Annotated in this window: 64 protein-coding genes (2 of these 64 cut by a window edge); 48 read left to right on the top strand and 16 right to left on the bottom strand. The window is 26.9% G+C overall.

What is annotated here, in order from left to right; all coding sequences use genetic code 11:
- The 19 genes from ACH5BH_RS03925 to ACH5BH_RS03835 all read left to right on the top strand — a co-directional run.
- Positions 1 to 530, top strand: partial view of a TonB-dependent receptor domain-containing protein gene (locus ACH5BH_RS03925; RefSeq protein ID WP_423297536.1) — the 3' end only. 1492 nt of this gene lie to the left of the window's left edge; the window shows 530 of its 2022 coding nt (coding positions 1493–2022); its start codon lies beyond the left edge, outside the window; the stop codon is at positions 528 to 530.
- A gap of 7 nt (positions 531 to 537) precedes the next feature.
- Entirely contained in the window at positions 538 to 1125 is a 588-nt protein-coding gene (locus ACH5BH_RS03920; RefSeq protein WP_423297535.1) for a hypothetical protein, read from the top strand.
- A 370-nt stretch (positions 1126 to 1495) separates the two neighbouring features.
- A complete protein-coding gene (locus ACH5BH_RS03915) occupies positions 1496 to 1798 on the top strand; it encodes a hypothetical protein (RefSeq protein ID WP_423297534.1) in 303 nt (100 codons plus the stop codon).
- 73 nt (positions 1799 to 1871) lie between these two features.
- Positions 1872 to 2021 carry a hypothetical protein gene (locus tag ACH5BH_RS03910; protein WP_423297533.1) on the top strand — a complete coding sequence of 50 codons (150 nt, stop codon included), beginning with the start codon at positions 1872 to 1874 and terminating at the stop codon, positions 2019 to 2021.
- Positions 2018 to 2200 (top strand): hypothetical protein, encoded by a 183-nt coding sequence (locus tag ACH5BH_RS03905; RefSeq protein WP_423297532.1) that lies wholly within the window; start codon positions 2018 to 2020, stop codon positions 2198 to 2200. Before ACH5BH_RS03910 ends, ACH5BH_RS03905 begins: the two co-directional genes overlap by 4 nt.
- 225 nt (positions 2201 to 2425) lie before the next feature.
- Positions 2426 to 3208: a hypothetical protein gene (locus tag ACH5BH_RS03900; protein ID WP_423297531.1), complete on the top strand. Its 783-nt coding sequence runs from the start codon at positions 2426 to 2428 to the stop codon at positions 3206 to 3208.
- Positions 3209 to 3356: 148 nt separating this feature from the next.
- Positions 3357 to 3749, top strand: a complete 393-nt coding sequence (locus tag ACH5BH_RS03895; protein WP_423297530.1) for a hypothetical protein — start codon at positions 3357 to 3359, stop codon at positions 3747 to 3749.
- Positions 3750 to 3848: 99 nt separating this feature from the next.
- The gene (locus tag ACH5BH_RS03890; protein WP_423297529.1) at positions 3849 to 4130 is read left to right on the top strand and encodes a hypothetical protein; all 282 of its coding nucleotides are present in this window, start codon (positions 3849 to 3851) and stop codon (positions 4128 to 4130) included.
- A 249-nt stretch (positions 4131 to 4379) separates the two neighbouring features.
- Positions 4380 to 4724, top strand: a complete 345-nt coding sequence (locus ACH5BH_RS03885; protein ID WP_423297528.1) for a hypothetical protein — start codon at positions 4380 to 4382, stop codon at positions 4722 to 4724.
- Positions 4721 to 5158 (top strand): hypothetical protein, encoded by a 438-nt coding sequence (locus tag ACH5BH_RS03880; protein ID WP_423297527.1) that lies wholly within the window; start codon positions 4721 to 4723, stop codon positions 5156 to 5158. The genes ACH5BH_RS03885 and ACH5BH_RS03880 overlap by 4 nt, the downstream gene beginning before the upstream one ends.
- Positions 5159 to 5326: 168 nt before the next feature.
- Positions 5327 to 5671 carry a hypothetical protein gene (locus ACH5BH_RS03875; RefSeq protein WP_423297526.1) on the top strand — a complete coding sequence of 115 codons (345 nt, stop codon included), beginning with the start codon at positions 5327 to 5329 and terminating at the stop codon, positions 5669 to 5671.
- An 8-nt stretch (positions 5672 to 5679) separates the two neighbouring features.
- Complete coding sequence (locus ACH5BH_RS03870; protein ID WP_423297525.1) at positions 5680 to 5904, top strand: hypothetical protein; 225 nt, start codon at positions 5680 to 5682, stop codon at positions 5902 to 5904.
- A gap of 41 nt (positions 5905 to 5945) precedes the next feature.
- Positions 5946 to 7175 (top strand): RHS repeat domain-containing protein, encoded by a 1230-nt coding sequence (locus ACH5BH_RS03865; protein WP_423297748.1) that lies wholly within the window; start codon positions 5946 to 5948, stop codon positions 7173 to 7175.
- A gap of 117 nt (positions 7176 to 7292) precedes the next feature.
- Positions 7293 to 7442 (top strand): hypothetical protein, encoded by a 150-nt coding sequence (locus tag ACH5BH_RS03860; RefSeq protein ID WP_423297524.1) that lies wholly within the window; start codon positions 7293 to 7295, stop codon positions 7440 to 7442.
- 22 nt (positions 7443 to 7464) lie between these two features.
- The gene (locus ACH5BH_RS03855) at positions 7465 to 7956 is read left to right on the top strand and encodes a hypothetical protein (RefSeq protein WP_423297523.1); all 492 of its coding nucleotides are present in this window, start codon (positions 7465 to 7467) and stop codon (positions 7954 to 7956) included.
- Positions 7957 to 8439: 483 nt separating this feature from the next.
- Positions 8440 to 8682: a hypothetical protein gene (locus tag ACH5BH_RS03850; protein WP_423297522.1), complete on the top strand. Its 243-nt coding sequence runs from the start codon at positions 8440 to 8442 to the stop codon at positions 8680 to 8682.
- A 124-nt stretch (positions 8683 to 8806) separates the two neighbouring features.
- Entirely contained in the window at positions 8807 to 8941 is a 135-nt protein-coding gene (locus ACH5BH_RS03845) for a hypothetical protein (RefSeq protein ID WP_423297521.1), read from the top strand.
- Positions 8942 to 9198: 257 nt separating this feature from the next.
- Complete coding sequence (locus ACH5BH_RS03840; protein WP_423297520.1) at positions 9199 to 9513, top strand: hypothetical protein; 315 nt, start codon at positions 9199 to 9201, stop codon at positions 9511 to 9513.
- 386 nt (positions 9514 to 9899) lie between these two features.
- Positions 9900 to 10229, top strand: coding sequence for a hypothetical protein (locus tag ACH5BH_RS03835; protein ID WP_423297519.1), 330 nt, complete (start codon positions 9900 to 9902; stop codon positions 10227 to 10229).
- Between the two features lie 59 nt (positions 10230 to 10288).
- On the opposite strand, the gene ACH5BH_RS03830 is transcribed toward ACH5BH_RS03835, so the two are convergent.
- Positions 10289 to 10663, bottom strand: a complete 375-nt coding sequence (locus tag ACH5BH_RS03830; RefSeq protein ID WP_404306539.1) for a hypothetical protein — start codon at positions 10661 to 10663, stop codon at positions 10289 to 10291.
- 107 nt (positions 10664 to 10770) lie between these two features.
- On the opposite strand from ACH5BH_RS03830, the gene ACH5BH_RS03825 reads away from it, so the two are divergent.
- From ACH5BH_RS03825 to gmk, 6 genes are all read left to right on the top strand, one after another.
- Positions 10771 to 11481, top strand: a complete 711-nt coding sequence (locus tag ACH5BH_RS03825; RefSeq protein WP_423297518.1) for an SDR family NAD(P)-dependent oxidoreductase — start codon at positions 10771 to 10773, stop codon at positions 11479 to 11481.
- A gap of 180 nt (positions 11482 to 11661) precedes the next feature.
- Complete coding sequence (gene rpsB, locus ACH5BH_RS03820; protein WP_404306537.1) at positions 11662 to 12456, top strand: 30S ribosomal protein S2; 795 nt, start codon at positions 11662 to 11664, stop codon at positions 12454 to 12456.
- A 2-nt stretch (positions 12457 to 12458) separates the two neighbouring features.
- Positions 12459 to 13502, top strand: a complete 1044-nt coding sequence (gene tsf, locus ACH5BH_RS03815) for a translation elongation factor Ts (protein ID WP_404306535.1) — start codon at positions 12459 to 12461, stop codon at positions 13500 to 13502.
- Positions 13503 to 13541: 39 nt separating this feature from the next.
- The gene (locus ACH5BH_RS03810; RefSeq protein WP_404306533.1) at positions 13542 to 14222 is read left to right on the top strand and encodes an ABC transporter ATP-binding protein; all 681 of its coding nucleotides are present in this window, start codon (positions 13542 to 13544) and stop codon (positions 14220 to 14222) included.
- Positions 14219 to 15040: a hypothetical protein gene (locus tag ACH5BH_RS03805; protein WP_423297517.1), complete on the top strand. Its 822-nt coding sequence runs from the start codon at positions 14219 to 14221 to the stop codon at positions 15038 to 15040. The genes ACH5BH_RS03810 and ACH5BH_RS03805 overlap by 4 nt, the downstream gene beginning before the upstream one ends.
- 3 nt (positions 15041 to 15043) lie before the next feature.
- The gene (gene gmk / locus ACH5BH_RS03800) at positions 15044 to 15661 is read left to right on the top strand and encodes a guanylate kinase (protein WP_423297747.1); all 618 of its coding nucleotides are present in this window, start codon (positions 15044 to 15046) and stop codon (positions 15659 to 15661) included.
- Positions 15662 to 15663: 2 nt separating this feature from the next.
- Here the strand turns inward: gmk and ACH5BH_RS03795 are convergent, their stop codons facing one another.
- Positions 15664 to 17286, bottom strand: a complete 1623-nt coding sequence (locus tag ACH5BH_RS03795; protein WP_404306529.1) for an EAL domain-containing response regulator — start codon at positions 17284 to 17286, stop codon at positions 15664 to 15666.
- 138 nt (positions 17287 to 17424) lie between these two features.
- Here ACH5BH_RS03795 and ACH5BH_RS03790 point away from each other — a divergent pair, with 138 nt between their 5' ends.
- Together ACH5BH_RS03790 and ccoS are read left to right on the top strand one after the other, a co-directional pair.
- Entirely contained in the window at positions 17425 to 19863 is a 2439-nt protein-coding gene (locus ACH5BH_RS03790) for a heavy metal translocating P-type ATPase (protein ID WP_423297516.1), read from the top strand.
- Between the two features lie 9 nt (positions 19864 to 19872).
- Positions 19873 to 20112 carry a cbb3-type cytochrome oxidase assembly protein CcoS gene (ccoS, locus tag ACH5BH_RS03785; RefSeq protein ID WP_404306525.1) on the top strand — a complete coding sequence of 80 codons (240 nt, stop codon included), beginning with the start codon at positions 19873 to 19875 and terminating at the stop codon, positions 20110 to 20112.
- 24 nt (positions 20113 to 20136) lie between these two features.
- Here the strand turns inward: ccoS and ACH5BH_RS03780 are convergent, their stop codons facing one another.
- Complete coding sequence (locus ACH5BH_RS03780) at positions 20137 to 20427, bottom strand: c-type cytochrome (protein ID WP_404306523.1); 291 nt, start codon at positions 20425 to 20427, stop codon at positions 20137 to 20139.
- Positions 20428 to 20623: 196 nt separating this feature from the next.
- On the opposite strand from ACH5BH_RS03780, the gene ACH5BH_RS03775 reads away from it, so the two are divergent.
- The 11 genes from ACH5BH_RS03775 (at position 20624) to ACH5BH_RS03725 (ending at position 29905) form a co-directional block, all read left to right on the top strand.
- Positions 20624 to 21211, top strand: a complete 588-nt coding sequence (locus ACH5BH_RS03775) for an ATP-binding cassette domain-containing protein (protein ID WP_423297515.1) — start codon at positions 20624 to 20626, stop codon at positions 21209 to 21211.
- Between the two features lies 1 nt (position 21212).
- Complete coding sequence (gene hemH / locus ACH5BH_RS03770) at positions 21213 to 22148, top strand: ferrochelatase (protein WP_423297514.1); 936 nt, start codon at positions 21213 to 21215, stop codon at positions 22146 to 22148.
- Positions 22149 to 22156: 8 nt separating this feature from the next.
- Positions 22157 to 22711, top strand: a complete 555-nt coding sequence (gene amrA, locus ACH5BH_RS03765) for an AmmeMemoRadiSam system protein A (protein WP_423297513.1) — start codon at positions 22157 to 22159, stop codon at positions 22709 to 22711.
- Positions 22711 to 24492: an AmmeMemoRadiSam system radical SAM enzyme gene (gene amrS / locus ACH5BH_RS03760; RefSeq protein WP_423297512.1), complete on the top strand. Its 1782-nt coding sequence runs from the start codon at positions 22711 to 22713 to the stop codon at positions 24490 to 24492. Before amrA ends, amrS begins: the two co-directional genes overlap by 1 nt.
- The gene (locus ACH5BH_RS03755; protein WP_423297511.1) at positions 24493 to 25236 is read left to right on the top strand and encodes an ElyC/SanA/YdcF family protein; all 744 of its coding nucleotides are present in this window, start codon (positions 24493 to 24495) and stop codon (positions 25234 to 25236) included.
- A 50-nt stretch (positions 25237 to 25286) separates the two neighbouring features.
- Positions 25287 to 26048: a metal ABC transporter ATP-binding protein gene (locus tag ACH5BH_RS03750; protein ID WP_423297510.1), complete on the top strand. Its 762-nt coding sequence runs from the start codon at positions 25287 to 25289 to the stop codon at positions 26046 to 26048.
- Complete coding sequence (locus ACH5BH_RS03745; RefSeq protein ID WP_423297509.1) at positions 26042 to 26836, top strand: metal ABC transporter permease; 795 nt, start codon at positions 26042 to 26044, stop codon at positions 26834 to 26836. The genes ACH5BH_RS03750 and ACH5BH_RS03745 overlap by 7 nt, the downstream gene beginning before the upstream one ends.
- 53 nt (positions 26837 to 26889) lie before the next feature.
- Positions 26890 to 27714, top strand: a complete 825-nt coding sequence (locus ACH5BH_RS03740) for a CvfB family protein (RefSeq protein WP_423297508.1) — start codon at positions 26890 to 26892, stop codon at positions 27712 to 27714.
- Between the two features lie 90 nt (positions 27715 to 27804).
- Positions 27805 to 28311, top strand: a complete 507-nt coding sequence (gene prx-suh, locus ACH5BH_RS03735; protein ID WP_404306505.1) for a thiol peroxidase Prx-SUH — start codon at positions 27805 to 27807, stop codon at positions 28309 to 28311.
- An 80-nt stretch (positions 28312 to 28391) separates the two neighbouring features.
- Positions 28392 to 29351: a protein-methionine-sulfoxide reductase catalytic subunit MsrP gene (gene msrP, locus ACH5BH_RS03730; RefSeq protein WP_404306503.1), complete on the top strand. Its 960-nt coding sequence runs from the start codon at positions 28392 to 28394 to the stop codon at positions 29349 to 29351.
- Complete coding sequence (locus ACH5BH_RS03725) at positions 29351 to 29905, top strand: protein-methionine-sulfoxide reductase heme-binding subunit MsrQ (RefSeq protein ID WP_423297507.1); 555 nt, start codon at positions 29351 to 29353, stop codon at positions 29903 to 29905. The genes msrP and ACH5BH_RS03725 overlap by 1 nt, the downstream gene beginning before the upstream one ends.
- A 44-nt stretch (positions 29906 to 29949) precedes the next feature.
- Here ACH5BH_RS03725 and ACH5BH_RS03720 read toward each other — a convergent pair whose 3' ends face one another.
- The 5 genes from ACH5BH_RS03720 to ACH5BH_RS03700 all read right to left on the bottom strand — a co-directional run bounded on the left by ACH5BH_RS03720 (position 29950) and on the right by ACH5BH_RS03700 (position 34244).
- Positions 29950 to 30993, bottom strand: a complete 1044-nt coding sequence (locus tag ACH5BH_RS03720; protein ID WP_423297506.1) for a site-specific integrase — start codon at positions 30991 to 30993, stop codon at positions 29950 to 29952.
- Positions 30990 to 31280: a hypothetical protein gene (locus ACH5BH_RS03715; RefSeq protein ID WP_423297505.1), complete on the bottom strand. Its 291-nt coding sequence runs from the start codon at positions 31278 to 31280 to the stop codon at positions 30990 to 30992. The genes ACH5BH_RS03720 and ACH5BH_RS03715 overlap by 4 nt, the downstream gene beginning before the upstream one ends.
- A 2-nt stretch (positions 31281 to 31282) precedes the next feature.
- Positions 31283 to 32635, bottom strand: a complete 1353-nt coding sequence (locus tag ACH5BH_RS03710; RefSeq protein WP_423297504.1) for a hypothetical protein — start codon at positions 32633 to 32635, stop codon at positions 31283 to 31285.
- Between the two features lie 117 nt (positions 32636 to 32752).
- Complete coding sequence (locus tag ACH5BH_RS03705) at positions 32753 to 33010, bottom strand: hypothetical protein (RefSeq protein WP_423297503.1); 258 nt, start codon at positions 33008 to 33010, stop codon at positions 32753 to 32755.
- A 136-nt stretch (positions 33011 to 33146) separates the two neighbouring features.
- The gene (locus tag ACH5BH_RS03700) at positions 33147 to 34244 is read right to left on the bottom strand and encodes a hypothetical protein (RefSeq protein WP_423297502.1); all 1098 of its coding nucleotides are present in this window, start codon (positions 34242 to 34244) and stop codon (positions 33147 to 33149) included.
- A 99-nt stretch (positions 34245 to 34343) separates the two neighbouring features.
- Here ACH5BH_RS03700 and ACH5BH_RS03695 point away from each other — a divergent pair, with 99 nt between their 5' ends.
- From ACH5BH_RS03695 to ACH5BH_RS03670, 6 genes are all read left to right on the top strand, one after another.
- Positions 34344 to 35219, top strand: coding sequence for a DUF7946 domain-containing protein (locus tag ACH5BH_RS03695; RefSeq protein ID WP_423297501.1), 876 nt, complete (start codon positions 34344 to 34346; stop codon positions 35217 to 35219).
- Positions 35220 to 35346: 127 nt separating this feature from the next.
- Entirely contained in the window at positions 35347 to 36027 is a 681-nt protein-coding gene (locus ACH5BH_RS03690) for a restriction endonuclease (RefSeq protein ID WP_423297500.1), read from the top strand.
- 460 nt (positions 36028 to 36487) lie between these two features.
- The gene (locus ACH5BH_RS03685) at positions 36488 to 38557 is read left to right on the top strand and encodes an ATP-dependent helicase (protein WP_404306499.1); all 2070 of its coding nucleotides are present in this window, start codon (positions 36488 to 36490) and stop codon (positions 38555 to 38557) included.
- Between the two features lie 68 nt (positions 38558 to 38625).
- A complete protein-coding gene (locus ACH5BH_RS03680; protein ID WP_423297499.1) occupies positions 38626 to 41259 on the top strand; it encodes a valine--tRNA ligase in 2634 nt (877 codons plus the stop codon).
- 26 nt (positions 41260 to 41285) lie between these two features.
- Positions 41286 to 42050 carry a hypothetical protein gene (locus ACH5BH_RS03675; protein WP_423297498.1) on the top strand — a complete coding sequence of 255 codons (765 nt, stop codon included), beginning with the start codon at positions 41286 to 41288 and terminating at the stop codon, positions 42048 to 42050.
- A gap of 61 nt (positions 42051 to 42111) precedes the next feature.
- Complete coding sequence (locus tag ACH5BH_RS03670; RefSeq protein WP_423297497.1) at positions 42112 to 44220, top strand: sensor histidine kinase; 2109 nt, start codon at positions 42112 to 42114, stop codon at positions 44218 to 44220.
- Here ACH5BH_RS03670 and ACH5BH_RS03665 read toward each other — a convergent pair.
- The 4 genes from ACH5BH_RS03665 to ACH5BH_RS03650 form a co-directional block, all read right to left on the bottom strand.
- Positions 44217 to 47309, bottom strand: coding sequence for an efflux RND transporter permease subunit (locus ACH5BH_RS03665; RefSeq protein ID WP_423297496.1), 3093 nt, complete (start codon positions 47307 to 47309; stop codon positions 44217 to 44219). The genes ACH5BH_RS03670 and ACH5BH_RS03665 overlap by 4 nt on opposite strands.
- Positions 47310 to 47403: 94 nt before the next feature.
- Positions 47404 to 49641: a bifunctional diguanylate cyclase/phosphodiesterase gene (locus tag ACH5BH_RS03660; protein ID WP_423297495.1), complete on the bottom strand. Its 2238-nt coding sequence runs from the start codon at positions 49639 to 49641 to the stop codon at positions 47404 to 47406.
- Between the two features lie 13 nt (positions 49642 to 49654).
- Positions 49655 to 50299, bottom strand: coding sequence for a transglutaminase-like cysteine peptidase (locus ACH5BH_RS03655; protein ID WP_404306489.1), 645 nt, complete (start codon positions 50297 to 50299; stop codon positions 49655 to 49657).
- 47 nt (positions 50300 to 50346) lie between these two features.
- Positions 50347 to 51657, bottom strand: a complete 1311-nt coding sequence (locus ACH5BH_RS03650) for an MFS transporter (protein ID WP_423297494.1) — start codon at positions 51655 to 51657, stop codon at positions 50347 to 50349.
- An 81-nt stretch (positions 51658 to 51738) separates the two neighbouring features.
- Between ACH5BH_RS03650 and rdgB the strand changes: the two genes are divergently transcribed.
- Positions 51739 to 52338, top strand: a complete 600-nt coding sequence (rdgB, locus tag ACH5BH_RS03645) for an RdgB/HAM1 family non-canonical purine NTP pyrophosphatase (RefSeq protein ID WP_423297493.1) — start codon at positions 51739 to 51741, stop codon at positions 52336 to 52338.
- Here rdgB and ACH5BH_RS03640 read toward each other — a convergent pair.
- Genes ACH5BH_RS03640 through ACH5BH_RS03625 form a run of 4 tightly spaced genes read right to left on the bottom strand, consistent with a single transcriptional unit; the run spans position 52335 to position 54030 of the window.
- Positions 52335 to 52667 carry a hypothetical protein gene (locus ACH5BH_RS03640; RefSeq protein WP_423297492.1) on the bottom strand — a complete coding sequence of 111 codons (333 nt, stop codon included), beginning with the start codon at positions 52665 to 52667 and terminating at the stop codon, positions 52335 to 52337. The two genes, rdgB and ACH5BH_RS03640, sit on opposite strands and share 4 nt — an antisense overlap.
- Positions 52664 to 53029, bottom strand: a complete 366-nt coding sequence (locus ACH5BH_RS03635; protein WP_423297491.1) for a hypothetical protein — start codon at positions 53027 to 53029, stop codon at positions 52664 to 52666. Before ACH5BH_RS03635 ends, ACH5BH_RS03640 begins: the two co-directional genes overlap by 4 nt.
- Positions 52995 to 53279, bottom strand: a complete 285-nt coding sequence (locus ACH5BH_RS03630; RefSeq protein ID WP_423297490.1) for a hypothetical protein — start codon at positions 53277 to 53279, stop codon at positions 52995 to 52997. The genes ACH5BH_RS03635 and ACH5BH_RS03630 overlap by 35 nt, the downstream gene beginning before the upstream one ends.
- A complete protein-coding gene (locus ACH5BH_RS03625; RefSeq protein ID WP_423297489.1) occupies positions 53266 to 54030 on the bottom strand; it encodes a pyrroline-5-carboxylate reductase in 765 nt (254 codons plus the stop codon). The genes ACH5BH_RS03630 and ACH5BH_RS03625 overlap by 14 nt, the downstream gene beginning before the upstream one ends.
- Before the next feature lie 92 nt (positions 54031 to 54122).
- Here ACH5BH_RS03625 and ACH5BH_RS03620 point away from each other — a divergent pair, with 92 nt between their 5' ends.
- The 3 genes in view from ACH5BH_RS03620 to ACH5BH_RS03610 are tightly spaced (at most 26 nt apart) and all read left to right on the top strand, a layout consistent with a single transcriptional unit that may run on beyond the window.
- On the top strand, positions 54123 to 54782 hold the full coding sequence (locus ACH5BH_RS03620) for an outer membrane protein assembly factor BamD (protein WP_404306475.1): 660 nt from the start codon (positions 54123 to 54125) through the stop codon (positions 54780 to 54782).
- 26 nt (positions 54783 to 54808) lie between these two features.
- The gene (gene lon / locus ACH5BH_RS03615) at positions 54809 to 57226 is read left to right on the top strand and encodes an endopeptidase La (RefSeq protein WP_423297488.1); all 2418 of its coding nucleotides are present in this window, start codon (positions 54809 to 54811) and stop codon (positions 57224 to 57226) included.
- A gap of 10 nt (positions 57227 to 57236) precedes the next feature.
- Positions 57237 to 57671, top strand: the 5' portion of a protein-coding gene (locus ACH5BH_RS03610; protein WP_423297487.1) for a hypothetical protein. Its footprint extends 138 nt past the window's final position; 435 of the gene's 573 nt are visible here — the first part of the coding sequence; its start codon is at positions 57237 to 57239; the stop codon falls past the right edge of the window.

Genomic DNA, 57671 nt, shown 5'->3' with positions numbered 1-57671 from the left:
ATAATGTAGACAATTATATGCATCCTACAAAAAATACAAGCTTAAGTAGTCAAAGTGATGTAAGAATATGGGGATTTGAATCTGTATTTAAATATGAAAAAGACAAATTAGCTTTAAGTTTAAGTCATACATATACAGCAGGTGAAGAAAAAAGTTTAACTAGTAAAAAAGAGTATGAACCTAAAACAGCTAATATTCATACTTTTAAAATAGATACAGACTATAAAGTTTCAAATAATTTATTTCTAAATTATAATGTAGAGTTAGTTCCTGGCAATAAATATGAATACTATAATTCAAGAGCAGCAACTGTAAGTAAAGTAAAAAGAAAAGGTTATGCAGTTCACAATATATCATCAACTTATACTTTAGAAAAATTAAAAGGTGCAAAATTAAGTTTTGGTATTGATAATATATTTGATAAAAAATATGCAAGACATACTTCATTTGGGACATATTTTGGTGATGACTCTTATACACCTTATGAAGTTGGAAGAAACTTTAAAGTTAAACTATCTTATAAATTTTAGAGTTTAAATGAGTGCATTTAGTAAGAAAGTAAGGTCTCTTCATAGAGACCTTGGATATTTTGTAATAGGTTTAACTTTAATTTATGCAATAACAGGAATAGTTCTTTCAGGAAGAGGACTTGGATGGTTTAAAGTTGAATTTGAAGATTATGCAGTAATACAAAAAAATATTGCTGTTGATAGTTTTAATGATGAGTTTAAAAAAGTGGTTTTTCAAGGTAAAATAAATGAAGTATTTCCTAAATCTTCATATAAAGATGTGAAAAAACACTTAAATTTAAAACTAACAAAACAAGATGATGAGGTAATGTACTTCAAAGCTTGGAAAAGCTTAAAAGTAAAGTATGAACAAAAAAGTGGTAATTTAGAAGTAAGATACAAAGGCTATCCAGTTGCTTTAGAAGTCTTTGTTTATGCCCACAAAGCAAAACACGATAGTGCTTGGTTTTATCTAGCAATTATTTATAGTGTGATTTTATCTTTTTTAGCAATATCATCATTTTGGATGGTCAAAGGTAAAAATGGCTTCAAAAAAAGAGGTGTTTACTTCATGCTAGCAGGTTTTGCTGTAGTAGCACTCTTTTTATATATCTAACAAAATTTTAAAATTAGGCAATAAGTTTTGCGATTTCTTATTGGCTAGTTTTGAAGTTCTTGAAATATTTAACTAATTTAATTATTTTAATAAAATTTAAAACTAAAACTTATTATTATTTCATGGCATGAAATAAGAGAAATAAGGACAGATTACGAATTTTCACTTTAAAAAAAGTAAAATTAACAATTCAACACCTGACCCCTTAATAAAGTTCATAAGGAAAAATGACTGTCATTCAACTCTTTAACTGTAAGTTGTTTTAGAAGTTGGTAAAACAATTTTAAACTTTACCAAAGTCTAAATAACTATCAAATTACTACTCTTATTTGATCTAGTAACTTGATAAATTTATTATACGAGGAAAAATATGAAAAAACTATTATTAATACTAACAAGTACAAGTGTTTTATTTGCATCTAACAATAATTATGAATCTTATACAAATGGTTATAATTATATGAAAAAAGGTGATATTCATGTAATTCAAGGGTTAAGTTATTGTAGTGGTTATTATGACAAATCAATATCTTTGAAACAAGTTAATTTATGTAAAACGGGTGTATTAACTTTTGTAGGAAAGAATAAGCTTCTTACAAAAGAAGAATTTAATTCGTTAGATTCTAATTCACTGAGTAACTCCATAGAAAGTTCTCATTTTGCTAAATTTTAAAAATTTTATGTAAATCAAAAAAAGAAAATGACTAACGGATTAGTTTCGTAAATAAATAGATAGGTGTCAGGTCATGAATTTCCACTTTAATAAAAGTCAAAATCATAATTCAACACCTGACCCCTTCTATACTTTATCTCAATTTTTTGTTCCTGGAAAAGTTGTTTCATTTATATCAGGTGAAAGTTTTGATTATGTAAAAGAAAGTGGAGAAAATAAATGATTTATTTTGGAGTTTTTTTATTAGATATATTATGGTTAAATATTGGAATATTTATCATAAATGATTTTTTTGTTGAAGAACTTGAAAATACTACTTTTTTTCTTTTTTTAGGTATAGCAGTAATGTTAAGTAACTTTAGAATTAAACTAGAAAAAGGAATAAATATTATAAAATATTAATATTATTTATATCCATTTTTTATTGTGTTTTTGTTTATTTTTATTATATAAATAAATTAATTGTATTTGATTCAATATATTATCAGATATTACCTATTTCTATAATTATAATTGGGCATTTATATACTATTTTTAAAATAGAAAAACAAAAGGATACTTTATGAAAGAGGTATTGAAATAGTGGGAACAAACTGCGATAAAAGAAGTAAGAAATAGGGTCAGGTCATGAATTTCCACTTTAAAAAAAGTCAAATTCACAATTTAACACCTGACTCCTATTACCCAGGTATTGTAAATGGTATTGGTGATTATGTACAAGGTTTAGATTACACTACTGCAACAAAAGAAGCAGTTCGTGCAAGTTTACATGGTGTTACAAGATCAGCAATAACTAAAGCTCAAGGTGGAAGATGGAGTTCTGGATTCTGGTCTGGATTTGCTTCTGATTTATTTAGTCCAGGTACTAAGTTAGGTGGAGAAGGTGCAGGAGGATTTACTTTAAGAACATCAATCGCTGCTGTTGTTGGTGGAACAGTATCTCAAAATACTGGTGGGAAATTTGCTAATGGTGCAGTTTCAGGTGCTTTTACTCATATGTTTAATGATGAATGGAGAGTTACAGTAAGTACTTCAGGTGGTGCAGGAGTAGGAGGTACAATTGAAAGAGGTCTGACAATAGCTCATGACCCACAAAAAGCATGGTATAAAGGATGGAGTATAGGATTATTTAAAACAGAAGGAGTCGGTGCTTATACAAATATTGATGCATCTTCTGAAATTAATGTAGGTTGGTCAAGAAATTCTTCTATCTTTGCTTTATCTGGTACTTCAGTTACATCAGGAGGTTCGGCAGGAACTATTGTAGACCTAGGTTATGAATTTGCAATTTCTAATACAGCAAAAGTTCTACACAATTATAGTTTAGGTATTAGTACTCCTTCACCAGTGCCTTTTGAAGTTCATTCCTATAAAACAGAAACAACAATATTAAAATCGTTTAATTGGTGACTTTATGCAATTAGTTTTTGAAAGTACATATCATTTACCAGATAAAATAGAATTTTTATATAATATACATATTATAACTATTATCATTATACTTATACTTAGTATAATATTTAAAAATAAAATATATAGGTATAAGGGATTAATTGTATTGTTTTTAATTTGTTCCTTTTTTTATTACCAAGGTCTTAATTCAACAATAGAGTTGAGTAAAGAAATACACAAGTCATTTTTAGATAAATCATATAAAGTTTTAGTTGGAGAAATAAAAAATTTAAAACCTATGCATCCCTCCGGTCATGGATTAGAAACTTTTGAAGTGAATGGTATCTCTTTTTCTACTTCATATGGAAATACATCAGAGGATAATACATTTTTTTTTAATTTAACTAAAGCATATAGATCACCAATTCAAAGAAATGGACAAAAGGTTAAAATATTTTATCTTCCTACAAAAGTGAACAAACTATGTATACCTTTTATACCAGAATGTCTAAAAGTAAAAGATAAAAGAGGGATAATAAAATTATGGTTAGTTGAATAGTTGGTTTATCAAATATTCAGCAAATAATATAAAATGAATTTAAATAATTATATTTATTATTTTGATAGATATGTTTTTTTGAAAAGGGAATTTATTAAAATGAGTTTAACTTTAACTGATTTTTTTCATAAATATAAATTTAAACTACTGTTAACATTATTTATTCTTATTAGTGTTAGATATGTTTTTTATAATGAAATATTAAAGTTTATAGAGAATTATAAAGTTCTTATTGATTTATCTATGATTGTTTTTGTTCTTTTGTTTTTATATATTGGAACAAAAAGTTTTAATTATAAATTAGAAAAATGGAATGATAAATTTCTTTTTATTGAAATAATCTTTATTAAAGTAGGGATTATATTTAATACATTTATTTAAAAAAAGATATTGTAAAAATACTTGTTCAAAATGTATCAAATGATTGAAAATAGGGTCAGGTCATGAATTTCCAGTTTAAAAAAAGTCAAATTCACAATTCAACACCTGATTTTAATTCCTAAATTAGGTGGAGATGGTGCAGGAGGATTTACTTTAAGAATATCAATCGCTGCTGTTGTTGGTGGAACAGTATCTCAAAATACTGGTGGAAAGTTTGCTAATGGTGCTGTTTCAGGTGCATTTACTCATATGTTTAATGCAGAAATTGGAAATACATTAAGTTTACTAGATGAAAAGAATAGAATAGCCAGATTAAATGATGAAGAATTTATAAATGAAATGAATTTTGAATCAGATGATTCTAGTTCAATAATGATAGCTAAGTTAAAACTACGTAAACAATTTATTTCTTATGGATTAGGTGAATTAAAAGTGTTAACACAAACTGCACCTAGTATAATAAGAGATAATTCAGCAAGAGGTTATTTATCCCAATTTGTAGACTTTTTAAGGTTTTTTGATACATCAACTAATTATACTTATAAATATGATTGTATAAATACGTCAAATTGTTCAGTAAAGGTTTATAAATGAAATGGTTATTAATAGTTTTTTTTATTACAACATATTTAAACTCTGAAGATAAAATTGTTAACCTAAAAGAATGTTCAATTTTAATTGATAGTAACTATACACTAGTCGAACAAAAGTCTAAATTTGAATATAACTTTGTCTCTATGAATGCAAAAGAATTAATATCAGGTAAAACTTTATCGATATATCTTCAAAATAAAATTGATTTTGAAAATTTAATGAAAAATATTTCACTAAATTTAAATATGGATAAAATTTACGAAAAGATATATAAAAGTTTTAAGGTAATAGAATATCAAGATAAGAATATAGAAAAATATAAGATATATTTAGTTCTTCTAAAAGAATCTATACTTTTCTTTGGAGAATTTATAGAAGAAAAAGAAGTTTATTCAATTATTGATAGTTGTGATATCATTAATACTACTAATTAGAAATTACACCCCTAGGAGTGAATCTCCACTTTTAAAAAAGTCAAATTCACAATTTCAAGAGAATTTACTTTAAGAACATCAATCGCTGTTGTTGTTGTTGGTGGAACGGTATCTCAAAATACTGGTGGAAAGTTTGCTAATGGTGCTGTTTCAGGTGCATTTACTCATATGTTTAATGCTGAAATGGGTAAATTTAATAGTTATATGAAAAGATCCTATCCTATTGGGTATAATTCAGATGGTACTTTAAAAGACTTAAGAAATTATTATGATAATAATCCTAATTACACTAAAAAAGATGTAGTTAACATTTTAGATAAAGTAGCAGATACTGGAGCTGCTCTAGTTATAGCAGGAGCTGTAGCTAAAAAACCATTAGTAATTTCGATTGGCGAAGGAATTGATATCACAGCAACAACTTTTAAAATAATTTTAACAGATAGAGTACTTCAACCATATGAAATATATAATGAATATGCTCCCTTACAGTTTACAATAACTCCACTAAAATAAGGAATGTAATGATTAAATATATAAAGTATACAATTGCATATATAAGTCTATGTATTTTATGGCTTTATCTAACAGCTATTTTATTAAATATATTTGAAGTTATTAATTTTAATAGAGGTGGTGTATTCGGAACAGCAATTATTGCTTTTGTTTTTGGCTATATATACCATAAATTTAAACCAATGGAGTTTAAAGAATTAAGCAAATTTATTAAGAAAAAACTTACTAATTAAGAAATAGGGGTCAGATCATAAAAATAGGGGGCAGGTCATGAATTTCCACTTTAAAAAAAGTCAAAATCATAATTCAATACCTGACCCTTACTATAAAATATTCATCATTTATCCCAACAGTACAATACTTTCATAAAGATGCTTTAGGATCAGTAGATACCATAACAAATGAAAGTGGAAAAGTAATACAAAGAGTAAGCTATAAACCTTTTGGTAATAGAATTATAGGTTCATGGCAAAATGAAGTTTCAGAAAATAATGCCTTAACAAAAAGAGGGTTTACAGGACATGAACATATAAAAGAGTTCAATCTAATTCACATGAACGGAAGAGTATATGACCCCACACTTGGAAGATTTTTAAGTGCAGATCCACATATACAAAGTCCTTATGATACTCAAAGTTATAATAGATATACTTATGTAAAAAATAATCCATTAAAGTATACAGATCCAAGTGGTTTTTTCTTTAAGAAGATTAAGAAATATATTAAGCCTATTATTACAATAGCAGTTACTATTGGAGTAGCATTAGCTACAGGTGGAGCAAGTCTAGGTGCGATGCTTGCAAGTGGAGCATTAGCAGGATTTGCAGGAGGAGTCACTGGCTCATTATTAAATGGTGGATCCTTTAACAATGTTTTAAAAGCTGGATTAAAAGGTGCCTTTTGGGGAGCAGTTAGTGCTGGTGTAGCATGGGGAGTAGCAGAAGTTGCAGCAGGTGTGTTTAACGTTGGTTCTGATATTGCACATAAAGCATCTTTATTTGAAGGTGGAAACGTAGGATTAGCCACTACCAAAGCTGCTATGCATGGATTAACAAGGTCTGCTATAACAAAAGCTCAAGGAGGAAGATGGAGTTCTGGTTTTTGGTCAGGATTTGCAAGTAGTGCATTTGCTGCAAATAGTTCTTGGGGTAAAAAATTAGGAACAATGGTAACAGCAGTAGTTTCTGGAACAGTTTCTTCAATTAATGGTGGGAAATTTGCTAATGGTGCTGTAACTGGTGCGTTTGTTCATTTGTTTAATCGTTATGCAGGTTATGCAAAAAATGAAGAAGGTCAAAGTCAAAGAATTAAGGATAACAAAGATGAATATCCAAATTTTATTAAATTTGTTGATAATGGTTTGAATGCATTAGATATAGGCCTAAGTGCCATTACAGGAGCAGTAACTGCAGTGGGAGAAGCAATTATTTTTAGAAAAGTCTATAATCCGGTGGTGTTGCTGTTGCTGGTGCAGCAAAAGAAGTTAAACTTACTTTCGCCCTAGAAGCTACAAGAGGAAGAGCAGTTGCACAAAAACTTTGGCATGACTTAAAAAATGTTCAAATAAACAGTCCATATGTTAATCCTGCCGCAAATCCAAATTATTTTTAAAGAGTTAATTATGAAAAAATTGATATTTTTTATTTCAATGACAATTTTATGTTTTTATTTTGTTAGTATCTCTGCGGGAGTAGGGGTATTAATTTTAGCTATTATAAGTTTTATTGTATCAAATGATAAAAATGATAAATTTCAAAAACCTGAACTTTAACTTGCATTCTATGTTTTAATAAGTGAAAGTTTTAGAGACTATTATTTCGAAAATAGGGGTCAGTCGCCACTTTAAAAAAAGTCAAAATCACAATTCAAGACCTGATCACTTAATTTCTAAATTAGGTGGAGATTGTGTAGGAAGATTTACTTTAAGAACATCAATTGCTGCTGTTGTTGGTGGAACAGTATCTCAAAATACTGGTGGAAAGTTTGCTAATGGTGCTGTTTCAGGTGCATTTACTCATATGTTTAATGCAGAAATGGCAAAATCATTAAATCAAAAAGAATTAGAAATAATGAGAAAAAAGGCTGAGGCAAATGCTTTATCTATGGATAAAAGTGTTTCTAGTTGGAGAACACATTATAAAGTAAGAAGTGATTTAAACGAAATAAATGAGGTACTAGAATCAAATATAGGGAAGATTAATAATGTTGGAATAGCAGGCGCTTCTATAGGAGCTAATTATGGTAAATCTTTTGGTAAAGAAGGAGTAATACTTGGAGTTTTCTAGGATAGTTACTGGTGCTGCCTCAGTTTCATTTGGCTTTTATGATGATATAAAAGTTTATATTGATGGAGCTAGTTTAAAAAAGTAATAAGGAAGAATAGTGATTGTTTATTTAATTTTAACATTTGTAACTATATTAATATTTTTTAATTTAGTTAATCAAGAATATGAAAAATTAATTGAAAATGTATTAATATTTATTTTTTTAGGTTTAATATCTTTATTTTTTTAATTTATTTTTAAGCGTATAAAAAAAGAATATCCTGATGAAAAGTAAGTAGTATATTTATTTAATCCAAAGGTTGACTCCCCACTAAAAATAGGGGTCAGGTCATGAATTACCAGTTTAAAAAAAGATAAATTTATAATTCAACATATGCAAGAGGATTTACTTTAAGAATATCAATTGTTGTTGGTGGTGGAACAGTATCTCAAAATACTGGTGGAAAATTTACTAATGGTACTGTTACTGGTGCGTTTGTTCATTTGTTTAATCGGTTTGGCTATGCAAATTCAGTAGAAGGTCAGAATCAAAGAATAAAAGAACATTCCAATGAATATCCATTATTTGTAAAGTTTATAGATAAAGGTTTAAATTTATTAGATGTTGCATTGGATGCAGGAGTAGGTTTTGCTTTAGGAGTAACAGTGGCAATATTTATAGAGAAGTCTATTAATCCATATTTTATTGCAGGAGCAGGTGTAGCAGGAGCAAAGTTGAAACTTTAATTTATGAAGCGACAGGAGTAAGAAGAACAGCTCAAAAATTATGGCATGATATGAAAAATATTCAGATAAATAATCCATATACAAATCCTGCTTTAAATCCAAATTACTTTTAAGGAGAGTTAAGATGAAAAAATATAGTACAATATTAATATTAATATTTTTAATAGGAATCTATTTTCAAAGTATAGTTATTCTTACTACCGTACTTTTATATGGAGTACTTGCATATATATCATTAAATAAAAGTGAAAAATACTAGTAATAATTAAAAAAATAGGGGTCAAAAAATTAGGGGTCAGGTCATGAATTTCCACTTTAAAAAAAGTCAAATTCACAATTTAACACCTGATTTTAATTCCTAAATTAGGTGGAGATGGTGCAGGAGGATTTACTTTAAGAACATCAATCGCTGTTGTTGGTGGAACAGTATCTCAAAATACTGGTGGAAAGTTTGCTAATGGTGCTGTAACTGGTGCTTTTATTCATATGTTTAATAATTATGGAGAAGAATTATATATGAAAAAAGCATTAGGAAATCCAAAGAAACATCCTATGGAAACTACAATTAAACCGGGATATAAAAAAGGTTTACATGTTGTAAATCAAGTATCAGGTGCTTTAGTAGTTATGCATTCAATAGAATCAACTCCATTTTCTCCAGAGTCACTATTTTGGGAGGTTACAAACTTTTCTTCTGAAGTACTTTTATATATTGCAGGAGAAAAAGGAATTTTACAACAAGTTAGTGATACTATTAAAAATAATGCAATTGATACGATGAATGAAGATAGAAAAACAATAGGATACTTTATGAAGGAGGTATTAAAATAGTGGAAACAAACTGCGATAAGCATCTTAAAAATGCTAAAATCGGGGTATTGTATATATTAGCTATTATTATAGCTGCAATTTGTAAAGATATAATAACCCCATTAATAGCAGGGGGGATAACCATTTTTTTTACATATAAAGCGTTAATATATATTTTACCATATTCAAAGTGTATATCTGAATATAATAAAAGAAATAAACCTCTTTATTAGTTTCAAGTGTAATTTTATGAAAATTGTATCTGGGGTTTGAAGTCTTCACTTTTGGAAAGTGGAGTTTCAAAGATAAAAAAATAGAAAAATAGAGGTCAGTCGCCACCTTAAAAAAAGTCAAAATTATAATTCAACATTTGACCGCTATTACTATTAATTCATAAAGGAATAATATTGAATAAAGATGATATATTCATGATAGTTACATTTTTATTGTGCCTTTCCATATTTAGTTTTATTTTATTTGAGAAAATAGACTATTTCTATATATTTATTTTATCTCTTGCCACAGAAAGCTTTTTAAAATCTATATATGATATAAAAAATGAAACAGGCAATAAGTCAATGTATATATATAGTAGAGAAACTAATCAAAAGTTAAGATACTTAGCTTTTTTTGTTAGTGGGTGGATTTTACTTTTAATTTTAAATGTAATTTATAGAAAAATAGTTATGCCAGAGGCTGAATTTTCAATTTTTTTAATTTTAAATGCAATTACATAATGACAAAATTAACTAGGCAATAAGTTTAGTAAACTCTAATTGCCTAGCTAATTTTAATATTATTTATTTATTTTTTTTATTTCGATAAAACATAAAATTAATAAAACAAAAAAGAAAATTGGATCTGACCAACCAAAACCTGAAAAGTATCCTTTTAAACATGCATAAAAAGTTATGATAAAACCTAAAAGATTTGTTACTAATAAACCTTTCAATAATTGTGTATAAACCTCAATATTACTTTGCATATTTCTAAAGAATAAACCTATAAAACCTATCCCTCCAAGAAAAATACTGTTATGTTGTGACAAGAACATTGCGTATTCGTCATTTATTTGCATACCATATAGTGGCCATAATTGATTTGGAATAAAAAATAAAACAACTGCAAATATTAGATATATTGAGCTGTGTATAGTTAGAAAATTTTTCATGATTGTCCTTTTTTATGAAACTATAACAATAAATATTAATTTTGTCAATCAAGTTGACAAAAAAGATTTTTTGATGTATGCTTTTATAAATAAATCAAAGGAACAATATGAATTTAGAAAATAAAATAGTTTTAATTAGTGGGGCAAATGGAGGACTTGGTAAAACATTAGTTGAAAAAATGTTAACTCAAAATGTAAAAAAGATTTACTGTACAGTAAGGAGTATCTCAAAAGCTAGAAATATCCAAAACTTATCTTCAAAAGTTCAGTTAGTAAAAGTAGATATAACAAATAAAGAAGATCTAAAAAATTTAACTTTAAATATTGATAATATAGATCTTTTAATAAATAATGCAGGAGTAAATAGTCAAAAAAGAATACTTGAAGCTTCAACTCTTGATTTTGATGTAAATGTTATTGGTACGTTAAATTTAACAAAATCATTAATTATAAAACTAAATAAAGGAGCGAAAATTGTAAATATTACATCAGTATTGGCTTTATGCAACTTTCCAGTTATGGGCTTATATTCTGCTTCAAAAAGTGCTTTACATTCTCTTACACAAGCACTTAGAGCTGAAATGAAATCTAAAGACATCAGTGTATTAGAAGTTTTACCAGGTCCTATTGATACAAATATGACAAAAGAAAGTGATATTCCTAAATCTTCAACTGTTGAAGTAGTAGAAGAAATTTTTGATGCAATAAAGTTGAATAAAAAAGAAGTTTATCCTGATGAGTTTTCAAAGTCATTAAAAGAGAATTTAGAAAAAAATAAAGATATTATTGAATTGGAGTTTGAAGAATCACTAGCTTAATATACAAGTATATGTTAAGTTTTATGGCTTAAAGAAAAATTAAACTTATCTTAGATAAAATCACGGTTCTAATTTTAATTAGAAATGTCACATGTGTCAAATTCCTGTTATGGGTTGTGCAATTTTGCATTAAGGGACACAGAGGCAAAACCCAATTTTAAATATATCCAAGGAGATACTATGGTTACAATGAAAGACCTATTAGAGTGTGGTGTACACTTCGGACACCAAACAAGAAGATGGAATCCAAAAATGAAAAAATTCATTTTCGGTGTAAGAAAGAACATTTATATTATTGATTTACAAAAAACATTAAGATATTTCAGATATACATATAATGTAGTAAGAGACAGAGCTGCTGAAGGTCAAACAATGGTATTTGTTGGTACTAAAAAGCAAGCAAGTGAAGCTATTAAAAGAGCTGCTGAATCTTGTGATATGCCTTACGTTAACCACAGATGGTTAGGTGGTATGTTAACAAACTACGGAACAATCAAAAAATCTATTAGAAAATTAGAAATCATCAAAAAGATGAGAGAAGAAGGTCAATTAGACTTATTAACTAAAAAAGAAGCATTAATGCTTTCTAGAAAAGAGCAAAAGTTAGAGCTTTACCTAGGTGGTATTAAAGAAATGAACAAATTACCAGATATGATGTTCATTATTGATGCGGTAAAAGAAAGAATTGCAATCAAAGAAGCTAGAAGATTAGGAATTACTGTTATTGCTCCTTTAGATACTAACTGTGACCCTGATTTAGTTGATTTACCAATTCCAGGTAACGATGATGCAATCAGATCTATTCAACTATTTTGTAATGAAATGGCTGCAGCAATTAACGAAGGTAAAGCTGCATTAGCTGAAGAAGGTCAAGAAGAGGAAGTTGTTTCTGCAGAAGAAGCACAAGAAGTAGTAGCTGAAGCTGTTGCAGAAGGTGAAGCTGAAGCAAACGAATCAAAAACTGAGGAAGCGTAATTATGGCTGGTGCAACTCCAAAATTAATTAAAGAATTAAGAGAAAAATCTGGTGCAGGAATGCTTGATTGTAAAAAAGCATTAAATGAGTGTGATGGTAATATCGAAGAAGCACAAACTTGGTTAAGAGAGCAAGGTCTTGCAAAAGCTGCTAAAAAATCAGGTAATGTTGCTGCTGAAGGTTTAGTAACTATTATTGTTAATGATGACAAAACTAAAGCTACAATGACTGAGGTTAATTCACAAACTGACTTCGTTGCTAAAAATGAGCAGTTTATTGCATTAACTAATCAAATTACAACTCATGCACAAGAAAATAACTTAAATGATGCAGAAGCTTTAGCTGCTTCTAATATTGAAGGTCAAGACTTTACAACTTTCTTAAATGAAAAAATTGCAGTTATTGGTGAAAACTTAGTTGCAAGAAAAGTTGTAAATGTTGAAGGTCCTGTAGTAAATGGTTATGTTCACTTAGGAAAAGTAGGGGTTGTTTTAGCTGCTAAATGTGATGACGCTGCTAAAGAAAAGACTGCTGAATTATTAAAAAGAGTTGCAATGCACGCAGCTTCTATGAAGCCAACTGTTATTTCTTATTCAGATTTATCAGCTGAATTCATTGAATCAGAAAACAAAGCAATTATTGCTGATATTGAAAAAGAGAATGAAGAGTTAGTAAGACTTGGAAAACCTCTTAAAAATATCCCTCAGTTTGTTTCTAAACAACAATTAACTGATGAAGCTATTGAAGCTGCAAAAAATGAAATGAAAGAAGAGTTAATCGCTCAAGGTAAACCTGAAAAAATTATCGACAACATCGTTGCTGGTAAAATTAACAGATGGATTGAAGATAACTCTCAATTAGATAAAACTCATGCATTATTATCACAAACTTATGTTATGGATGATTCAATGACTGTTGAAGAAGCTATTAAAGCTGTTGACGCATCAATTGAAATCGTTGAGTATGTAAGATTTGAACTTGGTGAAGGTATCGAGAAAAAAGAAGAAGATTTTGCTGCAGAAGTTGCTGCACAAATGGGTAACTAATAATTATTTATAATTATAACTACTTAAAAGGATTATGTAATGGGTGTACAAAATAAAAAAGAGGCACTCATTACTTCTCCTCTTTTAAAAGCTGAAAATTTATTTCATAAATTTGATTATGAACTTTTTGAAAATATAAATCTGTCATTATACAAAAAACAATCTATTGCTATTATTGGTACAAGTGGAAGTGGAAAATCTACACTTTTAAATATTTTATCTTCATTACTAAAACCTTTTAAAGGTGAAGTGTTTTTTGAAAATAAAAGCCTATATAATATAAAGCAAAAAAATCTTTTAAAGATAAGAAGAGAAGATTTTGGTATAATATTTCAGGCACATTATCTTTTCAGAGGGTTTACTGCAAATGAAAATTTAGATATTGCTAAACTTTTAAGTACAGAAGAAATAGATAATAAATTACTAAAAGATTTAGGAATACAGCATGTTTTAAATCAAGCTGTAGGAGAGCTAAGTGGTGGACAACAACAAAGATTATCTATTGCTAGAGTTTTGACAAAAAAGCCAAAAATTATATTTGCTGATGAACCAACAGGTAATCTTGATAAAGATACAGCAAATATTGTTATGGATACACTATTTAGTTATATTGAAGAAAAAGAAGCAGGTTTAATTCTTGTTACACATGAAAATGACTTAGCTATGAGATGTGATAAAGTTTATAAACTTGTTGATAAAAAATTGCAGGAGATAAAGTGAAATTATTATTGATATGTGAAACTGCAATAATAGAACAAATATTTTCATTAGTATGTAAAAAATTAAACTTAGATTTAACAATTACAGATGATACTAGTGTAAAAGAAAATTATGATTTAATTGTAATTGATCAAAGTTTTATTGATGACAAGTTTAATATTATTAAGCAATATTCAAAAAGACTTGGAGCTATTTCAAGTGAAGAACTTCCTTTTGATAAATCAAGAGATTTTATAATACCAAGACCTTTTTTACCTACAAAACTTCAAGAAATTATTAAAGAAGAAGTTGAAAATATAAAAGAAGATGAAAAAGCCGCCACAGAAAAGTTTATAAATACTCCTAGACATTCTAATCTTGAAGATGACTATTTTGAAGATGAAGAAGTTACTATTCCTATTACTGAGTATGTTGAGTCTTTAGCTGATGATATTTATTCTGATATTGAAGATGACAATGATGAGAGTATAGTAAGTTTAGCTTCTCTAAAAGAGGGTGGAGTTTTAGATGATAATGAACTTAATAAAATCAATAATATTCTAAAAGAAGAAGAGATCCAAAATGAAGTAGCTATGGATCAGCAAGATTGGAAAGATATTTCTGATATTATTGATGATGCCCTAGAAGAAGTAAAAGAGTATGAATTTAACTTAGATGAAGGTCAAGGTGAATCAGAGCTTTTACCTTATAAATTGGTTTTAAGTGATTACAGTATAAATGAGCTAAAGCCATTTTTAGAAAAGTTTAATCAAGAAGTGATTGATAAGCTTTCAAGTGGCAAAAGCGTTGATATTAGATTAGTGTTAAAGGATAAATAGTTGATAACAGAAAAACATGGTGCAATTCTTATCTTATCAGGTCCTAGTGGTTGTGGTAAGTCTACTTTATTAAAAGAAGTATATAAAGATATTGAAGATTACTATTTTTCAATATCTACAACTACAAGAGAGCCTAGAGAAGGTGAAAAACATGGTGTCGATTACTTATTTACTTCAAAAGAAGAGTTTGAAAAAGATATAGAAAATGGTGATTTTTTAGAGTACGCAAATGTTCATGGAAACTATTATGGTACATCTTTAAAGCCAGTTAAAGAGGCTTTAAATGAAGGAAAACTTGTAATTTTTGATATTGATGTACAAGGTCATGAATTAGTTAGAAAACAACTAGATGATGTTGTTACTTCTGTTTTTATTACAACTCCAAATTTAACTCAATTAGAAAGTAGATTAAATCACAGAGCTACTGATTCAAAAGATGTTATAGAAAAAAGAATTAAAAATGCAAAACAAGAAGTAGAGTTTTTTCAAGATTATGATTACTTTATAGTAAATGATGATTTAGAAGCTGCTTCAAAGCAATTAGTAAGTATTGCTAATATTGCTAGAATAAAAACAAAACTTTATAATAAAGAAAATATAGTATTAAGTTGGCTTAAATAAGCCTACTTAATACAGTCATAGTTTATTGGTCTTTCAAAGTAGTAACCTTGACAATAATCGATTTTTAATTCTTTTATTTTTTCATAAATTTCTTCTTTAGATACAAATTCAGCTACAGTTTTTACACCAAATTCTTTTGAGAAATTAGCAATTGTTGTAACTATAATTTCTAAATCTTTTGAAGTATTAATATTTTCAATTAATGAACCATCTATTTTTACAAAATCAATATCAAGTAATGTTAAAAGATTGAAGTTTGAGTATCCTGCTCCAAAATCATCAACTCCAACTGAACAGTTGAATTTTCTTACATTTTCAATAAATTTTGTTACTTCATCAAAGTCTGATATCTCTTCTGACTCTAATATTTCAAATTCTAAAAGATGAGAGTATTCTTTATTTTGCTCTAAAATATCATAAATAAATGCAGTAGTTTCTTCATTTGCGATATCATCAAATGAAATATTTACAGAAACTCTTTTGTTTTTATTTTTAATAAGTTTAAATGAATCATCAATAACAATTTTAATAATATTAGGATATAACTTTGTTCTTTTTGCTACATTTATAAAGTTAATAGGAGCAATTTCTTTGTTGTCTTTTGTTACATATCTAATAAGTGCTTCATATTTATAAATCTCTTTTGTATATGTATCTACGATAGGTTGAAAATACGCTTGGAAAAGGTTTTCTCTAAATCCAATTTTTACTTGTTTAACCCATTTTATATTTTCTTCAAATGATTCTTGAATATTAAAAGCTTCATTATAAATCATGATTCTTTGCATTTTACTTCTTGCATAATTTATAACTCTTTGTGAGTATTTAAAAGCTCTTGAACCATCACCTTTTGCGATACCTATTGTTACATTTATATCAATTTCATCTTCATTTATAAATAATGAGTCTTTTTCTATTTTATCTGCAAAACTTTTACACAAATTATAAAATTTATTAACATCTTCATTTTTATCTTTATAAACAATAGCAAATTTATCTGCTTCCATTCTATAGATTTTGAAATGTTCTTCATTGAAGTGTTTTTTTATAGCTTTTGCTAATTCAGAAAGAATTACATCACCATTTTTTTCACCAAATAAATCATTGATAGTTGAAAATTCGTCAATATCAAGTAAAGCCATTAAATCAATTTCTGTTGTTTCTAAATCTTTCTTTAGTCTATTTCTATTTGGTAGATTTGTAAGTTTATCTATATATAAATCTTTTAATTCGTGATAAAGTAGTGATTGTGACATTACTTGTAGTAACTTTGCCACATCAATTGGTTTTAGAACATATTTATCAACACCTATATCAATAGCTTCTAATAAATACTCTTTATTAGAAAAAGCAGTTGCTACTATGATAGGGATATTCATGTTTATTTTTTTAATTTCTTTAACCATTTCAAGGCCATTCATATTTGGCATATTTACATCAGTAATGATTAAATCAATTTCATCTTGATTTTTTTTAAATAGTTCAAGACCTTCTTGTCCATCTTGAGCTAAGTATTGCTTTTTGGTGAAGCCTTTTAAAATTTGATGGGTTACATCTCTTAAATCTTTTTCATCTTCAGCATAAAGTATTGTTATGTTTTTCAATATAGAAATATTATTTACCATTAAGATTTACTCCATAATTATTACGATATAATATCATATTTAGATATAAATAAAGTTAATCATTCACTAAAAAAGACTGTCAAACTAGAAATAAATATCAATTTAAAAAATTATTTATAAAAAATAGGAATATTATAAGTGTCAAAAGTAAAGTGTAATCATTGTCATTTAAGTTTTGATGATGATATTATGATAAAAGAAGGTGAATTAAATTTTTGTTGTAAAGGGTGTCAAGGAGTTTATCATCTTTTAAAAGATGATGGCTTAGATTCTTTTTATGATAAACTTGGAAACAAAACTATTACTCCACCTTTAAAACTAGATAATGACGATTTAGAAAAATTTAATACAGCAAGTTTTGAAAGCTCTTATATAAGAACAACTCCTGAGGGTTTTAAGCAAATTGATTTGATTATTGAAGGAATTCATTGTGCTGCTTGTGTATGGTTAAATGAAAAAATACTTTTTGAAACAAAAGGTATTATAGAAGCAAATATTAATTTTACAACTAATAAAGCTGTTATTACTTGGGATAGTGAAGAAATAAAACTATCAGATATAATCCTTCGAATAAGATCCATAGGGTACAATGCTTATGCTTATGATTCTTCAATAGCAGATAAAAAAGCAACTCAAGCCAAAAGAGATTATTTTATAAAGATGATGGTTGCTGTTGTTGGTAGTATGAATATTATGATGCTAGGGGTTGCTAAATATACAGGCTTTTTTACTGGAATGAGTGATGAAGTTAAATGGATGGTTCACTTAGGGGAGTTTTTACTTTCAACTCCTGTTTTATTTTATTCTGGTTGGGTATTTTTTAAAGGTGCATATTATGGTTTAAAAAATAGAGTTTTAAATATGGACTTTTTAGTAGCTTCTGGTGCTACTCTTACTTACATATATTCATTATTTATTTTATTTGGAGCAAAAGGCGAGAGTTATTTTGATTCAGTTGCTATGATTATTACTTTTGTTCTAGTAGGAAAATACTTAGAAGTAATAGGAAAAAAATCAGCAGTAGATACTTTAGATAAAATAAAATCAACTCTTCCCTTAGAAGCTGTAGTAATTAAAGATGGTAAAAGAGAATCTATTTCTTTAAATAGCATAAATATTGGAGATATTGTTGAAATTAAAGCAGGAGATAAAGTTCCTGTTGATGGTATTGTAAAAAAAGGGAGTGGTTCCTTTGATGAATCTTCTCTTACAGGAGAATCTCTTCCTGTATATAAAAAGCAAGGAGATAGTTTATATAGTGGTACTATTAATACAAATTGTGTGATAGAATTTGAAGTTACAAAAGATTTTAAAAACTCAACTTTTTCTTCTATTGTAACTTTATTAGAAGACTCTTTAAATTCAAAACCGAAAATACAATCAAAAGCAAATGAAGTTTCAAAAGGTTTTACAGTTTCTATTTTAACTCTTTCTTTTTTAACTTTTTTAGTTTGGTATTTTTTTGGTGTTGATTTAGGTTTTGATTATGAGGGTACAAACCATTTTGAAAAGTCTTTTATTGTTGCTGTATCTGTTATTGTTATTGCTTGTCCTTGTGCTTTAGCTTTGGCTACACCAATGGCTAGTTTAATAGGAATTTCACTATTAGCAAAAAAAGGTCTTTTATTTAAAGAAGCTAAGTTTATAGAATCACTTGCTTTAACAAATACAGTTGTTTTTGATAAAACTGGAACTTTAACAAAAGGAAAGTTAAAAGTTGTAAAAACTGAAATTAGCTCTGAGAATCAAAAAAAATTAAATTTACTTTACTCTCTAGCTTCTTCGTCAAAACATCCTGTTAGTATTGCTGTTAAGAACTATTTAGAAGAAAAATATGATTTAACTTATCAAGAACTTTATGATATAAAAAGTATAGATGCAAAAGGTCTTAGTGCAAAATATAAAGATGAAGATTCAAATATCTTTACTTTACTTGGTGGAAATAAACAATTAATTGAAGCTAATAATATTGCTTATGAATATGAATCAAATAAAACTACTTATATTTTTTCAGTAAATGATGAAGTTATAGCAACTTTTGAACTAGAAGATGAAATAAAAGATAATGCAAAAGAGTTGCTTTCATATTTAAAACAAAATAATATTGAAGTTATAATGCTTACAGGAGATAATGAAAATGTAGCAAAAGATGTTTGCCAAAAACTTTCAATTGACAAGTTTTATGCAAAACAAACTCCTATTGATAAGGCAAATTTTATTAAAAAACTTAAAGAAGAAGGTAAAACAGTTGTTATGGTAGGTGATGGTGTAAATGATTCTGTTGCCCTATCAAATGCAGATGTTGCAGTTGCCATGGGTAATTCAGCAGATATTACAATGCAAGTTTCTGATATAGTTTTACTAAATTCTTCACTTATGTCTTTAAGACAATCTTTTGTAATTTCAAAAAGAACATATAAATTTATAAAGCAGAATTTAGCTATATCTTTAGTTTATAATATAATTACAATACCCTTTGCTATGTTTGGATATGTTATACCTTTAGTTGCAGCATTATCTATGAGTTTAAGCTCATTACTTGTTGTTGTAAATTCGCTTAGAATAAAAATGAAATAGGATAAATTTATGATAAATGATACTTTATTTATGATGTTAATTGTGGGATTGATTATATCTTTTGGTTTATTATTACTTTTTGTATGGGGTGCAAAAAATGGCCAATTTGATGATTCAAATAAAATGGTTGATGGTTTGCTTTTTGATAGTGAAGATGATTTAAATGATGCTATTAATAAAGAAAAAAAAGTAAAAAACGCTAAAGAATCAAAAATAAAGAAAGATGAGAATAAAAACGAGGTTAGTTAAACTAACCTCTTGAAGAATTACTAATTATTTAAATGCAGCAATTTTCTTAGCTAAGTCAGCAATATCAGCATCAGAAAGTCTAGCAACTTGACCTTTCATAACACCCTTCATAGCTCCACCATAAGATCCATCTTTGTAACCTTTTAATGCAGCGATTGTTTTTGCTTCATCCCAACCAGCGATAACTGCAGATTTACCTAAAGCTTTCTTTTCACCATTTGCACCATGACATCCAGCACATGCAGCAAAAGATGCAGCAGATAAAGTAGCAGCAGTTGCTGCAGCGAATAATGTAGTTAATACTAATTTCTTCATTGTTTCTCCTTGAATTTGAATAAACATTTTAGCTATTTTTTCTTTTTGCTTAGCTTAATATTCACAATTAACTTTTTTACATCAATATAAGTGTTACCTATAATTGTGTATCAATTGTGAAGATTTTTTAAATGAATTTTGGAAAGCTAAAGGCAGTTTTTTATATAGTATGTTTTTAAATTACCAAGAGGTTTTTATGGAAAATAATACAGTTTTAAAAATTGATAATTTAAGCTTTTCTTATAAAAAAGACACACCTATTTATGAAAATTTTTCAATGACTTTAAAAAAAGGTGAACTCTTTACAATTTTCGGAAAAAGTGGGAGTGGAAAAACGACACTTTTTGAATTAATTACAGGAACTTTAAAACCTCAAAGTGGATCTATAGAAAAACAAAGTTTAAGTCTTATTTTTCAAGACCCTTATAACTCTTTTCATCCCACTTATAATATAATTGAACAAATAAAAGATGTAATTAATTATGATTTTTCTAAAGATATAAAAAAATATTTGAAACAACTGAGTTTAAATGAAGATTTTTTGTATAAAAAACCTTATGAGCTAAGTGGTGGGCAATTACAAAGATGTTCTATTTTAAGAGCACTTTTAATGAAGCCTAAACTTCTTTTAGTTGATGAACCAACATCAGCTTTAGATAATATTATCGCTTATGATGTAATGAAACTTTTAATAAAATATTTAGATGAATGTGCAATTTTATTAATTACACATGATATTGATTTAGCTACATGGTGTAGTGATAAAATTATAAGATTGGATTAAAATGGAAAATAATAAAAAAGCCTTAGTTTTACTTAACATGGGTGGAGCTAGAAATAAAAATGAATTAAAACTTTTTTTAACAAATATGTTTAATGATAAAAATATTATTGCAGCCCCAAAACTAATTAGAAAAATGATTGCATTTTTTATCACAACTTCAAGACTTAATAGTGCTTGGAAAAACTATGAAGAAATTGGTGGATTTTCACCTTTAAATCCATTAACTGAAAAGTTAGTAGATAAAGCAAATGAAAATATAAAAGGATATAAAACTTATCAAATTATGAGATATACACCACCTTTTGCAAAAGATGTAGTTGAGCAAATGAAAAAAGATGGAATAGAAGAAGTAACTTTACTTCCTTTATATCCACAGTTTTCCACAACAACTACTAAGTCTTCTTTAGAAGATTTTAAAGCTTATGCAAAAAAATCTTTTAAAATAAGAACAAAAGGAACATTTTTTAAAAATGAAGCTTTCAATAAATGTATTGTTGAAGAGATAAAACAAAAAGTAAATTCACAAGCAAGTGAATTTAATCTTATATTTTCTGCTCATGGCTTACCTCAAAAGATTGTAGATAAAGGTGATCCTTATGAAAAGCAAATGAATAGACATGTAAAAATATTATCAAAAATGCTTGAAAATCAAGGGCAAAAGTTTAAGTCTATAAATTTAGCTTATCAATCAAAAGTAGGTCCTATGAAATGGCTTGACCCATCACTTGATGATATGCTTGAAAATTTTAAAGATGAAAATGTGATTATTTATCCTATTGCATTTACAGTTGATAATTCTGAAACTGATTTTGAACTTGATATTGAGTATAGAGAAATAGCTGAAGAAATTGGAGTTAAAGAGTTTAGAGTTTGTAAGTGTGTAAATGATAGTGATATGTTTATAGAGGCTATTAAGGATATAATAAAAGTAAAATAGGAAGAAGAATGCAAATAAGTGTAGAACAAGTTTTACTTGAAATTGCTAGAAATACAATTTTAAATGAATTTGATAGTAGTTTTGAAATTAATAAACAAAAATTAGTAGATAAATACCCTATTTTAAAAGAAAAACGAGCTTGTTTTGTCACTTTAAATTTATATGGAAGATTAAGAGGTTGTATTGGTTCACTTGTTGCACATAGAAGTTTACTTGATGATGTGATTTCAAATGCTTATAATGCTGCTTTTAGTGATTTAAGATTTAATAGATTAACAGCATCGGAGTTTAAAAATATAGATATTGAAATATCTGTTTTAACTCCTGCTGTAAAACTTGAATATGAAAACACACAAGATTTGAAAGAGAAAATAAAAGTAAATGAACATGGTGTTATTTTAGAACTTGAAGGTAAAAGAGCAACATTTTTACCTCAAGTTTGGGAACAGCTTCCTTCTTTTGAGCAGTTTTTTACGCAACTTTCAAAGAAAGCAGGATTTTCTCAAAACTGTTTAGAAGACAAACCAAGTATTTATATTTACACAGCAATAAAGATAAAGTAATGAACTTTTATAAAAAGCAAAATGACAGACTAGTTTGTCAGTTATGCTCTTATTATTGTAAGTTAAAACCAAATCAAACTGGTATTTGTGGAGTAAATAAAAACACAGGTGATAAAATAGAGTGTTTAGTTTATGGTTATCCTGCTGCTATGAATATTGATCCAATTGAAAAAAAACCTTTATATCATGTTTTACCTCAATCAAAATCTTTTTCAATTGGTACTGTTGGATGTAATTTTAGATGTTCTTTTTGTCAAAATCATGGAATATCCCAAGAACATAATATAAATAAAACAAATTATTATAGTCCAAAAGATATAGTTAAAATGGCAAAACATTATAAATGTGAAACTATTTCTTATACTTATAATGAACCCACAATTTTTTATCCTTATGCAAAAGATTGTGCAATTGAAGCCAAGAAGCAAGGAATAAAAAATATCTATGTTTCAAATGGTTTTGAAAGTAGGGAAGTAATTGATGATATGAAAGGCATTATTGATGCTGTAAACATTGATTTAAAATCTTTTAATGAAAGTTATTATAAAAAGAGCCTAGGTGGAAGCTTAACACAAGTATTAGAAAATTTAAAGCATTTTAAGAAAAATGGTATATGGGTGGAAGTTACAACTTTAATAGTACCCACAAAAAATGATTCAAAAGAAGAGTTGACAAAAATAGCTAAGTTTATAAAAAAAGAGCTTGATGAGTTTACCCCTTGGCATGTTTCGGCTTTTCATCCTGATTATAAAGAGATGGATTTACCAAACACTTCTTTTGAGTCTTTAAAATTAGCAAATGATATAGCAAAAGAAGTTGGACTTAAATATGCTTATATTGGAAATATAGGTTTTGATAATCATACTTATTGCCCAAATTGTAATCAAAGTGTATTAAAAAGAAATAGATTTCAAGTTTTAGAAAATAAACTTAGAAATGGTATGTGTCCAAATTGTAATTATGAAATACAAGGAGTTTTTTCTAAAATGAAAACAGTTAGAAAGACAGGTTTTTGTGGAAGTTTTTATCCTGAAAAAAAAGAAGAGATTCTAAGATATATAGATGACTTTAATAAGAACTTTAAAGTAAATGGAAGTTTTGAAACAAATGCTATGATAGTACCTCATGCTGGATATGTTTATAGTGGATTTACTGCAAATATTGCTTATAATATTTGTAAAAATAAAAAGCCAAAAAGAGTAATAGTAATAGGTCCTACACATAATGTTTATTATGAAAAAGCAAGTGTGGCTTTATATGATGAGTATGAAACACCTTTTGGAAATATACAAATTGATAAAGAGTATTCAAAGCAGCTTATTGATAAATATGATGTTTTAGATTTCAATGAAGAATTACATTTAGAACATTCAACAGAAACCCAAGCTCCTTTTATAAAGCACTATTTCCCTGATACTTCAATAGTTGAAATAATCTATGGAAAGATAGATTATGAAAAATTATCCAAAGTGATAGATGAATTTTTAGATGATGAAGATAATCTTATTTTAATTTCAACTGATTTAAGTCATTTTCATAATCAAAAAACAGCAAATAAACTAGATAATATCTGTTTAAATGCAATTGCTAAAAAAGATATGAGTTTATTTGATAAAGGTTGTGAAGCTTGTGGAAAAATTGGAGTAAAAGCTGTGATTAATAGTGCAATTAAAAAGACTTTAGATACAAAAGTTTTACACTATTGTACTTCTTATGATAGAACAAAAGATGCTTCAAGGGTAGTTGGATATACTTCGGCTTTAATAGGAAAAGGAAAATAAATGTTTTTTCTAAAAAAATTTATAGCAGCTTTTTTACTTCCTTTACCAATTGCACTTTTTATGTTTGCTTTTGGAGTTTATTTTTTATTTAAAAACTCATATACTAAAGCAAAAATCATATTGTTTTTTACTATCTCTTGGTTAGCTTTATTATCTTTTCAACCAATAGCAAATGGGATTTTAGAACCTTTAGAAAATACTCATAAAGCACTAATTCAAACGCCTGATGTAAAATATGTATTAGTTTTAGGCAATGGGCATATAAGTAATGAAAATTTAAGTATTACTTCTCAAGTAAATATGATTGCTCAAAATAGATTAAATGAGGGAATAAAGCATTTTAATAAACTAAAAAATGCAAAACTTATAGTATCTGGTTATGGTGGCTATGATAAAAATCCACATGCTTTTATGCAACAGCTTTTAGCAAATGCCTTAGGAATTAAATCAAAAGATATATTAAGACTTGATACCCCTAAAGATACAAGACAAGAAGCTATAGAAGCTAAAAAAATCATAAAAAATGAAAAGTTTATTTTAGTAACATCAGCTTCCCATATAAAAAGAGCAATGTTGCTTTTTCAAAAGCAAGGGTTAAATCCAATTGCTGCACCTACTAATCATTTAGTTCATGTAGAAAAAGGTTTTTCTTCATACTTTTCAAGTAGAAATTTGTATAAAGTTGAGGTGGCTTTTCATGAATATATAGGTTTAATATATTCTAAAATTATGGGATATATTTAAAATTAAAAAAAATTTGATATAATTGCGACTTTGTTGCAAAAAGGTAAAAATTGAAAATATTAGAAATTAAAGATTTATCATTTGAATATACTAAAAGTAGTAAAGTATTAGAAGATGTAAATCTAGAGATAAACAGTGAAGATTTTTTAGCAATTATTGGACCAAATGGTGGTGGAAAATCAACACTTTTAAAGCTTATTTTAGGCTTATTAAAAACAAAAACTGGCTCAATAATAAAACATGTAAAAAATGAAGAAATAGGATATGTCCCACAAAATACAAACTTAAATATTGATTTTCCAATAACTGCTTTAGAAGTAGTTTTAATGGGGCATATTACAGCTAAAAAGAGAATATTTGGTTATGCAAAAGAAGATATAGAGTGTGCAAAACATTCACTAGCGCAAGTAGGTATGAAGGGTTTTGAAAATAGAAAAATTGGAGATTTAAGCGGAGGGCAAAGACAAAGAGTATTTATAGCACGAGCTCTTTGTTCAAATCCAAGAGTGATTTTACTTGATGAACCAACTGCAAGTATTGATGTAAAAGGTCAAAATGAAATTTATGAATTACTAAAACAATTAAATAAAAATATTTGTATAGTTGTAGTAAGTCATGATATCTCAGTACTTTTAAATTACGCAAAAAAAGTTGCTCATGTAAATAAAAATTTGGTTTACCACTCTTTAGAAAATATAAAAAATGATATAGATACAACAGAAGAACACCTTTGTGAAGTGGAGTTATTATCTGCTTTAGGTCAGAAAAAAGATTGTTGTGAATATACACTACATAAGGCAATGAAATGTTAGAAGCTTTACAATATGATTTTATTCAAAATGCTTTATTTGCAGGAGTTTTAATCTCAATAGCTTCTGGTATTATAGGTTCTTTAGTTGTTGTAAATAGACTTACATTTTTAACAGGTGGAATAGCCCATAGTTCTTATGGTGGGATAGGTCTAGCTATTTATTTAGGAATACCTGTTTTATTTGGAGCTACAGTTTTTGCGATAATTACAGCTGTAATTATTGCTATGCTTACACTAAAAAATAGAAATAGAGCAGATTCAATTATTGGTTTAATGTGGGCATTTGGTATGGCTTTAGGAATTATTTTTGTTGATCTTACTCCTGGGTATAATGTGGATTTAATGTCTTATTTATTTGGTTCAATTATTGCTGTATCAAGTGGTGATGTTTTATATATGAGTATTTTAGATATCTTTATTATTTCAATAGTTATGATTTTTTATAAGCAAATATTAGCTGTATCTTATGATAGTGAATTTGCTTCTTTACGAGGGATTAACACTAAGTTTTTTTATACACTAATTTTGATTTTAGCATCACTTTGTGTAGTGGCTGCTATAAAGGCTGTAGGATTGATTTTAGTAATAGCATTACTTACAATTCCAACATATTTAGCTGAAAGTTTTGCTTCAAGACTTTCATCAATGATGATAATCAGCTCAGCTTTAGCTACACTTTTCACTATTATTGGATTAGGAATATCTTACTATTATGATATTAGTTCAGGAGCTAGTATTATTATTTCAGCAGTAGTTATTTTAACTGTTGTAAAGTTAATTAGAAAATAAGTGAAAAAATTTAGATATAATCTAAATAAAATTTAAGAACGGAATTACCATAAATGAATGAAAAAATAGAAGTTGGGAAAACTAACACACTAAGAGTTAATAGAGTTACAGAGTTTGGACTATTTTTAATAGCTAAAAATGAAGAAGAGGTATTACTTCCAAATGCTTATATAGAAAAATCTATGGAAGTTGATACTTTTGTAGATGTATTTATTTATACAGATAGTGAAGATAGACTTGTAGCTACTACATTAAAACCTTATGTATATTTAAATGAGTTTGCATCTTTGGAAGTTGTGGATACTACACGATTTGGGGCTTTTGTTGATATTGGTTTATCAAAAGATATTTTAGTACCTAAAAATAAACAAAGAAGTTCATACACAATTGGTGGATATAAAGTACTTCAATTACAACTTGATGAAAAAACAAATAGACTTATTGCTAATGAAAAGTTTACTTTGGAAAAAAATATTAAAAAGTTTGAATTAAACGATGAGGTTGATATTTTGATTTATTCAAAAACTCCTTTAGGTTTCAAAGTTATAGTAAATCATAAAACCGAAGGAATGATTTTTCATAATGAAATATTTGAAAATATCAAAATTGGAGATAGAAAAAAAGCTTATATAAAAAAAGTAAGAGATGATGGTAAACTTGATATTTCTTTACAAAAAATAGGTAAAAAAGTTGATGATGAAAAAGTTGTAGATATTTTAAAGCAAAACAATGGATTTATGAATTTTACATATAAAAGTGATGCCCAAGATATAAAAGATATTTTTGGAATGAGTAAAAAAGCATTTAAAGCAACTTTGACAAAACTACTTAATGAAAAAAAAATAGTATTAGAAGATAATGGAATAAGAGTCAATTAGTAACACCCTTTTAATTGATAGGTCTTAATTAAGACAAATTTTATCCTATTTTATTATAATGCAATAAATTAATTAAACAAAAGGACTAATATGGCAACAACTAATTTAAAAGGTAACCTTGTAAATTTAGCTGGAAATGAAGTAAATGTTGGTGATAAAGCACCAGTTGTAAATGTAGTAGCAAAAGATTTATCAAATGTACAAGTTGGTGGAGAAACTGGAAAAACTCAAATTGTAGTAGTAGTTCCATCTTTAGATACTCCTGTATGTGCTGCTGAAACTAGAAAATTCAATGAAGAAGCTGCAAGTATTGAAAATGCAGAAGTTATTGTAGTTTCTATGGATTTACCATTTGCAATGGGAAGATTCTGTACAACAGAAGGAATTGAAAACGTAACTGTTGGTTCTGATTTTAGAGCTAAAGAGTTTGCTAATGCTTATGGTGTTTTAATTGCTGATGGTGCTTTAGCTGGTGTTACTTGTAGAGCTGCATTTGTAATTAATGCTTCAGGAGAGGTTACATTTAAAGAAATTTGTCCAGAAATTACAGAAGAACCAAACTATGCAGAGATTTTAGAAGCTGCTAAAAACGCATAATTATAAAACTTATTAAAAACTAAACATATCCTTTACACTAAAGTAATAAAATTATTTTATAAAACGTGTAAAGGATACCTATGAATATTATTAAAAAGCCATCTTGGCAACTAAATGAAAATGAAGTAACTCCTAAAGAAATATTTGATAAAAGAAGAAATTTTTTAAAGTTAGGTGCAGCAAGTCTTGTTGCTAGTGGAGCTATTTTAGAAACTCTAGCAAAAGATAATATTCCTGTAAAAAATTTAGATTATTTAAAAGACTCAAATCCAAATAATTTAAAATTAAATACTTATGAACAAATTACAACATATAATAATTTCTATGAATTTACTACTTCAAAAACAAGAGTAAAAGATTTAGCTAGAACTTTTGATACTTCAAATTGGAAAATTGATATTGATGGTTTAGTTGAAAAAGAAATAACACTTGATCTTGACGATTTAATAAAAACTATGAGTTTAGAAGAGCGAATATATAGATTTAGATGTGTTGAAGGCTGGTCTATGGTTGTACCTTGGATAGGTTTTACATTAAAAGATTTAATCAAAAAAGTAAAACCTCTTTCTAGTGCAAAATATGTAAGGTTTGAAACTCTACATGATGAAGAACAGTTTCCAGATCAAGCAAGAGGAATATTTTCAACTATTACATACCCTTATGTTGAAGGGCTTAGAATGGATGAGGCTATGAATGATTTGACTTTAATGGCAGTGGGACTTTATGGTTCAAAAATGCCTAATCAAAATGGTGCTCCTATTAGACTTATTGTTCCATGGAAATATGGATTTAAATCAATAAAATCAATAGTAAAAATTTCATTTGTAAAAGATGAACCTCTTAATAGTTGGCAGGAACAAAACTCAAGAGAGTATGGTTTTTATGCAAATGTAAACCCAAATGTAGATCATCCAAGATGGTCTCAAAAAAGAGAAAGAGTTCTTGGTAAGTTTTTTAAACAAGACACTCTAATGTTTAATGGCTATGAAAAAGAAGTAGCACATTTATATAAAGGAATGGATTTAAGAAAGTTTATATGATGAAACGATTAGCAATTCACACAATATTAGTTTTACCTTTTTTATATTTACTAATTCAACTTTTTATTGTAGAAGTAAATGATCCTATAAAATATATATATACAATAAGTGGAATAACTGCAACAGTAATACTGTTTTTTTCAATTACTATTTCACTTATAAAAAGAAAAATAAATCTTATGAAATATAGAAGAGCAATTGGTTTGTGGGGATTTTTTTATGCTTTAGTTCATACGGTTAATTTTGTGATATTTGATGCACAATTTGATATATATTTTATATTTGAGGAGACTTTAGATAAGCCATTTATTTATCTTGGAGTGATTGCGTTTTTGATTTTGATATTTATGGCAATAACTTCTACTAAAAATCTTTTTAGAAAATATGGAAAGTATCATACTTTAGTTTATTTGGCATTGGTTTTAATTACTATTCACTTTGTAATGGCACAAAAAAGTATCGATATTGATTTATTTTGTTATATCGTAGTAATTTTGATAATCGCATATTACAAACTTTTACAAGTAATTGTTAGAAATAGTAAGGTTATTTAAAATATTAACTTTTGGTTAATAAGTTAAGCCTTTAATACAGTGTTCTAGGAACACTGTGTCGATTTTGTGTTAATCTTATCTAAATATGTAATTTTCTGTGTTCTATTAACTTTTATATATTTAGTATATTTAGTTCTTGTTATGTCAGATGATTTATGACCCATCATTTGAGATACCCAAAGTTCATTTTCTCCATTTGAAAGCATATTACTTGCAAAAGAGTGTCTAAGTTGATAGATACTTCTATATTCAATATTTAGATTTTTCAGAAGTTTTTTCCAACTATAAGTTAAAGATGAACTAGATGAGTATGGCTGTAAATTAGAACTTAAAAAAATATACTCTCCTAGTCCAGTAATTATCTTTTGTGATAAAAGATATTTTTCACATTGGTTAATCATATCAATTGTTCTATAACTATATTTAGTTTTAGGTAACTGTTCAATTCCTGATGTAATTGTTCTTTTTATGTCTATAGTTTTTTCTTTAAAATTTATATCTTTCCATTTTAATCCTATAACTTCTCCTATTCTCATACCTGAATAAAAAGCTACTGCAATTAGATTTTGTATTCTTGGTGGAGCATTATTTATTAATGCATGTATTTCATCAAGTGTAAAAGGCATAATCTTATATTCACTATTAGATTTAGGTCTTTTAATAATAAATGGACTACTATCTATGTACTCATAAAGTATTGCTTTTTCAAAAGCTGGTTTTAATATTGCTTCACAAGTGATTATAGTTCTTTTATCATTTATGGTTTTATACCATTGATGAACATGTTTAGGCTTAAAGTCTGTTACTAAAATATTTTTAAAGTAGGGTTGAATTCTACTTTTATAAAGACTTAAATATGCTTTTAATGAAGTACTTTTTAGAGTCTCTTCTTTTTCAAGAAGTACTTCATCGCATAATTCTAAAATAGTTGGAATTTCTTCTTTAACATTAAATTTTTCTAAGAACTCATCATATTTTGAATATGATTCAACTAGTTTTCTATTTTGTTTAGTATCTTTAAGTTTTGTAGATACTCTTTTATTATTTATTCTGACATATAGAATGCCATTTCGATTGTAAAAATTCATTTGTTTTCCTTAAATTTTACAATCTCTCTTTTTTCAAATACAATATTAACACGTTTACCTTTAAGAGTTTTTTTATAATGTACATTTTGTTTTAATCTTCCATCACTCATCATTTGATAAAGAGTACTATCACTAATATTTAGATACTTTTTTACTCCACTTCTTTTAGTTAAATCAAGTTTAGGAACTAATTCTTTTTCCAGTCTTTCAATTTTTATTTTTAACTCTTCTAAATAAGTCAATAAAATTGGAATATGTTCTAAGTTTTCAAATGCCTTATAATCCATTACTAACTCCTTTTTAATGCTTCATCTGCTGATATATCTAATACTAAATTTCTCTTTGTAGCTTCTTTTAAAGCAACATAGTAAATATGCTTATCTCTTGAAGATAAATGTTTCTTCTCTTTTGTTTTGTCTAGATAAACAAGTAAGTCATAATCTTGTAATTTAGATACTGTTTCAGTTCTAAGAGGTTTGATTAAATTTCCATCTTCTAATAGTCTTAAATTCTCTTTTGAGCCATCTTTATTTACAATCTCTACTTCTGTATATCTTTTCCTTAGCTCTTTATTTGTTGTAGTTTTATTTAATGACTCTTTTGCATCTTTGTATAGCTCATCTAAAAAGTTTGAATCAATATTTAAATTGTTTATAAATGCTTTTCTAATTAAAGCTATATACTCTAGTTTGAACTTATAATCATCATATATTGATATAGTTCTTTTAACTCTACTTAGTGGTAATTGTATTTGTAAAAAATCTTCTAAGTAATATTCACTCTTTATTTCTTCCCAAATAGCTAAAGTATTAGCTCTGTGTTTGTTGTTATGTTCAATTGCTTTATTTGATAAAGAGTTAATATCTATTAGTCTTATATCTTCCATAGAAGCTTTAAATAGATTTACTGCATTAGAAAATAAATCTTCAATAGTAAAGATATTAAATGTTTTTAAATATGCTCTATGTAACTCAAACTCAACATTAAAAATTTCATCTTCAATATCAAAGCCATTATTTAAAAAATATTCAAACATCAAATCTTTTTTCTTTGACTTTTTTAATTCTTCTTTTTTATTATAAAGTCTTAGTTTAAATGGCTCTTTCCCTACATATAGAGTTTGAACTTTTGAAGCGTTACCAATTTCACTAATTGTTGAGTATTGTCTTTTTCTTGTACTAAACATCTCTTTTGTAAGAAAGCTAAAATCATATTGAATAAAACAGTTTAAATCTGCTCTTGTAATTGGATTAAATCCAGTTATATAATCTTTCAGAAGTTGAACATTAATAAACTCAACAAGTGATTTAATACCTATTGTATAAATTCCTATACCTTGTAGTTGCACTCTAATATCATTTAAACCTCTATTTTTATATCTATCTTTGAAACCTATTTTAAAGAACTCATTTATATCTTTAAACCAATGAAAGCCTTCTGCTTTTCCTAAAAAGTTTAAAGGTGTATCGTTTATATTTATAATTATGTCATTGTTCTCAAACTCAACATCTTTTTTTTCAAACTTACCTTTTATTTCTTCTACTTGGTCTAATATTTCAAGATATAAATCATCATAATTTTCATTTGATTCACAGAAGTAATAAAGTGAATCAATACCAAATATTTTTTTTACTTTACTCATTCATTTCCTCTTTATGACGTATAGAACGGGGTATTACTATAAACCCCGAATATAAATTTATTTTTTTGTCACGAATAAGAAAAAACACAGAAGGCTCTCTGTGTTTTTTTCTTATTCTTAGACACCATAAAATGAATATCTTTCTGAGATTATTCCTACTGGAATTTCAACTTCTTTATTAACTTTATCTTTGTATAAAGGTATTTTTCCATCAGGAATAGAGATAGTATGAAGTTCTTTTACAATTGAGCCATTAGCTCTTTTATTTTCCACTAGAACTTGAACTTTTGCTTTTGTATCTATTTCTAGACCTTCTTTATTTTTATACTTGCTCTTGTCGATTATATTAAGTAGTATTCCATTGATTTTTAACACTTTTTTATCCTTTGTAATTTTATTTACAAAGAGCTCTTTGTTATCTCGAATTCGTATTGTTATGGTAGTATTTTTGTTAATTTATGTCAGTAGAAAAAGTAGGTAGATACATGTGTCTAGATAATTAAACTTTTGCTTAAAGTTTATACTTTTTTATATATTGAATTATATTTTTCATATATTTTTCTGTTTCTTTTGTAGTATTTTCTTCAAATGTTAACTTTCTTCTTTTATCTGTAAACTCAAGAAGTCTTAGATTATTGTAAATTGCGAATTCACGAATAGGAATTTCTCTTATTTTTTCCGGAGAGAATACATATTTCCCTTTAAAATCTTTATATAAGTCTGTACATTTTGCTAATGTAGTAATATATTTTGCTAATGTAGTTTTTTTAATACCTTGAGGATTAATTTTTAAATAAAGTAATGCCACTGAAGTTAACCAACTATCTACTATATCTTTTTTATCAATAGGTCTATCACTATTTAAAAATGGTCTTATGTTTTTAAATGATTTAACAGCAGTTTTGTAATCATTATCTTTAAATTTGTCAATTGTGAACTTTGTTGAGACCATAGAACTTATTGCTCTTGCCATCATGTAATTATCTTTTTCATATTCAGCAATTAAATTTTGTTCTACTTCCTTCTCTAAATTATAAGCATAAGGATTATGATTATAAGATTTATATTGTTGTCGTAGAAAGCCTAACTGTAGATTTACACTTGTTTGACTATTATGTGATATGTTGAAGTTTTCTTCAGGAGGTAAAGCTTTTTTTTCTTTCATCCATCTATTATATGCTTTCCCATGTTTTCTGAAACTATAATAAATATGATTTGTATTAAGTAGATACTCATCCTTATTATATATTACTTTTTTATCATATTTAGATAAATCGTATGCTTGATAAATTATATTTGTTTCTTCTTTATCTAATTTATTTTTATTTGCTAAATCTAAGTATTCACCATATTCTTTTTCAAAAAATAATTGTGCTTCATTTTCTGATTTAAATGGAATGACTTTTCTTTTAGAAACTATATCTAGTTGTTTTTTTACTTTTCTAACTATTGGGTTAATAAAATATGAGGGTACATTAGGTAACTCTTTTCTAACAGCATATTCTACTGCTAGACCTAATATATGTAGTTTTTCTTTTTTTATTACTTTTGTGATGTATAGTGAAAAATCACTTGTTATATTTTGGTTTATACTTTGTAATTCATACATTTTCATACTTTTGATATTTTTGTTATTATGATATAATAAAAGTATTATATAACAAATAATGAATATAAAGCTTAGTATCAATATGGAGATAAAGGCAAAATGAGTGAAGTTTTAACATTAGAAGTATCCTTTAATGGGGCACTCACAAATGAACATAAAATAGATTTATATGATGTTTCTAGGTCAATGATGGGATTTCATCGTTCTCTAGCAATAACAACACATTTATTAATAAATGAAAATATAATAACAAGGTCAACATCTCTTAAGAATGCTTATATATATACTCTTCCTCATGAATCAGGAAGTTGGAAAATGAAAATAATTGTAGGTATAGGTGGTGCAATAGGTGCAGGATTAATAGCTCCTCAAAATTCTGCATTAGGTCATTTAGTATTTTCTGCATATGATTACATAGTATCAGAGAGTTTAGGTTTTCATGTAGATTATAATAAAACATTAGGAAAACTATACTCTGAAAATAAATTTCAAAATATACCAATAATACAGCAACATCAGTTAGATATGGTAATTGATAAATGTACTAATTCAATTAAAGATATGCATAGACCTATTTATAAAACAGAAAGTGCCAATAATACAATAATTAAAGGTTTTATTAATGACAATAAAATAGATTTTACTTCTGAGTTAAATATTGATACATTTAATTATCTAAATGAAGAAGTTCTTTTAGAAGATATAAGGTCAATTACTGGAGTAATTGTAAGTTTTAGTGCAACAAATTATTCGGGTAAAATAGAAATACCTGAAATCGATAGACCTATTAATTTTAAATTAGATAAAGAAATTAAATTAGATGCAAATTTTGAAAAACTAATATCAAGCTTAAAGAATAAAGCGTTAAAAAATAAAAAAGTAGAAAATGTAACAATGGATGTACAGGTTATACAAACTAAAAAAGGAAAAATTAAAACCTATATTGTGAAGAAAATTTGGAGAAACAGTCTGTAATATTTTAATAATGAAGGATTTTAACAAATATTATTTAATAAAACAATCATTCCCATACTTAGATACTAAGATAATTAAAATCTATTGTCCCTGTAATGAAACTCATCTTAAAAAGTTAATATCTTTTATGATAGGAACAATAGAAGTATATTTATATAATGATGACAATGGAAGAAGAGAAGATTTAACAACAACTTTAGGAACAAAAAACTTTAATCTTTATGAACATAAATTTGAATTAGTAAGAATAGTAGAAATGGTTTATTCTTCTAAATATCTAAAAAATGTATATATTTCATTTTATACTCTATTAGATATTACTCCAGACTTTCTGCCTAAGTTTTTTATGAATGATTGTGTTTTTAAAATTAAGGGTGGAATTGAACATAGATTTTCATCTGACAAATTATCTTGTAGTATTAAAGACCATAATAAAAGAAATAAGTATGGAAATGATTATGAAGAGTTTATATCAAATAAGTACAAAAGTGCAGAATATAAAGTTGAGCTTAGAGGTATAAAAGAGTCTTTTAATGACGGAGGCTTAGATTTAATTGCAAAAAAGAATAATATTATAGTTTTAGTACAGTGTAAAAACTGGAAAATGTCAAATAGTTATAAAGTTAATCAAAAAGACTTGAGAGCTTTTGTTGGAGACTGTTTCTTATATTTAAAAGATAAAAATTTAGAAGGTAAAAAAGTTTCTTATCACTTTATAGTTTCTCATGATAATATACTAACTAAGTCAGCAGAAATATTTTTAAAAGAAAATCAATTTATTAAATTTAAATGTGTACCTTTTGAATAAAAAAATGTATTAAATCTATAAATAAATTGACACAGTTGAACATTTTATTTTTAAGTGTGTCGATTTTGTGCTTTTTTTGACACAGAAATAAACTATTTATAATATTCAATAATTTTATGAAGTGTGAAAAAAGAGAGATTATATGGGGTTTTTGATATATTGATACTATTTTAATCTAAATAGTTAAGTTAACTTTTGGTTAATCTTTTATTATAAATTAGTTAATCATGAGTCTGTATAATTTTAACATAGATAGGTTGACGCAGCGACTTATTTATGTAAGTATTTTTAAGATAGATTTCTTAAATATAAATAATTTTTTTTATGTTTCCTTGTGTAAAAGAGGTGTCAGAAATGGCACCTCTTTTTTTTTCTAAAAATCTTCCTTCTTCAATAAGTCTTAATTAATTTATGCTAATATTCACAAATGACAAATCCTATTAAAAAAAACATATAAAATATGCCATTATCAAATCTAAATGAAGAACAACTAGAAGCCGCAACTTGTGATAGAGGTTTTAATCTTATTATTGCTAGTGCAGGAACTGGAAAAACATCTACAATTGTTGGAAGAATAGCAAATCTTATTAATAATGGTGTAGAGCCTAAAGAAATACTTTTATTAACTTTTACAAACAAAGCAGCAGCTGAAATGGTACAGCGTGTGGGTAAGTTTTTTGGTAAAGATGTAGCCAAACAAATTATGGCCGGAACTTTTCACTCTGTTTCATATAAACTATTAAAAGAGTTAGAAAAAAATATAACTTTAAAGCAACCAAATGAATTAAAAACTTTGTTTAAATCTCTTTATGAAAAAAGAGTTTTTTATGAAAGAGAAGAGGGAGTAAATCCTTATGATGGTGGATACCTTTATGATATGTATTCACTTTATCTTAACTCAAATGAGGGTGAAGGCTTTGGGGAATGGGTAAAAAATAAGAACCCAGATCATGAACTTTATGTGATGATATATGAAGATGTAGTTTTAGAATTTAATGACCTTAAAAAGAAATATGGTTACGCAAATTTTGATGATTTACTAACTATTATGTTAGAAACTTTAGAAGAAGAAGAATTTGATTTTAAAGAAATTTTAGTTGATGAGTACCAAGATACAAACCCACTACAAGGTAGACTTTTAGATGGGTTTAGACCAAAATCTCTTTTTTGTGTAGGAGATTATGATCAAAGTATTTATGCTTTTAATGGCTCTGATATTGGTATTATTTCAACTTTTTCAAGTAGATATGACAAAGCAAAAGTATATACACTTAGAAAAAATTATCGATCTTCAAAACCAATACTTGATTTAGCAACAAAAGTAATAGAACACAACGAAAGAATTTATGAAAAAAATCTTGAAGTTATGAGAACTCAAACAAACCATAAACCAAGGCTTTTAGCTTTTAATGAGCTTTTTTCACAATATCATTATATTTCAGAGTTAATTTCTCAAACAGATACACCTCACAATGAAATAGCTATAATATTTAGAAATAATTCAAGTGCAGATGGTATTGAAGCTAACTTAAGAGAGTTTTCAATTCCTGCAAAGAGAAAAGGTGGAATGTCCTTTTTTGATTCTGTTGAGATTAAGTTTATTCTTGATATGTTAGTTATGCAACTTTCACATAATGATATGATGGCTTTTATTCACGTGCTTGAGCATGGGAAAGGTATTGGAAAAGCAATTGCTAAAGATATTTTTGATGCTTTGATAAAACTAGGTCATGGAGACTTATTTAAAGGTTTATTTTCACCTGATCAAGATATACGAAATCCTTATGAATCAAATAAAGTTAAAAACATACAGTTAGGTTTATTTGATGATTTTATTGAATTAGGATCAGTTTCAAAGTTTAAAGACTGTGGCTTTGAAGAAGCTTTTTTAGGTAATCCAATACTTAAACATCCTAAACTTTCTGTTGATGGAGCTAAATATGTATATGATTTTTATTTACTTTTAAAGCATTTAAGAAGAAGTCGAAATCCTGAAACATTAACTACAAATATTTCTTCATCAATGATGTATTCAAAAATAAAAGAGATATTAGCAACAAAAAGAGCTACTCAAAAAGATGGAACAATAAATGTAATACAAAAAACAAAAGCTTTAGCAAAAATAAATAGAAAAATCATGCTTTTAAAAAATCTATCTAGAAACTTCAATGACCTATCAAAATTTGTAAATTCAATGATTTTAGGTGGAAGTGAAATGAGTGAAGGAGATGGAGTAAACCTTCTATCTGTTCATGCTAGTAAAGGCTTAGAGTTTAAAGAAGTTTATGTAATAGACCTTATGGATGGTAGGTTTCCAAATAGAAAGCTTATGAGTAAAGGTGGAAGCATAGAAGAAGAGAGACGACTTTTCTATGTAGCTGTTACCAGAGCAAAAGACATACTTTATTTATCTTTTGCAAAATATGACAAAATAAAAAAACTAACTTTTGTAGCAAGCCCATTTTTAAAAGAAGCAGGCTTAGTAAAAGGTGATGATGATGAAAAAATAGCAGGGGATCCTCAAATATAATATAAGGAAAAATTAGCTATAATCGCGCATATTTTAAAGAAAACATAACATTATAAATAGGAAGTTTTATGAGTAACAAATACGAACCATCAAAAGTTGAAGATAGCTATTATAAGATTTGTGAAGATAGAGGTTACTTCGAAATCGATGGAAATAAAAATATACAAGAACTAGATGAAAATGGGAAACAAAAAACTTTCTCAATCATGATGCCACCACCAAATGTAACAGGTTCATTACATATTGGTCATGCTCTTACATTTACATTACAAGATATTATTACTAGATATAAAAGAATGGACGGGTTTAAAACTTTATGGCAACCTGGAACAGACCATGCTGGTATCGCTACACAAAATGTTGTTGAAAAACAACTTTTAGCTGAAGGTACTACTAAAGAAGAGATTGGTAGAGAAAAATTCTTAGAGAGAGCTTGGCTTCAAAAAGAAACTTCTGGTGGGAATATTGTACACCAAATGAGAAAACTTGGTGTTACTCCTGCTTGGAAACGTGAGAGATTTACAATGGATGAAGGTCTTAAAGAGGCTGTTAAAGAAGCATTTGTATCTCTTTACAATGATGGACATATCACTCAAAACAACTATATGGTAAACTGGTGTACACATGATGGTGCATTATCTGATATTGAAGTTGAGCACGAAGAAGTAAATGGTAAATTTTATCACATGATTTATAAGTTTGCAGATGGTTCAGGAGAGCTTCAAGTAGCAACTACTAGACCTGAAACATACTTTGGGGATACTGCTATTATGGTTCATCCAGATGATGAAAGATATACTGATATTGTTGGAAAAGAAGTATTATTACCACTTACTGATAGAAAAATCAAAGTTATTACAGATTCTCATGTTGACATGGAATTTGGAACAGGTGTTGTAAAAGTTACTCCTGCACATGATCAAAATGACTACGAGGTTGGTAAAAGACACAACTTAGAATTCATAAAATGTTTTGATGAAGCTGGTATTTTAAATGAATACTGTGGAGAATTCCAAGGATTAGAGAGACTTGAAGCTAGACCAGTTATCGTAAAAGCATTAGAAAATGCAGGGTATATTGTAAAAATTGAAGACCACGTACATCAAGTAGGTCACTGTTATAGATGTAAAAATATTGTTGAGCCATTTATTTCTCAACAATGGTTCTTAAGTGAGAAAGTTGCACAATCTTCAATTGAGAAAACAAAAGCACACAATAATTTCCACCCACAACACTGGATTAATTCATATACTGCTTGGATGGATGAATTAAGACCATGGTGTATTTCAAGACAGTTATGGTGGGGACATAGAATTCCTGTATTTACTTGTGATTCTTGTAATCATCAGTGGGCTGATAAAGCAGATGAGCCAGAAGCTTGTCCAAAATGTGGAAATAAACACTATACTCAAGACCCTGATGTACTAGATACTTGGTTCTCTTCTGCTTTATGGGCTATGTCACCACTTGGTTGGGGAAATAATGGAAAACTTCCTGAACTTTATAATTTAGAGCAAGATATGAAAGACTTCTATCCAAACTCTTTACTTATTACTGGATTTGATATTATGTTCTTCTGGGTTGCTAGAATGATGATGATGGGTGATCACTTCCAAGGTGAGTTACCATTTAAAGATATTTATATGCACGCACTTGTAAGAGATGAGTACGGTGCTAAAATGTCTAAATCAAAAGGTAATGTAATTGATCCTCTTGATATGGTTGAAGAACATTCAGCTGATATTATTAGATTTACATTAGCATACCTTGCAGTTCAAGGAAGAGATATTAAACTTGGTGCTAAAAACTTAGAGCAATTTAGAAACTTTACAAATAAACTTTATAATGCTTCTAATTTCTTAACATTAAATGTTGATACATTTGAAGATTTAAAAGATATTGAGATTCAAACAGCACTTGGTAAATATATGCAATCAAGACTTGCTCACGCAGTTGAAGATGTAAGAGAAGCATTAGAAGCCTTTAAATTTAATGAAGCTGCATCAATCCTTTATAAATTTGTATGGACTGAATTCTGTGATTGGGGTATTGAGTATTCTAAAGCTTCAAAAGACTCTATTTCAGAACTTGGATCTATTTTTAAAGAGACATTAAAATTAGTATCTCCATTTATGCCATTTATCTCTGATTACTTATATCACAAGTTATCAGGAACTTCATTAGAAGAGGGTGCAGAGTCTTTAATGGTTACTTCATTCCCTAAAAATATTGTAAAAGATGAAGAGACAGAAGCTATGTTTGAAATCATCGAAGAAGCAATTACAGCATTAAGAAGAGCAAAAGTTATTATTGATATGGGTAACTCAAAAATTGCTAAAGCTTATATAAAATTAGATAAAGAGATTGATACTGCTTTAGCAAAACCATTTATTGAAAAACTTGCTAAAGTTGAAGAGATTGAGTTTGTAAATGCAAAAGTTGAAAACTCAATTACAGATGTATCTGATAATTTAGAAGTATATTTACCAACAAGTGAAATTGATATGAGTCCAATTATTGATAAATTAACTAAACAAAAAGAGAAAACTCAAAAAGAATTTGATAAACTAAACGGAATGTTATCAAATGAAAGATTTGTAGCAAATGCTCCTGAGGCAGTTGTTGCAGAGAATAAAAAAGCATTAGAAGATGCAAAGACAAAATTAGAAAAAATTGAAAATGAATTAAAAGCTATTTCTTAATAGCTTTTAATAAAAAGGGCTTGAAAATGAGATTTAAAACAGTACTAAAAATTTGGTTATTAACACTATTTATTTTTCTTTTTCAAGGCTGTAGCTTAAATCAGTCCTCTTTGTCTAGTGTTATTCAAACTAACTCAGCAACTTTAGTAGCTACTTATAGAAATGAAGTTTTAAAAGATTTAAAAGAGTATAAAAGAAAATTAGATTTAAGAAATCCATACTCTTATAATCAAAAACTTTCAAAAAATATATATACACAAATATCTTCAAATCAAGACTATATAAATATAATTCAAGATGGTTATAAATTAGAAACTGCAAATGAGTATTTATACTATGCTTTTACTCAAAATGATATAGAAAATAGAAATGATTTTTTAATACTTGGAATGTACAAATTAATTTACAAAGCCTTTGATTTAGAGAATAAACATCAATTTATAGCTAGCCAATATAATAAAAAATATATGCAAGAGCTTTATACTTATTTACAAGTTATAAGGTGGAAAGTTAGACATGATAAAGATTTTAAAGGGGAGTATCTTTTTAATACTTGGCAGAACAACTGGCAATTAGAACTTATGAAAAAAGATAGTAATAATTTAAATATAATTAAAGAACTTGAATATATAAAAAATAAAAAAGAATCAATTTTTAATCATTCTAATTTTACTTTTGAAACTTTAATGGAAAGACTACTTTTAAATGTAAAGTATTCCTTAAGACAGGTTGATGTAGAACCCTATGAGTTAAGTATTTCTGCTATAAAAAGTTTTGCATTTATAATATAAAATTATATAAATAGAAGTTCTTTTATTATAAAATATAATAAAATATAATAAAAGAACACAAATGAACTACAAAAAAGATACTTACAAATTTATGTGGACCTTTGCCATTTTTTTGGTAGTGTCAATCCTTTTACTAAGCTTTTATATTATAAAAAAAGAGCAAACTTTAACTAATGAAATTTATGAATCACTTGTAAGTGATATTAAAAAAAGTACTAAGACATTAATAAATAATAAAAAAAATGCAAATACAGCAATATCAATTCCTCTTGTACGAGATACTCATATAATAAATGCAGTAAAAGAAAATACTTTTGATAATTTAGATTTAGAACTTTTGTCTTTGCAGTTGAAAGAAAACACTAATTATAAAAATTTGTGGTTACATATATTTGATTTAGATGGAAAATCACTTTATAAATCTTGGTTAAAAAATGAAAATGATTATCCCATAAATAATAAAAAAATAAATTTAGAAGAAAATAAAATACTTAAATTTATTGAAGTTTATGAATTTGGATTAGGTTTTAAAGCTTTAGTTCCTATTGTTTACAAAGATAAGACAATAGCTTATTTAGAAACTATTACTAAATTTAATTCAATATCAAAAAGTATTGATTCTCATGGTTTTAAAGCTATTGTAATAGCAAATAAAAAATATAAAGATAAGATAATTTATCCTTTTTCTAAAAAGTTTGTAGGTTCATATTATGTAGCTAATGTAGATGCCTTAGATAAAATTTTAAATATTTTATCTGAAAGTATTATTGATGAGTTATTAAAAGTTGATAATTATACAATTTTAGAAAATTTTTTATTTACAAAAGTGAAGATAGAAAATAACGCAGGTTATATTCTTTTATTTAAAGACATATCTTCAATCGATACACAAACAATAAGTGATTTTAAAAAACAAGTATTTTTATTGGCTATATTTTTATTGATTGTATTAATTTTTATAGTAGTTGTTTACTCTTATAGAAATTATATGAAAAACATGAATAAATTAAATAAAAATTTAATAAGAAGTGTTAGAAAGATAAAGGCTCAAAAAAATAAAACACAACTTTTATTAGACTCCCAATTAAATATAATTGTAATAACTGATGGAGAAGAAATAATAGATTCAAATCAACAGTTACTAAACTTTTTTCCAGAGTCAAAAACCTTAAAAGAGTTTAAAGAAAAATATACTTGTGTATGTACATTATTTGTTCCTTTTGAAAATGATGATTCTTATGTTTTAGAACAAGACTATGATGGTTTAAATTGGGCTGAATATGTTTTGGCAAATCCTACTAATTCTTTCAAGGCTGCTATGTATAATAGTAAAAATGAATTAAGACATTTTAAGTTAAATGTATCTCAAAATAATGTAGACAGTTTTATAATAGTTACATTAACAGATATAACCAATGAAATAAAACTGCAAAAAGAAGCAAAGCAAAAAGATAAACTTATTTTTCAACAAAGTAAAATGGCTTCAATCGCTCAAATGCTCAATAATATTGCACATCAATGGAGACAACCTTTAAATGTGATTACAACTTCTGCTAGTTCAATTCAACTATATAAACAACTAGGAAAATTAACTGATGAGGAGCTTAATAAGTCTTGTGTCTTGATTGTAAATAAAGCCAAATATTTATCTAATACAATTGAAAAATTTAGAGATTTTTTTGAGGTGGAAGACTCTTATGAGAAAGTGAAAATTAGTAAATTAGTGGGAGAAACTTTAGAATATATTGATTCAGTTATAAAAGAGAATAAGATAAATCTTGAGTTTGAAATACAAGAAGATTATGAAATAAAAGTTTATGAAAATGAATTTAAGCAAGCTTTATTAAAAATATTGGAAAATGCAATAGATTCAATAAATAGAAATAAAGAGTATAAAATAAAAGTAATCTATGTTAGTATTAAAGATTGTAAATTAATCATAAAAGATTCTGGAAAAGGAATCGACCCTTCTATAATGGAAAAAGTCTTTGATCCATATTTTACTACAAAACATAAAGCACAAGGTGTAGGACTTGGTTTATACATGGTGCAAGAAATACTTACTAAACAGATGAATTTTAAGATAGATTTTAAAAACACACAGTTTAAATATAGAAATAAAGAACTTACTGGTTTAAAATTTATAATTGATTTAAAACAAGAGAATTAACTCTTGTTTTTTCTTAGCTTATGAGTGATTGTATAAAGTACAGGTAAATATATTAGATTTAATATTGTTCCCCAAGCTAAACCAAAACCTAAAGCAATAGCTATGGGTTGAAAAATTACTGCTTGACCTGTTGGGAAGAAAATAAGAGAACTCATTCCAATAAGTGTTGTAATAGTTGTAATAATAATTGGTCTAAATCTTTTTGTTGCTCTTTGGAAAATTTCATCTAAAGTTTTTGCTTTTTTAAGATATGTCATCATAATAATACCGTCATTAATTACAACCCCTGCTAAGCCTAAAGCTCCAATCATAGATGGCATTGATAAATTTAATCCCATGATTTTATGTCCTAATAAAACTCCTAAAATTGAGAAAGGAATAATACTCATAACTATAAAAGTTTCCCTAAATGAGTTAAATAAATAAAGCATTGAAAGCATGATTAAGATTAAAGCTAAGGCAGTTGCTAATAACATATCATTTTTAAGGTTTTTCTTCTTTTCTGCTTCACCTTTTAGTATTACTCTGATACCATTTTCTTCTATTTTATTTAGTGTAGGTTGTATTTTGTCAAGCACTTCTGTTGCTGTGATAACATCTGGATCTACATTTGCATAAATGTAAAAGTTTTTTTCACCTTGATCTTTTATAAGTTGTTCAAAAGCCCTTATTGTATTTATTTCTACAACTTCATGCAATAATACATAAGTTCCATCATTTAAAGGTATTTGAGAGTTTTTAAAACTTTCAAAATCATCTTTATTTTTAGATTTTATTTTTATGTCAAGCATTTCTTTTTCATCAAAAGAAACACCTTTTTTCTTTAGTAAATACAAGTTTGAAAGGTATGAACCTATAAAAGATTCACTAAGTCCTAATGATTCTCCATAGTTGTTTACTTTTAGTTTTATTTCATCTATTCCAAATTTTAAAGAATTTGATACTGATTTTATTCCTTCAAGGTTATTTATTTCTTCATGTAAACTTTCAATTGTTTTTATGATTTTTTGGTTGTTATTTGAAACTAGACCAATTTTTATATCTGATTTTACAGGGCCTACTTTTCTTTCTAAAACAGAAATTTCTTCTAAGTTGTAGTATTCTTTAAATTTTTTCTTTTCAATAAATTTTTTAATTTTACTAGCTATTTGTTTAGATTTTTCAGTTCTTTCTCTACCCTCTTCATCATAATAAAAGCTAAGATTTGGAGTTACATATTTATCTAAAATATTTGCAGGTTTTGGTTTTTTAAGCTCTATAGTCATATACATAACATAAGGAAAATTCTCAGTATTTCCTCCTACATCTCTTCTAAATCCAGCAACTGAATCTATACTTTTTATTGAAAACTCTTTTTCTTTTTTCATAAATTCTTGCTCAATTTTTTGAACAATTTCAAATGCTTCTTCAAGACTTGTATTTGAGTTAGCTTTAAGTGTTATTTTTACATCCGAAGCATCAAATTTAGGAAATAATTGGAATTTCGAACTAGTAAATTCATAATAAGTAAAAAGAGGTACCATTATGATAAATATAGTTAAAAAAGTTTTTTTCCAGTTCATAAAAAAGTGAATAATAGCACTATAAACCTTATTTGCTTTTTCCCAAGAAGTAACTTTTGCACCATTTTTTAAAGTATGTGCGGCATGAATTGGTAAGAAAATAAAAGATTCAATTAATGAAGCTACAACTAAAGCACTAAGTGCAATAGGAATTAACTTCATAACTTCACCCATTGTACCACTAATCATAAGTACAGGCAAAAAAGAAAATAGAGTAGTTAATGAAGCAATAGTAACAGGTTTTACCATTTCACTAGCACCCATAATAGCTGCTTGTTTTGGAGGGTGTCCTTCTTCTATGTGTTGTTGTATATTTTCACTTACAACAATAGCATCATCAACTACAATACCAATAGCAATTAAAACTCCTACTAAAGATATCATATTAATTGTATAACCACTAAAATACATATAAATAGCTGCAATTACAAAAGATGTAGGAATACCTATTGCTATAATAATTGACATTCTAAAGTTAATTAGAATCATCACTAAAATAGTAATAAGAATAATTCCTAAAAGAATATTAGATACTACAATATTTAATCTATCTGCTATTCTTTCACTATTATCATCTGCAATAGTGATATTTATATCTGAATTTTGTTTCTCTAAATTTGGAAGTAGTTTTTTTATTTCTTTTACAATAGTTAGTGCATCAGCACTTTCACTTTGTTCTATAGCTAAAGATAAAGCATTTTTTCCATTAAATGAATAAAGAGTAGAGGCGTCTTCATACTTTTTTGATATAGTTGCTATATCTTTTACATATATATTTTTATTACTTACTTTTATAAGAGTATTTCCAAAATCAATTGCATTTTTTGCACCATTGTTAGTCGATATATAATAATGTTTTTTAGGATCTTCTATTTTTCCAACTGGAAAAATATATGATAATGTTGATATGGCATTAAAAATTTCATTTTTGTTTAAGCCTAAAGCTTCGATTTTTTTATCATTTAATAAAACTTCAAAGTATTTATCAGAATCTCCATAAATTGTAATATCATTAACACCTTCAATATTTAAAATTTTACTTTTTAATTCATCTGCAAAAGGTTTTAACTCATCTGTACTATATTTTGAAGAAGTAAGTGAAATATCAAGTACAGAATGACTTCTTTCAAGTACATTTACACTTGGTTCATCCATATCAGAGGGTAGGTTGGATTTAACTAATGTGATAGTATCTTTAATTTTATCAGCTTCGTTGTATTTATTTTTACCTTTTTTTAATTCTAAAATAATAGAAAAACGACCTGGTGATATTATTGTAGTCATAGTATCAACACTATCAAGGTTTTTAAGATTATCTTCAATTTCAGCAACAGCCATTTTATCTAAAATATCAACAGAAGCACCTACGTAAGATCCTCTTATTGAAATCATATCAAGTTCAAAGCTGGGAAAAATTTCTTTTGCAGTTTTATTATAAGACCAAACTCCAATGGCAAAAACTAAAATAAATAAAGTATAGTTTACTCTTGAGTTATTTACAAAGAATTTTAATAGTTTATCAAACATTTATAACCTTTTTATCTAATAAAAAAGAATTATATTATAGGTTTATTAATCTATTATTAACGTCTTTTTCTTCTTTTAAGCTAAGTAGATAAAATTATCTACTTGCCCCATAAAGATTATATTTTTCTATAGTTTTTAAGTCTTCTTCATCTTTTACATTTTCTGCAAATACTTTTATATTTAATAGTGATGACAGTTCAGATATTGCTTCTACAAAACTTTGTTTTGATACATCATTACATATATTATTTGTATAATCTCTTGCTAATCTAATATAATCTAAATTAAAATCTTTGATATTGTCAAGAGGAATAAATTTAGTCTCAAATCTTTTTATAATGATTTTTGCTCCTGATTTATGAATCTCATCTGCAAAGAATTTAAACTTATTCACATCTTTTGCTGCTGCATAAGCTGTAATAGAAAATACAAGTTGATTTGCTATATTTTTATGTTTTAAAAGTGTTTTTTCAAGCCAAGCTATGAAGGCTGTGTTGTTTATAGATTCTAATGATAAGTTAACAGAAATTTCATGTTTAATACTATTTATTATGATATAGTTTATTACTTTTTCAATAACATTCATATCAAATTGCATAATTTTCTCATATCTTTCAGCAATTGATACAAAAGTTCCTATTGGAATATCATTATTATTTTTGTCTTTTGCACTAGTAAAGGCTTCTTGCATTAAAATCTTTGGTTCTTCATTTTCTGTTTTTATGCAAGAAAGACTTTTTGCATCTGAGATATATTTTACGTCAAACTTTGAATTTTCAATAATATCAAAGATTAATTCTCTCCATGATTCCATATCTCTTGATAAGTCATTTTTATCTCTGATATAAGCTTCATTAGAGCCAATTATTGTAGCTTTTTCATAGGCTTCATTCGCTGCTTGAAGCATTTCAGGAATTGTTCCTATTTGATTAAATGGAGTTGCTCCTATATGAACAATATCTTTTTTATTGTATTCAAATGATAATTTTTCAAAATTTTCTTTTAGCTTTTTTGTAAATAAAACAGCATCATCATAAGAGAAGTTTTTCCCAATCATCGCAAACTCTGAACCAAAAAATCTATAAGCTTTTGAAGTGCATTTTTTATTTTCTAATTTTGTTGTTTTTAAAATAGTAGCAAACTTTTTTATAAAAGTATTAACTTCTTGATTTGTATGAGATTTAGCAAAAGTAGCTAAATCAAATATTTTAATTACAAAAACGTAACCATCATCTTTGTGAATAAACATACTTTTCATATCAGTTTCAAAACTTTGTTTTAATTCTAAAGAAGTTACTTCATCTTTTGATAATTTTTTTGTAATTGATTCTAAATTTTTATTCAATTTATTAATAATAGCTTCTATTTTTGTAGACATTTCATTCATTGATAGTGCTACATTTTTTATTTCAGTTGTCCAAGGAAGCTCTTTGATAGTATCAAATTTACCAATAGCAATTGATTGTGCTAATTTCTCAATTTTTTTAAGAGGTTTTAATAAATATTGAACAAATATAAATAAAATAAGCATTGAAACTAAAAATGCAACAAGAGCGTAAATAATAGCACCTTTAAACTGTTCGTATAGTTTTGCATAAGCTTCTCCTGCATTTGCACTTACATAAATAATAGCTGTGGTTTTCCAACCATCAGAAATTTCACTATATTGTTCTTCTAGGTTAATAGATATTAGTTTTAAAAACCAAGTTGGAACATAATCAAACTTTTCATCTCTTTGTACTTGTGCAATAACTTTATTTATTGTAAGGTTAGCAAAAGTGTCTATTGTTTGTCCCTTTTCATTTGTAACAGTAAAATTAAAAGTTATATTTCCTCCGTCTTTATATTCAGATGTAGGAATAAATGAATATCTTTTTTCTTCAAGAGTAAAATCTGATTCTTCATTCGTTTCTACATTTTCTAGTTGAGATAACTCTTGAGATATTTCTAAATCAGATGAAAGCTCTTGTATTTTTCCAAATTCTTTATCAACACTTATGCTTTTTATTTTCCAATTTAGATTATCTAAGTCTGATGAAGCTTCAATAAGTTGTGTTTGGTTTATTGTGAAGTTAGCATCTTCAAGTCTTATTTCCTTATAAAAGCCTCTATTTGCTATGGCATTAATAATTGTTTTAATCTCAACGCTTTGTTTATCATGAACTAGAGGTTTTAATGTCATTCCTAAAGATGTTGCAGTATCTTGTGCTTTTGTGATAGATTCACTTTGTAAATACTCTTTAGTATTGTTTACACTTATAATAAAGTTACCAAAAAATATCATAAAAAAGATAAAGGCGATTATAATATACAACTGTTTTGATAAAGACATAGTTTTTCCTTTTTTAAATTCTACTCATTAAGCTTTTCCAAGCTTTTAGATTGTTTCGTCCCATTTTTACAGAACCTTTATTTTTTGCTTGCCATAAGCCACTTGCATTAAAACTGTAAATAGGCTTTAAATCTTTTCTTTTTGAAGCTAATTTTAGTTTTTTATTAATATTATCTAATACAATAGGTGTTGCACCTGGTTTATGATAATATGTTAAAACCATGTGAGCTTGGTCATATTTACTGTTTCTTTTTTGATAGATAACATAAGTAATTCTAAGTTTTTCTTCTGGAACACCAAGTTTTCTTAAACTAAAGTATTTAGCGATGGCAAAATCTTCACAATCTCCAGCACCTGTACCCATAAATTCAAATGGTGTTGCCCAATAATCTTTTTTTCTCCAATGTACAGGATCTGTTTTATACTTTATTTGATTAAAAAAATCATTTACATTTTTAAGTTTATAAAGTATTTTTTGATTTTGGTTTTTTTGAAGCATTTGATCCCAAAGCTCAACTCTTTTAAGGGCTTTGTTACCATATTTTGTTTTTACTTGCTTAAGTTTAGAGTTACTTATAAACTGTGTTGAACTAGCAATAGAGTTAATTATAAAAACAAAGAAGAGAGTTATGAAACTGTAAAGTAAAACTTTTTTCAAAACTCATCTCCTTTTTGTTTTATTTTATTGTATATATCTTTAAAAGGTTATTTTAAAAGAGCTTTTATTGATTCTTCATCAATTTTTTCATCATTATATTTAATAGCAATGATTTTTTCTGTATTGTTTAAATACCACTCATCAATACCTTCGTGTTCTAAATTCTCTTTTTTATCTAAATTGTATTCATCTATTGGAAGATAAACAAATTTTTTCTTTGTAGGATTTGGCATTGTTATGATTAAAATTGCCCATAAAGCACAGATAATAGCAATAGCAATTACAATTGCACTTAAAGAAGCATTTTCAAAGAACATCCCTCCAAGTAATCCACCTAAGAAAGTACCTAAATAACCAAATGAATTAAAAATACCTAAAACTAAACCTCTTTGGTGAACTTTAGCAAATTTAGTAGCAAGTGATTGCATAATAGGTTCATGCATATTAAATCCAATAAAGAATAAAACAACACCAATAATAAATACAAAAGTTGAGCCACTTAATCCAATAACTAAGTAAGAAATACCAAATAAAGCTATACCTATTACAAGAATCTCTTTAAATTTTCCTTTTTTCTCAGCAATAATAGCAGCAGGTGCCATTGCTAAAAATCCAAAAATCATAGCAGGTAAATAAACTTGCCATAAATCAGACATTTGCCATTCATAAGATCTTAATAAAACCATAGGAATAATCATAAATGCAAAAGTCATTAACCCTTTTTGTAAAAAGTTTGTGATATTCATTTTTACTAAATTTGCATTTAAAAGTACAGAACTTAACTTTGTTTTTCCATTGTATGTATGAGTAATATGTGGAGGGTTGGGAACCATTTTTAGTAGAACAAAAATAGAACCTAAAGCTAAAACCATAGTAATATAAAATAAAGACTCAACTCCTAAAGCTGAACCTAAAGTAGGGCCTGCAAGCATTGATACTGCAAATGAAATACCAATAAACATACCCATAGTGGCCATTGCTTTTGGTCTTTGCTCTTCTTTTACTAAATCACTAATCATTGCCGTAACTACTGCTCCAATAGCTCCTGCACCTTGTAAAAATCTTCCTAACATTAAACTATAAATATCTGAAGATGTTGCACAAATTAGTGAACCTAAAGCAAAAAGAATAAGTCCCATAACAATAGTACCTTTTCTTCCAAGCTTGTCACTTATAATTCCAAATGGAACTTGAAATAGCATTTGCGTTAGTGCATAACCACCAACAACAATACCTACAAGTGTAGTTGTTGCTCCTTCTAAATTTATAGCGTATACAGATATTACTGGTAAAACTAAAAATAACCCTAAAAATCTTAGGGCTATAATTAAACTAAGTGGTAAAACCGATTTAATCATTTGTAATCCTAAACATATTATAATTTCTTGTGATTATATATAATTAATACTTAAGATAATAGTTTGTTTAAAGGAAAAGTAGTGAAAATAGTTTTAGCTTCAGGTAATAAAGGAAAGATAAAAGAAATTGGTAAATTAATGCCAAATGATGAAGTTGTTGCATATAAAGATATTTTAGGTAATATAGAAATTGTTGAAGATAAAGATACTTTTAAAGGCAATGCAATTAAAAAAGCAAAAGTGATTTATGATGAATTAGAAAGCAAAGGTTATAAAAATCATATTGTAATTTCTGATGATTCTGGACTTACTGTACCTGTATTAAATAATGAACCAGGTATTTATTCTGCTAGATATGCAGGTGAAAATGCAAGTGATAAGGAAAACAATGAAAAACTAATAAATAATTTAAAAGAAAAAAATATAAAAAGAACACCTGCTTATTATACAGCTTGTATAGCAATGGTTTATAAAGGTGAAATTGAAACAGTTCATGGATGGATGCATGGAGAGGTTATTGATGAACAAATTGGAAGTGAAGGTTTTGGATATGATCCTTTATTTATTCCCAAAGGATATGAAAAAACTTTAGGAGAGTTACCTCATGAAGTTAAAAAATCATTTTCTCACAGAAGTAAGGCTTTAAGCTTAGCTAAAAAAGTTTTAGATGTTATCATCTAAATACTTTTTATAAATTCTTCATATACAGATATATTATAATATTTTGATTTTACATATATTTGTATATGAAAGTTTGTTGTTTGTTTTTTTATAAATGCTTCAATCTCAAAAAAATCATCTTTTATTTTTAAATGCTCAATAGTTTCTAAATTACTTAAACTATTTATATATTCTTTTAAAAACTCTTTGTGGTTTTTAGCTTGGATATATAAATATTGATTTATCTCATTTTCATTTTCTATTGATTTTGTTGTCGCAATTTGTATACTTAAATATGAAAAAAGAGTTATTAAAATAATACTTAAAAGTAAAATATATGACTTCTTCATATTTTAAATACCCATAAAATAGAAATTTTATTTTCTAAGTTTAGATTTATTTCTATAAACTTTTTTTCTTTTACAATCCTAAAATTCGTAACATTTTCTAGTAATATAGAGTCTTTATAAAATAGTACTTCGTTTTCATATCTTATATCATCGTAAAAATCTGATTTTTTATCTAAAAACGCTTTTGTTGCGAGTAAATCTATTTTTAGTATTTCTTGTGTTTGTTGTGTATTGTTATTTTCATAAAGTTCTTTAATAAAAATTAAACTATATATGATTACGATTGAAGATACTAAAGTAACTAAAATTAATTCAAAGAGTGAAAAACTAGATTTCATATTTAAAGAGTGTAATTTTTTCATCTTTGTACTCATATTTTTCTACATTAAGATTTATTTTTAAACTATTATTTATTTGAATTTCTAAGTTTTTCATATTTTTAGAAAAAGAAGAGTAGTCTTTTTTTGTAAATTTATTTTCTAAAGTATTTAGGGTTTGAAAATAATTACTTTTAGAAGAGTAATAAGTGAAGTTTGAAAATCCACTTATTACAAATAAAAGTAAACTAATACTTATTAGTGTTTCTAAAATAGTAAAGCTATTTTTTTCCAAGTTCACAAGCTTTTTCGTAAGCTTTATTTACAGCTTTTATCATTGAATCTCTAACTTTTCCTTCTTCAAGTTGTGCTACACCAGCAGCAGTAGTACCACCTGGTGACATCACAGAGTCTTTTATAATTGCAGGATGATTTGCTTTTAGTAGCTTTGCAGTTCCTTCCATTAAACCTTGAACTAATTCATAACAAGTATGTCTTTCAAGTCCAGCTTTTACACCACCATCAGCTAAAGCCTCTGCAACCAATGCCAAATATGCAGGGCCTGAACCTGCAATAGCAGTTGCTATATCAAGTTGGTTTTCAGTATTTACCCAAATAGCTTTTCCTATTGATGAGAAAACTTCAATGGCTGTATTTTTAGCTTCTTTATCCCCTGTTATAGTTGTAGTTGAAAACTGAACAGAAGCTGCGACATTTGGCATTGTTCTTACATAGTGTTTTGCTTCAATTTGTTTTTTTAGAGTATCAAGTGTTGTTCCTGCTAAAATAGAAAATAGTGTATTAGCCTTTCCTACAAGTCTTGCTGATACACTATGTAAGGCATAAGGCTTTACACAAAAAAGAATATTTTTATCTGTAATATCTTCTTGGTCATTTAAAATTTTTGTAGTAATGCCAGGAATTTTTTCTTGAATAGCTTTTAATTTATTTTCATCTCTTCCTATAATTTCTACTTCATGGTTTTTAATAAGTCCCTTTGCTAGTGATTGAGCCATAACCCCATTACCTATTAAAGTTAGTTTCATTTTAATACCTTTTTAATTATTTTTATTATTATAGCAGATAATTCCTAAGCTAGTATTAGATAAAATATCAACTTTACAAGAAAGGATTTTATATGGTAACTAGCTTTAAGATGAAAACTTTATTATTTGCTACAAGTTTAATTTTTATTTTTACAGCTTGTTCTTCAAAGAATAAGTCAAGTACAGAGTACAATAAACCAGCGATTTATTGGTACAACAAAATGGCAACTCAAATTTCGCAAGGAGATACAGATCTAGCTGATGATACATATACATCTTTAGAGAGTGAACATAGAAATTCACCTTTAATTCCCACTGCAATGTTGATTTTAGTAAATGCTCATATAGATGCAGAAGAGTATGCTTTAGCAAATTTCTATTTAGATGAATATATTAAAAGATTTGCATTAAGTAAAAATATTGATTATGCTAGATATTTAAAAATTAAAGCTAACTTTTTAGGTTTCAAATATCAAATGAGAGATCAAAAACTTATTGAAGATACTTTAAATGATATTAAAGAATATAAAATAAGATATAGCTCTTCTCCTTATATGCCTCTTGTTGATACAATGAATGCAAGATTATACATGGCAAAAGCACTTTTAGATGAAGAGATAGCTAAACTTTATAAGAAAAAAGGTAAAGAAAAAGCAGCTCAAATTTATAGTGATAGAGTTAAAGAATCATGGATTAAACCAGATGAAATTAAACCTATAGAAGTACCATTTTATAGATCGATTTTTGAATAATTATATAAGAATTTAGGAGTAAATATATGGAACTAGAAAATTATGATAACTTTCCACAAAGAATACCACTAATAATAGAAGATGAGATTTTTTTATACCCTTTTATGATTGCTCCGCTTTTTTTAGATAGTGATGAAAATATAAGTGCTGTTGAACAAGCAATTGAAGAAAATAAATTAGTTATTGTTGCTGTATCTAAGCATGGAAAAGAAGGTAAAAGAGCCAATGAGTCTTTTTATGATGTAGGTGTTGTTGGGAATATTATGAGAAAAGTAGCTTTACCTGATGGTAAAATAAAAGTGCTTTTCCAAGGTTTAGCTAAGGGTAAAATTACTGATTTTGATGATGCTAATCCTATTAGATGTGAAGTTGATATTTTAGAAAGTAAAGATTTTAATAGTGAAAATGTTAAATCTGTAATTTCTGTTTTAATTGAGCATGTTAAAAAACTTTCAAGATTAAACTCAAAATTTCCTGCTGATTTAATTAAGACAATAGAAGAAAATGATGATGCAACAAGAATTGCAGATTTAATTTCATCTGTTTTAAAAGTTAAAAAAGAAGACGCATATAAACTTTTCTCTCAAACAGATGTTGAACAAAGACTATTAGATATTATTGAAGTTATTAAAAAAGAGATAGAGTCTTTTAAAATTCAAAAAGAAATAACTCAAAAAGTAAATACAAAAATTGAAAAAACTCATAAAGATTACTTTTTAAAAGAACAAATTAAAGCTATTCAAAAAGAGCTTGGTACTGATAATAAAAAAGATGAAGAAATTAAGTCTTATGGTAAAAAACTTAAAAAACTTAAACCTTTTATGCCAAAAGATGGATATAAAGAGACTAAAAAACAAATAGAGAAGCTTTCAAGAATGCACCAAGACTCACCTGATGCATCTCTTTTACAAACTTATATTGAGCAAGTATTAGATATTCCTTTTGGACAGTATTCAGATGAAAAAATTTCTGTTAATAATGTAGAAAAACAATTAAATAAAGATCATTATTCTTTAGAAAAAGCAAAAGAAAGAATCTTAGAATATTTTGCAGTTAAGCAACTTTTAGAGCAAAGAAAAGTTGAAGATTTAAAAGCTAAAGGTACTGTATTATGTTTTGTAGGACCTCCTGGTGTTGGTAAAACATCTTTAGCAAACTCAATTTCAAAAGCACTTCAAAGACCACTTGTAAGAGTAGCATTGGGTGGAATGGAAGATGTAAATGAACTAAGAGGACATAGAAGAACTTATGTTGGTGCTATGCCAGGAAGATTAGTAAAAGGTTTAATTGATGCTAAAAAAATGAATCCTGTAATGGTTTTAGATGAAATTGATAAACTTGGTGCAAATCACAGAGGTGACCCTACTGCTGTAATGCTAGAAGTTTTGGATCCAGAGCAAAATCATGAATTTAGAGATTTATATTTAAACTTTGCTATTGATTTATCTCAAATTATTTTTGTATCAACTGCAAATGATGTAAGAAGAATCCCTGCTGCACTAAGAGATAGAATGGAGTTTATTGAAATTTCTTCTTATACTCCAAATGAAAAGTATCATATCGCAAAGGATTATTTAATTCCTCAAGAATTAGATAAGCATGGATTAAATAAAAGTGAAATTTCTTTATCAAAACCTACAATTGAAGCTATCATCTCTAAGTATACTAGAGAAGCTGGAGTTAGAAATTTAAGAAGAGTTTTTTCAAAACTATTTAGAAAAGCAGCTAAAAAGATTTTAAGTGATGAAAAAATTACAAAAGTTTCTATATCTACTAAAAATCTGAAATCTTATTTAGATAATCCTATTTTTGAAATAGATCCAGCTGATAAGAAAAATGCTGTTGGTATAGCAAATGGTCTTGCATGGACTTCTGTAGGTGGTGATGTTTTAAAAACAGAAGCTATTAAGTTAAAAGGTAAGGGAATTTTATCTGTAACTGGAAACTTGGGTGATGTTATGAAAGAATCATCAAGAATTTCTTATTCAGTAGTAAAAGTACTTATTGATAATGGTGTTTTAAAGATTGATGATGAAATAATTCCTAAAACATTTAAAGAAAAAGAAGAAAAACTAAAAGTTGATGCTAGTGAAGTTTATAAAAGATATGATATTCACTTACATATTCCAGAAGGTGCTACTCCAAAAGATGGCCCTAGTGCTGGTATTACTATGGCTTTAACTATTGCATCTATTTTAAGTAATAGAGAAATAAAATCAGATGTTGCTATGACAGGAGAGCTTACACTTTCAGGAAAGGTTTTACCAATTGGAGGCTTAAAAGAGAAGTTAATAGCTGCTTATAAAGCTAAAATGACTAAAGCTTTAATTCCTAAGAAAAATTACGAAAGAGACTTAGAAGATATTCCTGCTGAGGTTAAAAATGCTATGGAAATAAAAGCTGTTAATACTATTGAAGATGTATTAAAAGAGGCTTTAGTATAAAGAAAATATTATGCGAAATTTGAGGCAAAGCCAAGTAATAAACAACTTTTTTACTCTTGCCTCAATCATAATCATTTCAGTTACATTAACTTTATATGTAAAATATATAGTTAATGAACCTGAAATAACAAAAGAAAAAGTAATCCCCCTATCTTGTGAAGAAATCACACTTACTAAATACAAAGTATATAATCAAGAACTTTTAAATGAATCTCTAAAAGCTTTAAGAAAAGGTTATTATAGATTAAATGGAAGTTATAAAAAAGCAAAATCATCTAATACAAAGACTTTAATAAGTTTAGAAAAACTAAATGATTTATATATTCAAGCAGTTGGACGAGCACCTAAAAAAGGTATTAAGAAGTATCTTTCGATTGAGTATAAATTAATTGAAAAAAATAGTGTAGATGATAAAATAAAAAGAAAACAATTTTACTCAGGCTCA

The sequence above is a fragment of the Arcobacter rhizosphaerae genome (assembly GCF_049472155.1).
Classification (GTDB): Bacteria; Campylobacterota; Campylobacteria; order Campylobacterales; family Arcobacteraceae; genus Arcobacter_B.
The sequence above is the reverse complement of the archived record's forward strand: the minus strand, read 5'-3'. Positions and strand labels throughout refer to the sequence as shown.

Excerpts from the sequence above, each read along its gene's own strand:
- ACH5BH_RS03695 (WP_423297501.1), top strand. The coding sequence starts at position 34,344 with ATGAGTGAAGTTTTAACATTAGAAGTATCCTTTAATGGGGCACTCACA.
- ACH5BH_RS03915 (WP_423297534.1), top strand. The coding sequence starts at position 1,496 with ATGAAAAAACTATTATTAATACTAACAAGTACAAGTGTTTTATTTGCA.
- ACH5BH_RS03830 (WP_404306539.1), bottom strand. The coding sequence starts at position 10,663 with ATGAAAAATTTTCTAACTATACACAGCTCAATATATCTAATATTTGCA.
- ACH5BH_RS03620 (WP_404306475.1), top strand. The coding sequence starts at position 54,123 with ATGGTAACTAGCTTTAAGATGAAAACTTTATTATTTGCTACAAGTTTA.
- ACH5BH_RS03910 (WP_423297533.1), top strand. The coding sequence starts at position 1,872 with ATGAATTTCCACTTTAATAAAAGTCAAAATCATAATTCAACACCTGAC.
- hemH (WP_423297514.1), top strand. The coding sequence starts at position 21,213 with ATGGAAAATAATAAAAAAGCCTTAGTTTTACTTAACATGGGTGGAGCT.
- ACH5BH_RS03795 (WP_404306529.1), bottom strand. The coding sequence starts at position 17,286 with ATGGTAAATAATATTTCTATATTGAAAAACATAACAATACTTTATGCT.
- ACH5BH_RS03900 (WP_423297531.1), top strand. The coding sequence starts at position 2,426 with ATGAATTTCCACTTTAAAAAAAGTCAAATTCACAATTTAACACCTGAC.
- ACH5BH_RS03715 (WP_423297505.1), bottom strand. The coding sequence starts at position 31,280 with ATGGATTATAAGGCATTTGAAAACTTAGAACATATTCCAATTTTATTG.
- ACH5BH_RS03845 (WP_423297521.1), top strand. The coding sequence starts at position 8,807 with ATGAAAAAATATAGTACAATATTAATATTAATATTTTTAATAGGAATC.
- lon (WP_423297488.1), top strand. The coding sequence starts at position 54,809 with ATGGAACTAGAAAATTATGATAACTTTCCACAAAGAATACCACTAATA.
- ACH5BH_RS03780 (WP_404306523.1), bottom strand. The coding sequence starts at position 20,427 with ATGAAGAAATTAGTATTAACTACATTATTCGCTGCAGCAACTGCTGCT.
- ACH5BH_RS03810 (WP_404306533.1), top strand. The coding sequence starts at position 13,542 with ATGGGTGTACAAAATAAAAAAGAGGCACTCATTACTTCTCCTCTTTTA.
- prx-suh (WP_404306505.1), top strand. The coding sequence starts at position 27,805 with ATGGCAACAACTAATTTAAAAGGTAACCTTGTAAATTTAGCTGGAAAT.
- ACH5BH_RS03920 (WP_423297535.1), top strand. The coding sequence starts at position 538 with ATGAGTGCATTTAGTAAGAAAGTAAGGTCTCTTCATAGAGACCTTGGA.
- ACH5BH_RS03905 (WP_423297532.1), top strand. The coding sequence starts at position 2,018 with ATGATTTATTTTGGAGTTTTTTTATTAGATATATTATGGTTAAATATT.
- ACH5BH_RS03660 (WP_423297495.1), bottom strand. The coding sequence starts at position 49,641 with ATGTCTTTATCAAAACAGTTGTATATTATAATCGCCTTTATCTTTTTT.
- rpsB (WP_404306537.1), top strand. The coding sequence starts at position 11,662 with ATGGTTACAATGAAAGACCTATTAGAGTGTGGTGTACACTTCGGACAC.
- ACH5BH_RS03700 (WP_423297502.1), bottom strand. The coding sequence starts at position 34,244 with ATGTATGAATTACAAAGTATAAACCAAAATATAACAAGTGATTTTTCA.
- ACH5BH_RS03685 (WP_404306499.1), top strand. The coding sequence starts at position 36,488 with ATGCCATTATCAAATCTAAATGAAGAACAACTAGAAGCCGCAACTTGT.
- amrA (WP_423297513.1), top strand. The coding sequence starts at position 22,157 with ATGCAAATAAGTGTAGAACAAGTTTTACTTGAAATTGCTAGAAATACA.
- ACH5BH_RS03640 (WP_423297492.1), bottom strand. The coding sequence starts at position 52,667 with ATGAAGAAGTCATATATTTTACTTTTAAGTATTATTTTAATAACTCTT.
- tsf (WP_404306535.1), top strand. The coding sequence starts at position 12,459 with ATGGCTGGTGCAACTCCAAAATTAATTAAAGAATTAAGAGAAAAATCT.
- ACH5BH_RS03665 (WP_423297496.1), bottom strand. The coding sequence starts at position 47,309 with ATGTTTGATAAACTATTAAAATTCTTTGTAAATAACTCAAGAGTAAAC.
- ACH5BH_RS03840 (WP_423297520.1), top strand. The coding sequence starts at position 9,199 with ATGAAAAAAGCATTAGGAAATCCAAAGAAACATCCTATGGAAACTACA.
- ACH5BH_RS03670 (WP_423297497.1), top strand. The coding sequence starts at position 42,112 with ATGAACTACAAAAAAGATACTTACAAATTTATGTGGACCTTTGCCATT.
- ACH5BH_RS03690 (WP_423297500.1), top strand. The coding sequence starts at position 35,347 with ATGATAGGAACAATAGAAGTATATTTATATAATGATGACAATGGAAGA.
- ACH5BH_RS03650 (WP_423297494.1), bottom strand. The coding sequence starts at position 51,657 with ATGATTAAATCGGTTTTACCACTTAGTTTAATTATAGCCCTAAGATTT.
- ACH5BH_RS03775 (WP_423297515.1), top strand. The coding sequence starts at position 20,624 with ATGGAAAATAATACAGTTTTAAAAATTGATAATTTAAGCTTTTCTTAT.
- ACH5BH_RS03625 (WP_423297489.1), bottom strand. The coding sequence starts at position 54,030 with ATGAAACTAACTTTAATAGGTAATGGGGTTATGGCTCAATCACTAGCA.
- ACH5BH_RS03880 (WP_423297527.1), top strand. The coding sequence starts at position 4,721 with ATGAAATGGTTATTAATAGTTTTTTTTATTACAACATATTTAAACTCT.
- ACH5BH_RS03885 (WP_423297528.1), top strand. The coding sequence starts at position 4,380 with ATGTTTAATGCAGAAATTGGAAATACATTAAGTTTACTAGATGAAAAG.
- amrS (WP_423297512.1), top strand. The coding sequence starts at position 22,711 with ATGAACTTTTATAAAAAGCAAAATGACAGACTAGTTTGTCAGTTATGC.
- ACH5BH_RS03720 (WP_423297506.1), bottom strand. The coding sequence starts at position 30,993 with ATGAATTTTTACAATCGAAATGGCATTCTATATGTCAGAATAAATAAT.
- ACH5BH_RS03680 (WP_423297499.1), top strand. The coding sequence starts at position 38,626 with ATGAGTAACAAATACGAACCATCAAAAGTTGAAGATAGCTATTATAAG.
- ACH5BH_RS03635 (WP_423297491.1), bottom strand. The coding sequence starts at position 53,029 with ATGAAAAAATTACACTCTTTAAATATGAAATCTAGTTTTTCACTCTTT.
- ACH5BH_RS03890 (WP_423297529.1), top strand. The coding sequence starts at position 3,849 with ATGAGTTTAACTTTAACTGATTTTTTTCATAAATATAAATTTAAACTA.
- ACH5BH_RS03675 (WP_423297498.1), top strand. The coding sequence starts at position 41,286 with ATGAGATTTAAAACAGTACTAAAAATTTGGTTATTAACACTATTTATT.
- ACH5BH_RS03875 (WP_423297526.1), top strand. The coding sequence starts at position 5,327 with ATGTTTAATGCTGAAATGGGTAAATTTAATAGTTATATGAAAAGATCC.
- ACH5BH_RS03710 (WP_423297504.1), bottom strand. The coding sequence starts at position 32,635 with ATGAGTAAAGTAAAAAAAATATTTGGTATTGATTCACTTTATTACTTC.
- ccoS (WP_404306525.1), top strand. The coding sequence starts at position 19,873 with ATGATAAATGATACTTTATTTATGATGTTAATTGTGGGATTGATTATA.
- ACH5BH_RS03740 (WP_423297508.1), top strand. The coding sequence starts at position 26,890 with ATGAATGAAAAAATAGAAGTTGGGAAAACTAACACACTAAGAGTTAAT.
- msrP (WP_404306503.1), top strand. The coding sequence starts at position 28,392 with ATGAATATTATTAAAAAGCCATCTTGGCAACTAAATGAAAATGAAGTA.
- ACH5BH_RS03745 (WP_423297509.1), top strand. The coding sequence starts at position 26,042 with ATGTTAGAAGCTTTACAATATGATTTTATTCAAAATGCTTTATTTGCA.
- ACH5BH_RS03860 (WP_423297524.1), top strand. The coding sequence starts at position 7,293 with ATGAAAAAATTGATATTTTTTATTTCAATGACAATTTTATGTTTTTAT.
- ACH5BH_RS03725 (WP_423297507.1), top strand. The coding sequence starts at position 29,351 with ATGAAACGATTAGCAATTCACACAATATTAGTTTTACCTTTTTTATAT.
- ACH5BH_RS03870 (WP_423297525.1), top strand. The coding sequence starts at position 5,680 with ATGATTAAATATATAAAGTATACAATTGCATATATAAGTCTATGTATT.
- ACH5BH_RS03755 (WP_423297511.1), top strand. The coding sequence starts at position 24,493 with ATGTTTTTTCTAAAAAAATTTATAGCAGCTTTTTTACTTCCTTTACCA.
- ACH5BH_RS03825 (WP_423297518.1), top strand. The coding sequence starts at position 10,771 with ATGAATTTAGAAAATAAAATAGTTTTAATTAGTGGGGCAAATGGAGGA.